General features: G+C 60.0%; 48 protein-coding genes and 2 pseudogenes (1 of these 50 running past the window's edge). 25 read left to right on the forward strand and 25 right to left on the reverse strand.

Annotated elements, in window-relative coordinates:
- The first annotated feature begins 402 nt into the window (after positions 1 to 402).
- Positions 403 to 1,746 (forward strand): CDP-diacylglycerol--serine O-phosphatidyltransferase, encoded by a 1,344-nt coding sequence (pssA, locus tag CKW15_RS20830; RefSeq protein ID WP_095060104.1) that lies wholly within the window; start codon positions 403 to 405, stop codon positions 1,744 to 1,746.
- 121 nt (positions 1,747 to 1,867) lie between these two features.
- Complete coding sequence (locus CKW15_RS20835; RefSeq protein ID WP_095060102.1) at positions 1,868 to 2,884, forward strand: AraC family transcriptional regulator; 1,017 nt, start codon at positions 1,868 to 1,870, stop codon at positions 2,882 to 2,884.
- Between the two features lie 34 nt (positions 2,885 to 2,918).
- Here the strand turns inward: CKW15_RS20835 and CKW15_RS20840 are convergent, their stop codons facing one another.
- From CKW15_RS20840 to CKW15_RS20855, 4 genes are all read right to left on the reverse strand, one after another.
- Positions 2,919 to 4,382 (reverse strand): nucleobase:cation symporter-2 family protein, encoded by a 1,464-nt coding sequence (locus CKW15_RS20840; protein WP_095060100.1) that lies wholly within the window; start codon positions 4,380 to 4,382, stop codon positions 2,919 to 2,921.
- Between the two features lie 99 nt (positions 4,383 to 4,481).
- Positions 4,482 to 5,189 (reverse strand): HPP family protein, encoded by a 708-nt coding sequence (locus tag CKW15_RS20845; protein ID WP_095060098.1) that lies wholly within the window; start codon positions 5,187 to 5,189, stop codon positions 4,482 to 4,484.
- A gap of 155 nt (positions 5,190 to 5,344) precedes the next feature.
- Entirely contained in the window at positions 5,345 to 6,523 is a 1,179-nt protein-coding gene (locus CKW15_RS20850; RefSeq protein ID WP_095060097.1) for an MFS transporter, read from the reverse strand.
- Between the two features lie 188 nt (positions 6,524 to 6,711).
- A complete protein-coding gene (locus tag CKW15_RS20855) occupies positions 6,712 to 8,091 on the reverse strand; it encodes a UDP-glucose/GDP-mannose dehydrogenase family protein (RefSeq protein ID WP_095060095.1) in 1,380 nt (459 codons plus the stop codon).
- A 189-nt stretch (positions 8,092 to 8,280) separates the two neighbouring features.
- Between CKW15_RS20855 and xerC the strand changes: the two genes are divergently transcribed.
- A complete protein-coding gene (gene xerC, locus CKW15_RS20860; protein ID WP_095152636.1) occupies positions 8,281 to 9,219 on the forward strand; it encodes a tyrosine recombinase XerC in 939 nt (312 codons plus the stop codon).
- Positions 9,220 to 9,229: 10 nt separating this feature from the next.
- Here xerC and CKW15_RS20865 read toward each other — a convergent pair whose 3' ends face one another.
- The 10 genes from CKW15_RS20865 to CKW15_RS20910 form a co-directional block, all read right to left on the reverse strand.
- Positions 9,230 to 10,300 (reverse strand): ABC transporter ATP-binding protein, encoded by a 1,071-nt coding sequence (locus CKW15_RS20865; RefSeq protein WP_095060091.1) that lies wholly within the window; start codon positions 10,298 to 10,300, stop codon positions 9,230 to 9,232.
- The gene (locus CKW15_RS20870; RefSeq protein WP_095060089.1) at positions 10,297 to 11,895 is read right to left on the reverse strand and encodes an iron ABC transporter permease; all 1,599 of its coding nucleotides are present in this window, start codon (positions 11,893 to 11,895) and stop codon (positions 10,297 to 10,299) included. The genes CKW15_RS20865 and CKW15_RS20870 overlap by 4 nt, the downstream gene beginning before the upstream one ends.
- Positions 11,896 to 11,898: 3 nt before the next feature.
- The gene (locus CKW15_RS20875) at positions 11,899 to 12,912 is read right to left on the reverse strand and encodes an iron ABC transporter substrate-binding protein (RefSeq protein ID WP_095060087.1); all 1,014 of its coding nucleotides are present in this window, start codon (positions 12,910 to 12,912) and stop codon (positions 11,899 to 11,901) included.
- 149 nt (positions 12,913 to 13,061) lie between these two features.
- Positions 13,062 to 13,619 carry a membrane integrity-associated transporter subunit PqiC gene (locus CKW15_RS20880; RefSeq protein ID WP_095060085.1) on the reverse strand — a complete coding sequence of 186 codons (558 nt, stop codon included), beginning with the start codon at positions 13,617 to 13,619 and terminating at the stop codon, positions 13,062 to 13,064.
- A gap of 17 nt (positions 13,620 to 13,636) precedes the next feature.
- Positions 13,637 to 15,316, reverse strand: coding sequence for an intermembrane transport protein PqiB (locus CKW15_RS20885; protein ID WP_095060083.1), 1,680 nt, complete (start codon positions 15,314 to 15,316; stop codon positions 13,637 to 13,639).
- Entirely contained in the window at positions 15,297 to 15,953 is a 657-nt protein-coding gene (locus CKW15_RS20890) for a paraquat-inducible protein A (RefSeq protein ID WP_095060081.1), read from the reverse strand. The genes CKW15_RS20885 and CKW15_RS20890 overlap by 20 nt, the downstream gene beginning before the upstream one ends.
- Positions 15,950 to 16,546, reverse strand: coding sequence for a paraquat-inducible protein A (locus tag CKW15_RS20895; protein WP_095060079.1), 597 nt, complete (start codon positions 16,544 to 16,546; stop codon positions 15,950 to 15,952). The genes CKW15_RS20890 and CKW15_RS20895 overlap by 4 nt, the downstream gene beginning before the upstream one ends.
- A gap of 194 nt (positions 16,547 to 16,740) precedes the next feature.
- Positions 16,741 to 18,042 carry an FAD-binding oxidoreductase gene (locus CKW15_RS20900; protein WP_095060078.1) on the reverse strand — a complete coding sequence of 434 codons (1,302 nt, stop codon included), beginning with the start codon at positions 18,040 to 18,042 and terminating at the stop codon, positions 16,741 to 16,743.
- Positions 18,039 to 19,127 (reverse strand): polyamine ABC transporter substrate-binding protein, encoded by a 1,089-nt coding sequence (locus tag CKW15_RS20905; RefSeq protein ID WP_095060076.1) that lies wholly within the window; start codon positions 19,125 to 19,127, stop codon positions 18,039 to 18,041. The genes CKW15_RS20900 and CKW15_RS20905 overlap by 4 nt, the downstream gene beginning before the upstream one ends.
- A gap of 157 nt (positions 19,128 to 19,284) precedes the next feature.
- A complete protein-coding gene (locus tag CKW15_RS20910) occupies positions 19,285 to 20,643 on the reverse strand; it encodes a glutamine synthetase family protein (protein WP_095060074.1) in 1,359 nt (452 codons plus the stop codon).
- A gap of 162 nt (positions 20,644 to 20,805) precedes the next feature.
- Between CKW15_RS20910 and CKW15_RS20915 the strand changes: the two genes are divergently transcribed.
- Positions 20,806 to 21,738 carry a helix-turn-helix domain-containing protein gene (locus CKW15_RS20915; RefSeq protein ID WP_095060072.1) on the forward strand — a complete coding sequence of 311 codons (933 nt, stop codon included), beginning with the start codon at positions 20,806 to 20,808 and terminating at the stop codon, positions 21,736 to 21,738.
- Here the strand turns inward: CKW15_RS20915 and CKW15_RS20920 are convergent.
- Both CKW15_RS20920 and CKW15_RS20925 read right to left on the reverse strand, forming a co-directional pair.
- Positions 21,735 to 22,331, reverse strand: a complete 597-nt coding sequence (locus CKW15_RS20920; protein WP_095060070.1) for a helix-turn-helix domain-containing protein — start codon at positions 22,329 to 22,331, stop codon at positions 21,735 to 21,737. The genes CKW15_RS20915 and CKW15_RS20920 overlap by 4 nt on opposite strands.
- Before the next feature lie 176 nt (positions 22,332 to 22,507).
- Positions 22,508 to 24,469: an FAD-dependent oxidoreductase gene (locus CKW15_RS20925; protein ID WP_095060158.1), complete on the reverse strand. Its 1,962-nt coding sequence runs from the start codon at positions 24,467 to 24,469 to the stop codon at positions 22,508 to 22,510.
- Positions 24,470 to 25,063: 594 nt separating this feature from the next.
- On the opposite strand from CKW15_RS20925, the gene CKW15_RS20930 reads away from it, so the two are divergent.
- The 13 genes and pseudogenes from CKW15_RS20930 to CKW15_RS20990 form a co-directional block, all read left to right on the forward strand.
- Positions 25,064 to 25,711, forward strand: coding sequence for a TetR family transcriptional regulator C-terminal domain-containing protein (locus tag CKW15_RS20930; RefSeq protein ID WP_095060068.1), 648 nt, complete (start codon positions 25,064 to 25,066; stop codon positions 25,709 to 25,711).
- A 92-nt stretch (positions 25,712 to 25,803) separates the two neighbouring features.
- A complete protein-coding gene (locus CKW15_RS20935; protein WP_095060066.1) occupies positions 25,804 to 26,520 on the forward strand; it encodes a response regulator in 717 nt (238 codons plus the stop codon).
- Between the two features lie 3 nt (positions 26,521 to 26,523).
- Positions 26,524 to 27,297 carry an ABC transporter substrate-binding protein gene (locus tag CKW15_RS20940; protein ID WP_095152637.1) on the forward strand — a complete coding sequence of 258 codons (774 nt, stop codon included), beginning with the start codon at positions 26,524 to 26,526 and terminating at the stop codon, positions 27,295 to 27,297.
- Positions 27,294 to 29,549 carry an ATP-binding protein gene (locus CKW15_RS20945; RefSeq protein ID WP_095152638.1) on the forward strand — a complete coding sequence of 752 codons (2,256 nt, stop codon included), beginning with the start codon at positions 27,294 to 27,296 and terminating at the stop codon, positions 29,547 to 29,549. The genes CKW15_RS20940 and CKW15_RS20945 overlap by 4 nt, the downstream gene beginning before the upstream one ends.
- Before the next feature lie 208 nt (positions 29,550 to 29,757).
- Entirely contained in the window at positions 29,758 to 31,170 is a 1,413-nt protein-coding gene (locus tag CKW15_RS20950) for an amino acid permease (protein ID WP_095060060.1), read from the forward strand.
- Positions 31,171 to 31,636: 466 nt separating this feature from the next.
- Complete coding sequence (locus tag CKW15_RS20955) at positions 31,637 to 32,428, forward strand: enoyl-CoA hydratase/isomerase family protein (RefSeq protein ID WP_095060406.1); 792 nt, start codon at positions 31,637 to 31,639, stop codon at positions 32,426 to 32,428.
- 81 nt (positions 32,429 to 32,509) lie between these two features.
- Positions 32,510 to 33,670 carry an acyl-CoA dehydrogenase family protein gene (locus CKW15_RS20960; protein ID WP_095060408.1) on the forward strand — a complete coding sequence of 387 codons (1,161 nt, stop codon included), beginning with the start codon at positions 32,510 to 32,512 and terminating at the stop codon, positions 33,668 to 33,670.
- Between the two features lie 18 nt (positions 33,671 to 33,688).
- Positions 33,689 to 35,788 carry an acetate--CoA ligase family protein gene (locus tag CKW15_RS20965; RefSeq protein WP_095060410.1) on the forward strand — a complete coding sequence of 700 codons (2,100 nt, stop codon included), beginning with the start codon at positions 33,689 to 33,691 and terminating at the stop codon, positions 35,786 to 35,788.
- Between the two features lie 10 nt (positions 35,789 to 35,798).
- The gene (locus CKW15_RS20970; RefSeq protein ID WP_095060412.1) at positions 35,799 to 37,406 is read left to right on the forward strand and encodes a 5-guanidino-2-oxopentanoate decarboxylase; all 1,608 of its coding nucleotides are present in this window, start codon (positions 35,799 to 35,801) and stop codon (positions 37,404 to 37,406) included.
- A gap of 24 nt (positions 37,407 to 37,430) precedes the next feature.
- Positions 37,431 to 38,621 carry a pyridoxal phosphate-dependent aminotransferase gene (locus CKW15_RS20975; protein WP_095060414.1) on the forward strand — a complete coding sequence of 397 codons (1,191 nt, stop codon included), beginning with the start codon at positions 37,431 to 37,433 and terminating at the stop codon, positions 38,619 to 38,621.
- A complete protein-coding gene (locus tag CKW15_RS20980) occupies positions 38,614 to 40,029 on the forward strand; it encodes an aldehyde dehydrogenase family protein (protein ID WP_095060416.1) in 1,416 nt (471 codons plus the stop codon). Before CKW15_RS20975 ends, CKW15_RS20980 begins: the two co-directional genes overlap by 8 nt.
- An 87-nt stretch (positions 40,030 to 40,116) precedes the next feature.
- Positions 40,117 to 40,815, forward strand: a complete 699-nt coding sequence (locus CKW15_RS20985) for an NAD(P)H-dependent oxidoreductase (RefSeq protein WP_095060418.1) — start codon at positions 40,117 to 40,119, stop codon at positions 40,813 to 40,815.
- A gap of 64 nt (positions 40,816 to 40,879) precedes the next feature.
- A pseudogene (locus tag CKW15_RS20990) lies at positions 40,880 to 41,050 on the forward strand (transposase domain-containing protein); the annotation flags it as partial.
- Here CKW15_RS20990 and CKW15_RS20995 read toward each other — a convergent pair.
- Positions 41,051 to 42,139, reverse strand: coding sequence for an RHS repeat-associated core domain-containing protein (locus tag CKW15_RS20995; RefSeq protein ID WP_095152639.1), 1,089 nt, complete (start codon positions 42,137 to 42,139; stop codon positions 41,051 to 41,053).
- Between the two features lie 288 nt (positions 42,140 to 42,427).
- Here CKW15_RS20995 and CKW15_RS21000 point away from each other — a divergent pair, with 288 nt between their 5' ends.
- From CKW15_RS21000 to CKW15_RS21020, 6 genes are all read left to right on the forward strand, one after another.
- Positions 42,428 to 42,883: a YMGG-like glycine zipper-containing protein gene (locus tag CKW15_RS21000; RefSeq protein WP_095060422.1), complete on the forward strand. Its 456-nt coding sequence runs from the start codon at positions 42,428 to 42,430 to the stop codon at positions 42,881 to 42,883.
- An 886-nt stretch (positions 42,884 to 43,769) separates the two neighbouring features.
- Positions 43,770 to 44,099, forward strand: a complete 330-nt coding sequence (locus tag CKW15_RS21005) for a DUF6124 family protein (RefSeq protein WP_095060423.1) — start codon at positions 43,770 to 43,772, stop codon at positions 44,097 to 44,099.
- A gap of 43 nt (positions 44,100 to 44,142) precedes the next feature.
- A complete protein-coding gene (locus tag CKW15_RS28395) occupies positions 44,143 to 44,313 on the forward strand; it encodes a hypothetical protein (RefSeq protein WP_159953411.1) in 171 nt (56 codons plus the stop codon).
- Between the two features lie 94 nt (positions 44,314 to 44,407).
- The gene (locus tag CKW15_RS21010; RefSeq protein WP_095060425.1) at positions 44,408 to 44,908 is read left to right on the forward strand and encodes a GNAT family N-acetyltransferase; all 501 of its coding nucleotides are present in this window, start codon (positions 44,408 to 44,410) and stop codon (positions 44,906 to 44,908) included.
- 118 nt (positions 44,909 to 45,026) lie between these two features.
- The gene (locus CKW15_RS21015; RefSeq protein WP_095060428.1) at positions 45,027 to 45,896 is read left to right on the forward strand and encodes a transcriptional regulator; all 870 of its coding nucleotides are present in this window, start codon (positions 45,027 to 45,029) and stop codon (positions 45,894 to 45,896) included.
- Positions 45,889 to 46,389: a hypothetical protein gene (locus CKW15_RS21020; protein ID WP_095152640.1), complete on the forward strand. Its 501-nt coding sequence runs from the start codon at positions 45,889 to 45,891 to the stop codon at positions 46,387 to 46,389. Before CKW15_RS21015 ends, CKW15_RS21020 begins: the two co-directional genes overlap by 8 nt.
- Positions 46,390 to 46,412: 23 nt before the next feature.
- Here CKW15_RS21020 and CKW15_RS21025 read toward each other — a convergent pair whose 3' ends face one another.
- The 4 genes and pseudogenes from CKW15_RS21025 to CKW15_RS21035 form a co-directional block, all read right to left on the reverse strand.
- Positions 46,413 to 47,735 (reverse strand): DUF1329 domain-containing protein, encoded by a 1,323-nt coding sequence (locus CKW15_RS21025; RefSeq protein WP_095060432.1) that lies wholly within the window; start codon positions 47,733 to 47,735, stop codon positions 46,413 to 46,415.
- 203 nt (positions 47,736 to 47,938) lie between these two features.
- Complete coding sequence (locus CKW15_RS21030) at positions 47,939 to 48,973, reverse strand: methyl-accepting chemotaxis protein (RefSeq protein WP_371856313.1); 1,035 nt, start codon at positions 48,971 to 48,973, stop codon at positions 47,939 to 47,941.
- A 240-nt stretch (positions 48,974 to 49,213) separates the two neighbouring features.
- Positions 49,214 to 49,504 (reverse strand): annotated as a pseudogene (locus CKW15_RS29145) (PAS domain-containing protein); the annotation flags it as partial.
- Positions 49,505 to 49,820: 316 nt separating this feature from the next.
- Entirely contained in the window at positions 49,821 to 51,164 is a 1,344-nt protein-coding gene (locus tag CKW15_RS21035; protein WP_095060436.1) for an MFS transporter, read from the reverse strand.
- Between the two features lie 316 nt (positions 51,165 to 51,480).
- Between CKW15_RS21035 and CKW15_RS21040 the strand changes: the two genes are divergently transcribed.
- Together CKW15_RS21040 and CKW15_RS21045 are read left to right on the forward strand one after the other, a co-directional pair.
- Positions 51,481 to 54,330, forward strand: a complete 2,850-nt coding sequence (locus CKW15_RS21040) for an EAL domain-containing protein (protein WP_095152641.1) — start codon at positions 51,481 to 51,483, stop codon at positions 54,328 to 54,330.
- 184 nt (positions 54,331 to 54,514) lie between these two features.
- The gene (locus tag CKW15_RS21045) at positions 54,515 to 54,778 is read left to right on the forward strand and encodes a hypothetical protein (RefSeq protein ID WP_095060440.1); all 264 of its coding nucleotides are present in this window, start codon (positions 54,515 to 54,517) and stop codon (positions 54,776 to 54,778) included.
- 106 nt (positions 54,779 to 54,884) lie between these two features.
- Here CKW15_RS21045 and CKW15_RS21050 read toward each other — a convergent pair whose 3' ends face one another.
- From CKW15_RS21050 to CKW15_RS21065, 4 genes are all read right to left on the reverse strand, one after another.
- Positions 54,885 to 55,154, reverse strand: a complete 270-nt coding sequence (locus CKW15_RS21050) for a hypothetical protein (protein WP_095060442.1) — start codon at positions 55,152 to 55,154, stop codon at positions 54,885 to 54,887.
- 158 nt (positions 55,155 to 55,312) lie between these two features.
- Positions 55,313 to 56,785 carry a DUF1254 domain-containing protein gene (locus CKW15_RS21055; protein WP_095060444.1) on the reverse strand — a complete coding sequence of 491 codons (1,473 nt, stop codon included), beginning with the start codon at positions 56,783 to 56,785 and terminating at the stop codon, positions 55,313 to 55,315.
- A gap of 180 nt (positions 56,786 to 56,965) precedes the next feature.
- Positions 56,966 to 57,187, reverse strand: a complete 222-nt coding sequence (locus tag CKW15_RS21060; protein WP_095060446.1) for a TetR family transcriptional regulator — start codon at positions 57,185 to 57,187, stop codon at positions 56,966 to 56,968.
- Positions 57,188 to 57,669: 482 nt separating this feature from the next.
- Positions 57,670 to 57,671, reverse strand: partial view of a GNAT family acetyltransferase gene (locus tag CKW15_RS21065; RefSeq protein WP_095056193.1) — a 2-nt sliver only. Its footprint extends 448 nt past the window's final position; just 2 of its 450 coding nucleotides fall inside the window; its start codon lies beyond the right edge, outside the window — the gene reads right to left on this strand; only part of the stop codon is in view: it crosses the right edge, with 2 bases visible at positions 57,670 to 57,671.

The raw sequence follows: 57,671 nt of genomic DNA on the forward strand, positions 1-57,671 counted from the left end.
CGGTTGAAGACAGGGACTGTTTAAGCGTCGTATTCTTTTTCATGGACTCGCCCTCGCTGCCGTTGGCTTCTTAGACTGCCACCGTGGCGCATTGACGCCTCGGCGTGGGCGAGTCCATCCAATTACAGAAGATTGTGGTCAGACACAAATCCCCGTCACACCCAGTAACCCTGTAGGAGCGAGCCTGCTCGCGATGAGACCTGCACATCCAACAGAAATACCGCCAGACACACCGCCATCGCGAGCAGGCTCGCTTCTACAGGTGATTGTGGTTGAACACAAATGCCCGGAACGCCGAGTTACCTTGTGCTCGCGATGGCTGCATTACAGACAGTAACAAGACCCAACCCCATCGATGGTGTAAGCTCTCGGGTTCTTCGGATTCGACCCTTTGCGAGCCCTATGCCGTTGCTTTTCAAACGCTCCCTGCTGCCAAAATTGCGCAGTTTTCCGCTGGCTGCCGATGCCGTCAGCATCCTTTCCGGCGCTGCCGAGTTTCGTCGTTGCCTGCTGGAAAAAATCGCCAGTGCCACACAGCGTATTTACATCGTTGCGCTGTACCTGCAACAAGACGAAGCCGGCCAGGAAATTCTCGATGCGTTGCACGCCGCCAAAGCGGCGCGGCCGGAACTGGACGTGGTGGTGGTCGTCGACTGGCTGCGCGCCCAGCGTGGCCTGATCGGTGCCGGCAAGCAGCCGGGCAACTCGGCCTGGTATCAGGAAATGACCCGCACCCACGCCAGTGTTGTGCCGGTGTACGGGGTACCGGTGCAGACCCGCGAGCTGTTCGGCGTGTTGCACCTCAAGGGTTTTGTCATCGATGACTGCATGATCTACAGCGGCGCGAGCCTGAACAACGTTTATCTGCACAAGTTCGACAAATACCGCTACGACCGTTATCACCTGATCCAGAGCCGTGAACTGGCGGATTCGATGCATCACCTGGTTCAACACGGTCTGGTGGCCTCCAAAGCGGTGCATCGCCTCGACCTGCCGAACCTGCCGACCACCCGCAGCCTGCGCAATGACATCGGCGACCTGCGCAGCCGCCTCAAGCACGCGGCCTACGACACCACGGCAGGCACCACGATCAAGACGGGTCTGACGGTTAGCCCGTTGCTCGGCGTCGGCAAGAACAACCCGCTGAGCCGGGTGATTTGCGAGCTCATCGCCAGTGCCCAGCATCAACTGACCATCTGCACGCCGTACTTCAACCTGCCCTTGGCCGTGACCCGGGAAATCAACCGGGCATTGGGGCGAGGTGTGAAGATCGACATCGTGGTCGGCGACAAGACCGCCAACGATTTCTATATTCCGCCGAGCGAGCCGTTCAAGGTGATCGCTGCGCTGCCGTACCTGTACGAGATCAGCCTGCGCCGGTTTGCCAAGCGCCATCAGCGCAACATCGACAGCGGCCAGCTGAACCTGCATCTGTGGCACGATGGCGACAACACCTATCACCTCAAAGGCATGTGGGTCGATCAGCGCTACACCTTGCTGACCGGCAACAACCTCAACCCACGAGCTTTTCGCCTCGACCTGGAAAACGCCTTGCTGATCGATGATCCGCAAAGCCAGTTGCTGGGGCCTCGACACAATGAGCTGACCGAAATCTTCCAGCACACCCGACGCATCGAACGCTACCAGGACCTGGAAACCCTCGCCGAATACCCGGCGGGCGTGGCCAAGTTCCTCAAGCGCGTCAGCCGTGTGCGCATCGAGCGTTTGCTCTACCGCATCCTGTAACGCTTGGCCCCAATCCCTTATGGGAGCGACCACGTTCACTCCCATAAGGGATCTGCGTTGACTGGGTGGTTTCAGCTAATATGCCCACCACTCAAAACAACAACAGGGCTTGCTTCGGTCAATGTCGGAAAAAGACACTATCTCTATGCAATTGGTGCGTGAAGCGCTGATGCAAAGCTGCGCCCCGGGTATTGCCACTGAAGAAGTGTTGAGCAAGGTCGGCATTGATCCGCTGCTGATGGACCGTGCCAATGGTCGCGTGCCGGCCACCGCTTATGCGCGTCTGTGGCGGTTGTTGGCACGGCGAGGGGACGATGAGTTTTTTGGCATGGACCCGCGCAAACTCAAATCCGGCAGCCTGGAGTTCCTCTGTCGCTGCGCCATGGTCCAGCCGAATCTGGCAGCGGGCCTCACCAGCGGTTTGAGTTTCCTGTCATTGATGCTTGAACACCTGCCCGCCGAGTTGGTGCGTCAACAAAGCCTGGCGGAAATCGTGCTGCTGGAAGACGACAAAGACCCGCGCCGGGCCTTCACCTATTTCACTTATTGGATGATCGTGCACGGCGTTGCCTGCTGGCTGGCGGGGCGGCGGATACCGATCCTGGCCATCGAGTTGCGCTGTGCGCAGCCGGACTTCTGCGATGACTACCAGGTGATGTTCTCGCAGAATCTGCGGTTCGACCGCCCGCGCACGCGGATGATTTTTTCCGCCGATTGCCTGGATTCACCCATCAAGCGCAGCCCCGAGGAACTCAAGCGATTCCTGGCCCATGCACCGGCCAATATCCTCGTGAAGTACCGTGATCCTGACAGCCTGGCCAGCCGCATCAAGCAGGATCTTCGGCAATTGCCCGCCGAACACTGGCCGGAAACCGAGGCCCTGGCGCAGCGCCTGTGCATGTCGGCCTCGACCTTGCGCCGTCGACTGGCCGAAGAAGGGCAGACCTATCAAGGTCTCAAGGACAGCGTGCGCAAGGAACTGGCGATTGTCTGGTTGGCCGAGCCGACCATCAGCTTCGCCGAGATCGCCACACGCCTGGGATTCGCCGATGCCAGCTCGTTCTACAAGGCCTTTCGCAAATGGTCGGGTTCCAATCCCGGGCATTACCGCAGCTTGATCCTCAACGACGTAGAGTGATTTCGCCGGCTCAGTCCTTGAGTGTCCAGCGGCTCTACTGTGCGACCACCGCAGGCTTGGCGGGTTCATCCTTGGCGGGCACATCCGGGTTTTGCATGACCTGAAGCACCGAGGCTTCCGGGTCGAATTCGTCTTCTTCCAGCTCGAAGAATTCTTCGGGCAGGAAGATGTTTAGAACGATAGCGCACAGCGCGCCGACCGTGATGGGCGACTCGAAAATGTTGTGCAGCGCCATCGGCAGTTCGCGCAACACCTCGGGAACGGCGGCCACGCCCAGGCCCATGCCGAGGGATATCGCCACGATCAGCATGTTGCGCCGATGCAGGCCGGCTTCGGCGAGGATCTTGATTCCGGCCACGGCCACCGTGCCGAACATCACCAGTTCGGCGCCACCCAGTACCGGTTTGGGCATCAGTTGCAGTACCGCGCCAATCATCGGGAACAATCCCAGCACCACCAGCAGGCCAGCGATGAAGAACGCCACATAGCGACTGGCGACGCCGGTGAGCTGGATCACGCCGTTGTTCTGGGCAAAGGTCACCATCGGCATGCTGTTGAAGACGGCGGCCATGGCCGAGTTGAGGCCGTCGGCGAGCAGGCCGGATTTGATCCGGCGGATGTAGACCGGCCCCTTGACCGGTTGCCGGGAGATCATTGAGTTGGCGGTCAGGTCGCCGGCGGCTTCCAGGGGCGAGACCAGGAAAATCACCGCCACCGGCACAAACGCCACCCAATCGAAGGAGAATCCGTACTTGAACGGCACCGGAACGCTCATCAGCGGCACGTCGGGCAGGCTGGAGAAATTCACCTGGCCCATCAGCCATGCCACGAAATAGCCTAGCGTCAGACCGATCACAATCGCCCCAAGGCGCAAGAACGGCACGTCCACCCGGTTCAATACCACGATGGTGCCCAGCACCAGTGCCGCCAGCGCCAGATGAATCGCGGCGCCAAGGTCAGGCGCGCCGAAGCCGCCGGCAATGTCGGTCATCGCCACTTTGATCAGCGACAAACCCATGAGGGTAATGATGGTGCCCGTCACGACCGGGGTGATCAGCATCCGCAGTTTGCCGATGAACTGACTCAACGCCACTTCAATGAAAGCGGCGAAAAAGCACACGCCGAAGATCGTCGAGAGGATTTCGTCGGTGCCGCCGCCCCGAGCCTTGACCATGAAGCCGGCGCTGAGGATCACACTGATGAACGAAAAACTGGTGCCTTGCAGGCACAACAGACCGGAACCGATCGGGCCGAAGCGCCGCGCCTGAACGAAGGTGCCAAGGCCGGAGACAAACAGCGCCATGCTGATCAGGTAGGGCACTTCGCTTTGCAGGCCCAGGGCGCTGCCCATGATCAGCGTTGGCGTGATGATGCCGACGAAACTGGCCAGCACGTGCTGCAGGGCGGCGAACACCGTGGCGGTCAGGTGGGGGCGGTCGTCGAGGCCGTAGATCAGATCATTGTGGCGTGGAGCGGGGGCTTTTTCGGAGGCGGTCATGGTGATTTGCGTGCCAGAAGGCGGGCCGGGTCAGAAATTGGACGCGCAGGATGCCAGAAGCATCTTGTCACAGCAAAACAACCTGGCCGGCAATGCGGATCAGAGCCGCGGCGCCAACACCTCGCCGACACTGCGGCGGCGGGCGTGCAACTCGCTGGCATGGATCAGTTGTTCGAGGTCTTCAGGGGTCACGTCAAAGAACGCTTCCATGTCTGCCAACGCCTGTTTCAGGTCTTGGGCGGTGATGGCCTGACTGTCGACCGGTGGGTGGTCGGCCGGGATCACAACCGCCGATTCACTGGTGCGTTTGGGGTAACGAACCCGTGTCAGGTTGTTATAGGCCAAGGCACTGAGCAGCATCGTCGCTGCGCTGAGCATCACCGGCGCCAGGGCTTTCCAGTCCATGGCGATGGTCGCCGGATCGGCCAATACCAGAATCAGCGCCAACGCGCCGGCCGGCGGATGCAGGCAACGCAGGCAGCACATCAGAATCAGCGCCATGCCCGCCGCCAGACACGCCGTGCCCAGGGTGCGCCCCAGAAAGTGAGCGACGAGCAATGCGAGGACCCCGGCGCACAGGTAGCCACCCATAATCGACCACGGCTGCGCAAGTGCGCCGGAGGACACGGCGAACAGCAACACCGCCGAAGCGCCCAGCGGGCCGATCAAATGTTGCGCCACTTGCATGCCGAACACCTGACTGCAAAGCCAGACGCTGAGCAGCGTCCCCAGCGCCATGCCGATGGCGGCACGGCTCCATTCAGTGGGTCGGGTATTGATGGCGGCAGGCAACCAGCGGGCAAACATTTCGAAAGTGCTCCAGAAAAAATCAATGAAAAAAAGGACTTAGCCTGGAAACCCAGAAAGCCCTTGAAGTTGTTCCAACTATTGGGGGAGGAACGGGCACAGTTTGCCGTTCAATCCTGATGCTGACAAATTCATATTAATGCGCTTTCAGTGCATTAATTTTGCTGTATCGACTTGCCTCGACCGCTCATGAAACACAGCAGTCCACCCAGCGCCGCAAGCGCGCTCATCGCATAGAACATGGTCGGCGCCGGGGTGTGCATCAGCAGGAAGCCGCAAATCACCGGGCTCAATGCGCCGCCCAGCGCCGCCAGGTTCTGTGCGCCGTAGTAACTGCCGCGTAATTCGTCCGGTGCGAGGGTGTCGACGAAGAGGAATTCGGCCGGGTAAATGATGATTTCACCGAGGGTGAAAATGAACATCGCCACGCACCAGCTCACTACGCTGTCTGCCAGGCTGAAGCCGATCAGGCCGAGGATGAACAGGCCGGTGCCCACGACGATCCATTGCCGCAAGTGCTCGCGTTTGAGGAAACGTCCGATCTGGTATTGCAGCGCGATGACGCTGATGGCGTTGCAGGCGAGCAGGGCGGCCATGATTTCCATGGTGTGTTGCGCGTCGCTGGTCACCAACAGGTACTGCGACAGGTAAAACGTGAACCGGCCATGTACCACCGTGCTGAGCAGGCAGCCTGCGGTGAACAGGATCAAGGTGCGGTCGTTTTTCAGGGTGATCAGGGTTTTGAGAAACGTCTGAGCCTGCACCGCAACAGGTGCTCGCGCAGACTCTTTCGGGATTCCGGTCATCAGGAAAATACTGAAGAGCGCGATGGCCGCTGCGACCAGGAACGGCGCGCTGGTGAAGCTGCCGGCAATCAACACACCGAACATCGGCCCGACCGCGTAGCCGATGTTGGTCAACGTATAGCTCAGGGAAAACGCCTTGGCGCGCTGGCCCACGGGCAAATTGTCGCTGAGGATCGCTTTCGAACCGATCAGAAACAGCGACGAAGCGGTTTCAGTGACGATCAAAGTCGCCGTGGTCAGGTAAAGGTTCTCGGCAAACGTCAGCAACACCAGACCGATGGCGCTGGAAAGCATGGCGAGGATCAGCAGCCGGCGCTTTTCGAAGCGATCGATGATGTAGCCACCGTACAGCGACAGCAGGGTGGCGACGAATACGGCGATGCCGAGCAGCAGACCAACGTCTTGTTGGTTGAGGTCGAGTTTGTCGCTGACAAACAGGGTGAGCAGCGGGCTGGTGATGGCGCGGCTGACGACAATGGTCAGCGAGCAGATCAGCAAACGGCGGATAAGCGGGGAGTAACTGACCACGGGGAATGTCCTTATTCGATTGAGCCGGTTTCAGCCCAATCCCGGACGCTACTGTAAACGCAACACGGAACCCGTGGCGAGGGAGCTTGCTCCCGCTGGGCTGCGTAGCGGCCCCGAGAAGGGACTGCTGCGCACTCCTGCGGGAGCAAGCTCCCTCGCCACAGGTTTAATGATTATCCTGACCAGACTTATGCCACCACCGAAGCCGCCGACCACTGCTGATACGGAATCGGTAGCTTGCGTGACTCGCCACGGCCTATCGGGAAGTACTTGAAGCCGTTGCGCGCCAGGCGATCGGCGTCGTAGAGGTTGCGGCCGTCGAAGATCACCGGGGCGTTGAGCCGCTGCTGGAGCAGGTTGAAGTCCGGCGCCTTGAACTGCTGCCACTCCGTGCAAATGATCAGCGCATCGGCGCCGGAGAGCACCGATTCCGGTGTGCCCATGAGCATCAGTTTCGACTCGTCGGGATACAGCTGCTGGGTTTCCTGCATGGCTTCCGGATCGAACGCACGCACACTGGCCCCGGCCGCCCACAAGGATTCGAGCAACACCCGGCTCGGTGCGTCGCGCATGTCATCGGTGTTCGGTTTGAACGCCAGGCCCCACACGGCAAAGGTCCTGCCGCGCAAATCCCCCTGGTAAAACGCGTTGATGCGCTCGAAGAGTTTGTGTTTTTGCCGCTGGTTGATCGCTTCGACCGCTTGCAACAGATCGCTTGAGCAATGGGCTTCTTCGGCGCTGTGGATCAGGGCGCGCATGTCCTTGGGGAAACACGAACCGCCATACCCGCAGCCGGGATAGATGAAGTGGTAACCGATTCGCGAATCGGCGCCGATGCCCAGGCGCACCGATTCGATGTCGGCCCCCAGGTGTTCAGCCAGTTCGGCGATCTGGTTGATGAAGCTGATCTTGGTCGCCAGCATGCAGTTGGCGGCGTACTTGGTCAGTTCGGCACTGCGCAGGTCCATGAACATGATGCGTTCATGATTGCGGTTGAAGGGCGAGTACAGATCGCGCATCACATCACGCACGTCTTCGCGCTCGCAGCCGATCACGATACGGTCCGGGCGTCGGCAGTCGGCCACGGCCGAGCCTTCCTTGAGAAATTCCGGGTTGGAGACGATATCGAACTGCAACAAGCGGCCGACCGCGATCAGGCATTTGTCGATGTGCGCGCGCAGGGCATCGCCAGTGCCCACGGGGACGGTGGATTTTTCCACCAGAATCACCGGTTGCTCACGATGCCGTGCCACCGCTTCGCCGACCGACATCACGTAGCGCAGATCCGCCGATCCATCTTCCCTGGACGGTGTACCGACCGCGATGAACAGCACCTGGCCATGCTGCACCGCGAACTTCTCGTCGGTGGTGAACTGCAGCCGTCCGGCGTCCAGGCTTTCGCGCACCAGGCTGGCCAGCCCCGGCTCGAAAATGCTCACGTGGCCCTGTTGCAGCCATTCGACCTTTTTCTCGTCGATGTCCATGCAAACCACGTCATGCCCGACTTCAGCCAGGACAGCCGCCTGCACCAGGCCCACGTAACCGCTACCAAATACACTGATTTTCATGGTTTGCTCCTGCCGCGATCCGTTGCGACCACAATTAGCAAAGCCATGTTGCAGTTCATCTATCACGTCGGTCGTGTCGGGGCGCCACGGCGTTGACTTTCCCGGCCATGACCGGCAGCGTAGCGGCCATCGCTGAACCCACTCCGTTTTTTGTCTTTTGTTACACCTATCTATTTCAAGGCCGTTCGTTTGATTGACTTACCCGTTGCTGATTCACGTAATCCCTCCGTCAACCCGCTCACCGTGTATCTGGCGCGACTCGCGCCGTCCAGCCAACTGACCATGCGTTATGTGTTGCAGGACGCTGCCGACCGGTTGGGCTTCGAAGATATCGATATCGAGGAGATCCCTTGGCACAACCTGCAGCCTGAAGACGTGATCGCGCTGGTCGCGACCCTGCGTGAGGATGGCTACGCACCGAACACTTCCTCGCTGTACGTCAATGCGGTGCGCGGCGTCATGAACGAAGCGTGGCGCATGAGCCTGATTTCCCAGGAACACCTGCTGAAGATGCGTTCGGTGAAGGGCATCGCCGGGACGCGACTGTCCCAGGGGCGCAATCTCAGGCGGTCACTGATCCAGGAGTTGATGGCGGTCTGCGCCGCCGACCCACGGCCACAAGGCCTGCGTGACGCGGCGATCATCGGGATTTTGTACGGTTCGGGGATGCGGAAATCGGAATCGGTGAACCTGGAGCTCAACCAGGTCGACTTCGCTGAGCGCAGCCTGCGCGTCACCGCCAAGGGCAACAAACAGCTGATCAAGTACGCACCGGCCTGGGCGTTCGCCAAACTTGAAGCCTGGCTGGAATTGCGTCGTTCGATGTTGAAGGAGGGGGAGGAGGACGATCCGTTCCTGTTCAACCGCATTCGCCGTGGCAGCCACATCACCCGCGAGCGCATCACCAAACATGCGATCTACTACATCGCGCGGCAACGGGGCGCCCAGGTCGGGGTGAAAATCATGCCCCACGATTTCCGGCGCTCATTCATTACCCGGGTGATCGAAGAGCACGATTTGTCGATTGCACAGAAACTGGCCCACCACAGCAACATCCAGACCACGGCCAATTACGACGTGCGTGATGACAATGAACGGCGCCGGGCGGTCGATCGCTTCGACCTTTGAAGCGCGGCGATCAAACCTCGCTCAGGACGTGGGCGTGGCCGATGGTCGAGACCTGGACCGTGCTGCCGGCGGGCGGCGCATACATGCCGGAGCTGCGGACCAGCAATGACCGACCGGATTGTTCGCTGTTGGCCAAAGGCTGCAGCTCCACGGTCAGGGTGCAGGTATTGCCGCTGAAATCCCGGTCGGTGACGACCGCACGGCAACCGGCAACCTCTGCATCGCTGGGCAGGATGCTGAGCAGTTGCAGCTGTTCAGGCCGCAGCATGATCTGCGCCGAGTTGTTGTTGCGGTGGTTGTTGACCGGAATTCGCCCCAGATCACAATGGGCCCAGCCGGCCTCGATGCGCGCCGGCATGACCACGGCATCGCCGAGAAACAGCGCGGTTTGTTCATCCTCGGGGTAACGGTAGAGGTCCAGCGGATGCCCCGATTGCACCAGTTGACCGTGACGCATCACTGCCAGCTGATCGGCGAATGACAAAGCTTCGCTCTGGTCATGGGTGACCAGAATGGCGGTGACGCCGGTGTCTTCGAGCAATCGTGCGACCATTTTGCGCATGGCGGCGCGCAAACCGGTATCGAGTGCCGAGAACGGCTCATCCAGCAACATCAGTCGCGGTTGCTGTGCCAAGGCGCGGGCCAGTGCCACACGTTGCTGCTGACCACCGGACAATTCGTGGGGCCAGCGCTCGGCCATGTTCGAATCCAGCGCCACGCTGTCCATCAACTCATCGATGCGATGCTGCCGGGCCGAGCCCTTGGTCGACAGGCCGAAGCCGATGTTGGCCGCCACCGTCATGTGCGGGAACAGTGCACCGTCCTGCGGCACGTAGCCGATCAGGCGCTGGTGCGCCGGTACTTCGTGCGTGTTGTCGACCAGGGTCTGGCCGTTGAGCGACAGACGTCCGGAATCGGGGAATTCGAAGCCTGCGATCATTCGCAGCAAAGTGGTTTTGCCAGACCCCGAGGGGCCGACAATGACGGTGCGGCTGCCGCTGGGCACTGACAGGCTGACGTTGTGCAGGGCACGATGGGTGCCATAGGTTTTGTTCAGTGAGTGCAGTTCGAGCGTGTTCATCGGCCCGCCGTTTTCTTCGATTGGTGATAAAGGAGCCCGGTCAGCGGCAGCGACAATATGATCATCAACAGGGCATAGGGGGCTGCGGCGGCGTAATCGATTTCGCTGGTCATCGCCCAGAACCCGGTGGCCAGGGTGCGCGTGCCGTTCGGGGCGAGCAGCAGGGTGGCGGTCAGTTCATTGGTGATTGCCAGGAACACCAAAGCTGCACCAGCGGCAGCGCCCGGTGCAGCCAGGCGCAAGGTGATCAACCACAGCGCGCGGGCGGGTGAACGCCCAAGGCTGCGGGCGATGTTTTCCAGCTCCACCGGTGCCTGGGCGATACCGGCACGCAAACTCACCAGGGCCCGTGGCAAAAACATCAAAAGATAGGCCAGCAGCACGGTGATCGTGGTCTGGTAGATCGGTCGGGCAAAGTGGATGGTGACTGTCACCAACGCCAGTGCCACGACAATGCCGGGCAGGGAACTGGTGATGTAGTTGCAGCTTTCCAGCACACGCTGCAGGCGACCGGGATAACGAATCGACAACCAGGCAATCGGGATCGCCGCAGAGGTGGTCAGCGCTGCGCCTGTCACCCCGAGCAACAACGTTTGCTCCAGGGCAGGCAACAGCTCGGTCAGGTCCCAGACCTGCGTGCCCCCGGCGATCAGCCACTTACCCAACGTGATCAGCGGAACACCCAGGGCAAGGATGCAGGTCATAATCATCAACGCTGTGGACAGAAGGGTCGACGGCGTTTTCAGGCTCACGACCCGTTGCTCACGGGCACTGCCCGAACCGACGCGGGCGTAACGCGCCGTCCCCCTTGCAGCCGATTCCGCCGTCAACATGGCCAGGCAACACAACGCAAGCACACTGGCCAGCATGTGCGCGGCAGGGCCGTTGAAAGTGGATTTGAACTGATCGAAGATCGCCGTGGTGAACGTGTCGAAGCGGATCATCGCGTACAGGCCGTATTCGGCCAGCAGATGCAAGCCGACCAGCAACGCACCACCGCAAATCGCCAGGCGCAGTTGTGGCAACACCACGCGAAAAAACACGGCCCAGGGCTTGAGCCCCATGGATTCGGCGACGTCTTCAATGGCCGGGTCGAGCCGGCGCAATGTCGCCGCCACCGGCAAATATAGAAACGGGAAATAGGCGATCACCGATACCAGCACGCCGGCGAACAGCCCGTGAATTGGCGGCACCAGGCTGACCCACGCGTAACTGTGAACGAAGGCGGGCACCGCCAGCGGCGCGGTTGCCAGCAACGACCACCAACGCCGTCCCGGCAGATTCGTGCGTTCCGTCAGCCACGCCAGCGTCACGCCCAATGCGATGCATAACGGAATCGTCAGCAGCACCAGCAACACGGTGTTGACCAGCAACTCGCCAACCCGTGGGCGGAACACCAATGTCACAACGCTCGCCCAGCCGGTCTGCAAGGACACGCCGATAACGTACGCAATCGGCAGCAGTGCGAGTAGCGAAACCAGCACCGACAAACCGATCACCCACGCACCGCCACGCCCCGCAAACGCACCACGGGAACGTCGACGCAAATTTGCGGGTATCGGCTTGGCGATTCCCGCAGGCAGTATTTCCGGCATCAATTAGAGCAGTCCGGCCTGTGTCATCAGCTCCACGGCTTTTTTACTGTCGAGTTTCGAGGCATCGACGGTCGGCGCATCGAGTTGTTGCAGAGGCACCAGTTTAGGGTTGGATGCAGCGTTCTTGCCCACGGCGTATTCAAAGGACTTGCCATTCTTCAGCACCGCCTGGCCATCCTTGCCCGTGATGTATTTCAGGAACGCCTGGGCTTGTTCCTTGTGTTTGCTGGACGCCAGCACGCCGCCACCGGAGATGCTGACAAACGCGCCCGGGTCTTTGTGTTTGAAGTAGTGCAGGGCGGTGTTCTTGCTGTTCTCGCCGGTCTTGGCCTGATCGACGTAAGCGTAATAGTGATAGATCACGCCGCTGTCGATCTGCCCGGCATTCACCGCTTTGAGCACCGAACTGTTGCCGCGGTACGCGGTGAAATTGGTTTTCATCGCCTTGAGCCAGTCGAGTGTGGCGGCTTCGCCTTTTTGTTCGAGCATGGCGGCGACGATCGCCTGGAAGTCGGCACCGCCCGGTGAAGCGGCCCAGCGACCTTTCCAGCTGGGTGCGGCCAGGTCCATGATCGATTTCGGCAGGTCGGCTTCCGTCAGCTTGCTCGGGTTGTAGACGAATACGGTGGAGCGCGCGGCAATGCCGACCCATTTGCCATGGGCCGGGCGATAAGCGGCGTCCACTTGCTCCAGCGTGCTCTTGTCGAGCGGGGAAAACAGGCCGGCGTTGTCGACCAGCACCATGGCCGGGGAGTTTTCGGTCAGGAACACATCGGCCGGCGAGTCTGCACCTTCCTGAACGATCTGATTGCCCATCTCGGTGTCATCACCGTTGCGCAACGTCACCGGAATACCGGTTTCCTGGGTAAAACCCTCGACCCAGGCTTTGGTCAGGCTTTCGTGCTGGGCGTTGTAGACCACCAGACCGACGGTATCGGCGGCGTAAGCGTGACCCGCACTCAGCAGCGCGGTGGTCAGCAGGGCTTTTTTCAGAAAGGACGGAAAACGGGAAATCATGCGGCGCCAGCTCCTGTTCTTTTTAACTTGCAGACTCAACCAGAGAGAATCGACAACGCAACGTCGTCAATTATTCTAGATCAATAGGAATCATTTGCATGTTTGAGGGGCGGCTAATTTAAACCGCCCCTTGAGAAAAAAACGTCAAATCATTGCGACGCAGGGCAGCCTTTTTGTATGCCAGCCGACGCCTGGTTGATCAGCGCAGCCAGTCGCTTGACGTTCTTCTGTTGGGCGAGCACCAACTCGTCGATGCTGGCACCGGCGGGCGTCTGCAGGGTGCTGCGGCAAATGATGCGAACACCGTCAATTTCACTTCCGCTGCGCAGACGCCATTTGACGTCCATCAGCGCATATTGCCCGGGGATCGAATCAAATCGCTGCACATTGACCCCCAGCGCCTGACGGGTACCCGGATTGTTGTTGATCAATTGATCGGCCAGTGCACTGCGCAATTCGTCGACGAGCGAGGCACCCCACCATTGGGTTTCCAGAATCGCCAGGCCGCTGTCGCCTTCGCGAATGACGATCTGCGGGCGATCGACCTGGGGTGGAACGGTAAGGGTCTCGATCTGAATAGTCCCGGCGTTCCTTGGGTGAGCGCCCGGTTGGGCCGGGGTCAGCGTGTGGAATTGAATCGGGTCACTGCGGCAAGCGGCGAGCAGTAACACAGAAGCGAGCAATGTGAACTTCAGCGGAAAAGCCATGGATGTTGCTCCTGTACTCAATTGCGCGGAGGCCCTTTCAGGTCCATTGGTGCGGCATTGTCGGGACGCCCGCGCAGCAGCGATTCCGGATGCCGGCCCAGGTAATCCGAAAGGTCACGCAAGGATCTCGATGTGCGTCCCAGTTCGTCCAGGGTCGTGCCCAGTTTTTCCCGTTGCGGTGAATCCTCGGCCAGGGTCGAGTTGGCCGACTGCAGTGTCGTATTGGCCGACTCCAGGGTCCTGCTCAGGTCCGCCAGGGTGGTAGTCACACCAGGCAATGTTTTGCCGTTGAATTGCGTCAAGCCTTTGCGCAACTCGACGAGGTTGCCATCGAGGTTGCCGGCAATGCGTTCCACGGGCAGTTTGTTGATCTTGTCGACCATGGCTTCGAGTTTTTCCTGCAATTGTTCGAGGCTGCCCGGCACGGTGGGGATCATGATCGGGCGCGCAGTGGCATCGAACACGACCTTCTCGGCTTTTGGATAGAAATCCATGGAAATGTAGAGCTGGCCGGTCAGGAAGTTGCCGGTACGGGCCTGGGCGCGCAGGCCGTTCTCGATAAAGGAGCCGATCAAGCGCACCGCACCGGCTTCGTCACTCGGGTCATGATTGAGCGCCTTGAGCATTTTTACGTGGGCCTGCCCCAGGCGTTGCGGATAAATCACAATGCCGACATTGAGCGGGAAAGTGCGTTTCTTGGCGTCGAAATCCAGGTTGATCGACACCACTTTGCCGATTTCGATGCCCAGGAACTCAACCGGCGCATCGATCTTGAGTCCGCGCAGGGCCTGGTCGAAACGCATGGACATGTACTGCGGTTTGCCATTAGGCGGGGCGAGGGCGGTTTGCTGGTCGTCGAACAGTTCGTAGGCGTATTCGGCAGCCGCAGGTTTATCGTTGGGGCTGTAATCCGGTGCGCGGAACGCAATGCCACCGACCAGGATGGCAGACAACGATTCGGTCTTGACCGCAAAACCGTTGGCGCCAACGTTGACGTCAATGCCGCTGGCGTTCCAGAAACGGGTGTTTTCGGTGACATACTTGTCGTGCGGCGAGTGGATGAACAATTCGATGTTCACGCCTTTACCGTCCGGATCGAGGGCGTACGCCACCACTTGGCCGACCGGAATCTTGCGGAAGTAAACCGGCGAGCCGATATCCAGCGACCCCAGGTCCTGGGTGATCAAGGTGAAACGCTTGCCCGGTTCGCCATAGGTGATCGGCGGCGGGTTCTCCAGGCCCTGGAAGTTTTTCGAGCGGCCATTGGCCTGGCCGATATCGGCGCCGATGTAATCGCCGGACAGCAACGTATCGATACCCGAGACGCCGCCGGCCCCGATACGTGGCCTTACCACCCAGAACTGCGAGTCTTCGCGGGTAAAGCTTTCCGCCTGCTTGGACAGTTTGATGGTGGCGTTGACGCTTTTCTGGTCGTTGCTCAGCTCCACGTCCGTGACATGGCCGATCACCACGTTGCGGTACTTGACCTCGGTCTTGTTGGCGGTCAGCCCGCTACCGGTTTTGAAGTTCACCACGACGGTGGGGCCTTCTTGCAGAATGCTGTGGACCACCAGCGACATCCCCACCAGCACCGCGACAATCGGCACGATCCAGACCAGCGAAAAGCTGAAACGGCCACTTGTCTTGATCGGGGCCTGCCCGGGAGCTTGTGGCTCGTTAGTGGTTTGCGACTGCATCCTTGACCTCCTCAGTTTGTGGGTCCTGCTGCTCTTTATCCCAAATCAGGCGCGGGTCGAAACTCATCGCCGACAGCATGGTGAACACCACCACCAGACCAAAGAACAAAATGCCCAGGCGCGGCTCGATGTCGGCCAGGGCTTGAAACTTCACCAGCGAGGCCACCAGCGCGACCACGATGACATCGAGCATCGACCAGTAGCCAATGACTTCGACGAAACGGTACAGCGAAGAACGTTCCTTGCGTGCCCAATCGCTGTCGCGTTGCACAGTCACCAGCAGCATGGTGAGCGCGACGAACTTGACGCCCGGCACCGCGATACTGGCGATAAAAATGATCAGGGCGATGTCCCACGCGCCGGCTTCCCAGAACTCCAGAACGCCGCTCATGATCGTGCTGTCGGCGCCATTGCCGACCATTTTGGTATTCATCACCGGCAACAGATTGGCCGGGATATAGAACACCAGCGCCGCGATCATGTAGGCCCAGGTCCGGGTCAACGAATTGGTTTTGCGCCGATGCAAGGGGGCGCCGCAACGCTCGCATTCGTGGGGTTGATGGGTCACGTCGCAGGCCAGCCCACAGGTGTGGCACAGGCAAAGATTGAGTTCGTCGGCGACCGGTGGCCTGCTCATTGGATGTCCCACAGTTCACGAATGTCGCGTCCGGCGATGCGGATCATCAGAAGGCTCAGGATCGCCAGGGCAATCAGGCCGATGCCGGGCAGCACGTCGAGCAATCCGGCGAGCTTGATCACCGCCACCATGGCGCCCAACAGGCAGACTTCGAGCATGCTCCAGGGCCTTAAGCTTTCCAGCCAGCGCATGCAGAATTTGAATCCGGGCGAGCGCCGCTGAGTGACGGCGAACCCCAGGACCCAGAGCAGCAGCATCAACTGGATGATCGGCGCAATGATCATCGCGATGGCGGCAACCATGGCAATGAACGTAATAGGCCCCAGGCTCAGGGCCAACACCGAGTCCCAAAGGGTCGCGCTGTTTTTCAGGCCTTTGAGGCTGATGCTCATGATGGGATAGAAATTGGCGAAGACCCACAGCACCAGTGCGGTAAACGTCAGCGCCAGGCGCTGCTCCACCGTCAGGCCGTTATGGCGCTGAAGCACGCCACCGCAGCGTGTGCACAGGGTTTTTTGATGCTTGGCGAGCGTCACTTTCTCGTACACGCAATCGCAGTGCTCGCAGATGATCAGTTGATCAGTAGTCGCCATGGGTCAAGCTCAAAAGAAGGCAGGAAGTTCAGAGCACCTCAACAATATAGAAGTGGTTCGCAATTGAGCAAATAGAAATAAGAGGAGGGGGCACGCAAAAAACTGTAGGAGCCGGCTTGCTGGCGAATCGGGCGGTGCGGTGTGTCAGGCAAACCGCTTTCGCTGGCAAGCCAGCTCCTACAGGGGTAAGGGTGTCAGCTCAACACCTCGCGCATCCGGTACCACAACATGCCCAGTGCCAGCAGGGGCGAGCGCAGGGCGCGGCCGCCGGGGAAGGTCATGTGCGGCACAGCGCTGAACACATCGAAGCCTTTGCTGTGACCGGCGTGGATCGCTTCGCCCAACAGCTTTGCGCACCAGTGGGTCACGTTCAGGCCATGACCAGAGTAGCCCTGGGCGAAGAACACGTTCGGGTGCTGACTCAAGCGACCCACCTGCGGGAAGCGATTGGCCGAAATGCCGATCTTGCCGCCCCACTGATACTCGATGCGCACATCGGCCAGTTGCGGGAACACCTTGAGCATCTGTGGACGCATGTACGCGGCAATGTCTGCCGGATCCCGCCCGGAATAATGACAGGCACCGCCGAACAGCAATCGCCGGTCTGCCGAGAGCCGGTAATAATCCAGCCCGACTTTCTGGTCGCACAACGCCAGGTTGTGCGGGATCAGTTGCACGGCGGCCTCTGCTGATAACGGCTCGGTGGCAATGATGTAGCTGCCCGCCGGCAACACTTTGCCGCTGAGTTTGGGTTCGAGTTCTTCCAGGTGCGCGTTGCAGGCCAGCACCAGTGTGCCGGCGCGCACCGTACCGCCCGCACAACGGACTTGCGCGGTGCTGCCGTGGATCAACTCCAGCACCGGGCTTTGCTCGAAGATCTGCACGCCAAGGGACTCTGCGAGTTTCGCCTCGCCCAAGGCCAGATTCAGCGGGTGCAAGTGCCCCGAGCCCATGTCGATCAAGCCGCCCGCGTACACGCCAGAGTTCACAACGTGTTCACGGATCTGCCCGGGGTCGATCAGTCGTGTCTCATGGCCGTAACCCGACTCGATCAGTTCCGCCTGTTCGGCCTTCATCGCGGTGAATTGTGCCGCCGTATTGGCCAGTTCGCAGAAGCCCCAGCGCAGGTCGCAATCGATACCGTGTTCGCGGATACGCTTGGCCACCACCTGCACCGACTCGATACCGGCGTGCTCAAGGTATTGCACGCCGTCGGCACCAATGTGTTTGGCAAAACCGCTGACGTCATGCCCGATGCCGCGGATCAGCTGACCGCCGTTGCGCCCGCTGGCGCCCCAGCCGATCCGCCGGGCTTCCAGCAGAATCACCGAGAGACCACGCTGGGCCAGTTCGATAGCGGTGTTGATACCGGTGAAGCCGGCGCCGATCACACAGACGTCGGCCACCAGGTCCGCGTCCAGCGCCGGGCGCGGCGTCATACCGTTGGCCGATGCTGCGTAATAGGAGTGAGTGTGTTCGCTGGTGTACTGATTCATTTGTTGGACTTCACTTTGCTCCACGAACGAGTCATCAGACGCATGATCGGCTGGGGCGGGGTGGTGGAGATGTAGAGCTTGTCGAGGACTTCCTGGGGTGGATAAACCTCAGGATTGTTGACCAGTTCAGGGTCCATGAATTGCTTGGCGGCCGGGTTCGGGTTGGCGTAGCCGACCGAAGCGCTGACCTTGGCGATCACCTGTGGGTCGAGCAGGAAGTTGATGAAGGCGTGGGCTTCTTTCGGGTTGCTGGCATCGGCGGGAATGGCCAGCAAGTCAAACCACAGGTTGGCGCCTTCCTTGGGAATGGCATAGGCGATGTTCACGCCATTGCCGGCTTCCTTGGCCCGGTTGGCCGCCTGGAACACATCACCCGAGTACCCGAACGCGACGCAGATGTCACCGTTGGCCAGGTCGGACACGTATTTGGACGAGTGGAAATAGGTGATGTATGGGCGAATGCTCAGCAACTTGGCTTCGGCTTTCTTGAAGTCTTCAGGGTTCTCGCTGCGCGGGTCCATGCCCATGTAGTTGAGCATCGCCGGGAACACTTCATCGGCCGAGTCCATCATCGACACGCCGCACGCGCTCAACTTTTTGATGTTTTCCGGCTCGAACAGCACGGCCCAGGAGTCGATCTTGTCGATGCCCAGCACTTGCTTGACCTTGTCGACGTTGTACCCGATGCCGTTGGTACCCCACAGGTACGGCACCGAATGCTCGTTGCCCGGATCGTTTTTCTCAAGCAGCGCCAACAGTTTCGGGTCAAGGTTCTTGAAGTTCGGCAGTTGCTCGCGATCCAGTTTGAGGAAGGCACCGGCCTTCACCTGACGGGCGAGGAAGTGGTTGGACGGTACCACCACGTCATAGCCAGTACGCCCGGCGAGCAGTTTGCCCTCCAGGGTTTCGTTGGAATCGAAGACGTCGTAGATCACCTTGATCCCGGTCTTGGCCTGGAAGTCGGCGAGGGTGGTTTCGCCTATGTAATCGGTCCAGTTATAGACGCTGACCTGTGGCTGGGCCTGGGCGACGGCGCTGAACAGAACCGCCAGCGCGGCCGGGACCACGGCTTTCAATAGACGCATATCGATACCTCTTGGAATTATTGGGTTATCCCGATTTTTTCTGGCCGAACTGTAGGAGCCGGCTTGCTGGCGAAAGGCGAATGCGGTGTATCAGGTACACCCCGCCACGTCTTTCGCCAGCAAGCCGGCTCCTACAGGGAGCGCGTGTGTGCTGTTGTCAGACGCTGAGCATCAGGAACTCACGCTCCCACGAACTGATCACCCGCTTGAAGTTCTCGTGCTCGGCGCGTTTGACCGCGACGTAGCCACGCACAAACTTGTCGCCCAGGTAGCGGCCGATGGTTTCGCTCTCTTCCATCTGGGTCAGTGCGTCTTCGATGGTGATCGGCAGGCGCAGGTTGCGACGCTCATAAGCGCGGCCCTGTACCGCGGCGCTCGGTTCGATGCGCTCGACCATGCCGAGGTAACCACACAGCAGGCTGGCGGCAATGGCCAGGTACGGGTTGGCGTCGGCGCCCGGCAAGCGGTTTTCCACGCGCATGGCATCCGGGCTGGAAGTCGGTACGCGCAGGCCGACGGTGCGGTTCTCTTCGCCCCATTCGACGTTCACCGGTGCCGAGGTGTCCGGCAGGAAGCGGCGGAACGAGTTGACGTTCGGCGCGAACATCGGCAGCACTTTCGGGATGTACTTCTGCAGGCCACCAATGTGATGCAGGAACAGCTCGCTCATGCTGCCATCGGCATTGGCAAAGATCGGCTGGCCGGTGGCGATATCGACCACGCTCTGGTGGATATGCATGGCGCTGCCTGGCTCATCGCCGACCGGCTTGGCCATGAAGGTCGCCGCCACGTTGTGCTTGAGCGCCGCTTCACGCATGGTGCGCTTGAACACGGTGATCTGGTCCGCGAGGTCCAGGGCGTCGCCATGACGGAAGTTGATTTCCATCTGCGCCGGGCCGTCTTCGTGGATAAGCGTGTCGAGGTCCAGACCTTGCAATTCGCACCAGTCATAAACGTCTTCGAACAGCGGATCGAATTCGTTGGCCGCGTCGATGGAGAACGACTGACGACCACTTTCGGCACGGCCCGAACGGCCCATCGGTGCCTTGAGCGGCAAGTCCGGGTCTTCGCAACGCTGGGTCAGGTAGAACTCCATTTCCGGTGCAACAATCGGACGCCAGCCCTTGTCGGTGTACAGCTGCAGGACTTTTTTCAGTACGTTGCGCGGCGACAGTTCGATCGGGTTGCCGAACTTGTCGAAGGTGTCGTGGATCACGATGGCGGTCGGCTCGATGGCCCACGGCACCACGTAAACAGCGTCGGCGTCCGGCTTGCAGACCATGTCGATGTCGGCCGGGTCGAGCAGGTCGTAGTAGATGTCGTCGTCGACAAAGTCCCCGGTTACCGTTTGCAGAAGGACACTTTCCGGCAGGCGCATGCCTCGCTCATGCAGGAACTTGTTGGTCGGTGCAATTTTGCCGCGTGCAATGCCGGTCAGATCACTGACGACGCACTCGACTTCGGTAATCTTGTGATCTTTCAGCCAAGTGAACAGCTGATCGAAAGGGACATTCATAAAGACCTCATTATTGGTTTTATTAACGCCAGGAGAGGCCAGTTTCATCCGCCGGACACTTCCCCTGTAGCGCGTTGACGACTATCTTGTGCGAGCCTTGCAGTTCCATCTATCCACTTTAAGCAGCACAAAGCGCACCAAAAGAGTGCGTAAGGTCGTCCCATGACAGGTTCCAATTCCCTCCAGGTCCAAGCGTTCAACACCGCCGATGTCGCCGAGCAAATCCGCGCCACGCCGGGCTGGGTGCAGCAATATCAGCAGATGTCGCCGGGACATTTCGCGGGCCTGGTGCGCTACCTGGATCTGCAGGGCGTAGAGATTTACGAAGAGTCGATGAACACCCGGGTCGAGCAGAATTTCAGTGCGCCCCAGGGTTCGCTGGCGTTCTGTTTCGACCGCAGCGACAACGCGCTGTACGTGTTGAATGGTGAAAGCCGCAACATCTGGATCACCCCGGAGAACTATCAGGAAATCGCCGTGGTGTTCGGCCCCGAGTTTGTCCAGCGTCACAGCCTGGATGTCGCCCGACTCGAAGGCTTGTTCATGGCGCCGCTCAACTCCCAGCAAAATGCGCTGTTCAGTCGTTGGCTTAGCGGCACGTTGACCCGTCTTTCGCAGACGTTCGATCCGCCGAGCCGCGAAGCCCTGACTCAGCAATTGCTCGACGATTGCCTGTTCATTCTCGACAACGCCTGCGTCTGTCTGGATCAGGGTGCATTGCAACGCCGCGCCGGAGAGCGGGCGATCATGAAGCGGGTAGGGGAATGGGCCGCGGACACGCCGGAGGAACACCTCAACCTGCTTGAGCTGTCGCAGGTGGCCGGGGTTTCGCTGCGCCAGTTGCAGCATGCGTTCAAAACCTACACCGGCATGGCGCCAACCCAATGGCTGCGTTTGCGTCGCCTCAACAGTGCCCGCCGCGAATTGCTCAGCCGCACGCCGACGCAAACCACCGTGGCCGAAGTGGCGATGCATTGGTCGTTCTGGCATTTAGGCCGGTTTTCCAGCAGTTACCGTGCGTTGTTCAACGAACTGCCGAGTGACACGCTCAAGCGTGCGAGTGTGATTCAGTCAAGCGGTCGCCGCCGACGTTAGAACGTCGGCGGCGTAATCACCCAAATCACCACCGCATCGATGTCGCCAGGGTTGCCGTAGCGGTGCGGTTCCTGGCTGGAAAAGCTGAAGCTGTCGCCTTCATTGAGCTGAAAATAACGCTCGCCGACCCACAATTCGAAACTCCCCGAGAGCAGGTAACCGGCTTCTTCGCCGTCATGGCTGTAGCTTTGCTGGCTGTAGGTGCCCGGTGGAAAACGTGAGTGGAGCATTTCCAGTTGGCGGTTGGCCTGTGGGGTCAGCAACTGATCGACGATGCCGTCTTCGTAATGCACATTCAGGCGACTGTTCTTGCGCACCACAATGCCGTCGTCCTCAGGATCGGTGACGGCCTCACTGGCGAAAAACCATTGAATGGTCACGCCCAGGCTTCTGGCAATGTTGAACAGCGCGGGGATCGACGGATACGCGAGGTTGCGCTCCAGCTGGCTGATATAGCCGGCAGTGAGTTCGCTCTGTTGCGCCAGTTCCGCCAGGGTCATGCCCCGACGTTTGCGCAGGCCACGAATCCGCGTGCCGAGGAAATGCGGTTCGGCGTTGCCGGTTGCGGGGGGTGTCTTGCTGTTGCTGCTCATGGAAAATTCCGAACCGGGATGGGGGCGACTTGCGGTTTTCTGTAGGAGCTGGCTTGCCAGCGATGGGGGTACAGACACCGCCGTTATCCAGCCAGCACGCGTTATCGTTAACGACCTTCGCTGGCAAGCCAGCTCCTACAAAGCTCAGCGGTGAAAGCCCCGGAGTATAAACAGCCTTAAAGCTCCCACGCGACTTTCAAGCCTTCGTAAATCGCTTCTTCGGCAGTGCGCGGCGCCAGGCAATCGCCGATGCGCCGAAATTCCACCAGCCCTTGCAATTCATCGCCCAAGGTATCCACTGGTTGATGCCCCTGGCACAACACCAGCGTGTCGATGTTTTCCATCAACATCGGTTCGCCACTGGCGGTGTGTTGCAGGTACACCGTGTTGTCATCGCAGCCATACAACCGCGCATAGGGTGTGATCGGTACGGCCAGTTTATGCAGCTCGCCCGCCAGTTGATCGCGTACGTACAGCGGCAGGTTTTCCCCGCAATGGGTGCCGTTAACCGCCAGTTGCACCTGGTGCCCGGCGCGGACCAGACGCTCGGCAATGCCGGGGCCGATCCAGTCGCAGCGCCAGTCGACAACGACCACTGAACGGCCAATCTGCACTTCATCGCGCAACACCTGCCAGGCATCCACTACCTGCAATTCGCCGCCCCGTTCGAACGCCGGCCAGTAGGGCTCGGCGCCCGTCGCGACAATCACCAGGTCGGGTTTTTCTCTTTCTACCAGCGCTCGATCAACACGGGTATTGCGGATGACACGCACGCCGGCCAATTCCATCTCCCTTTGCAGGTTGGTACTGGCGCCACCGAACTCGCTGCGTCGCGGCAGCAACTGCGCAAGCAACACCTGACCGCCGAGTTGTGAACTGGCTTCGTAAAGCGTCACTTCATGCCCTCGCTGGGCGGCGACGGCAGCGGCTTTCATGCCCGCCGGGCCGCCGCCGGCGATCATGATGCGCTTGCGATGCGGCGTCGGTTTGCGTTCACTGAAAATCAGCTCACGCCCGGTTTCCGGGTGCTGGATGCAGGAAATCGGCAAGCCCTTGTGAAAGTGCCCGATGCACGCCTGATTGCAGGCGATGCACGCACGTACGTCTTCGGCGCGGCCGGTGTCGGTCTTGTTCGGCATCTGCGGGTCGCAGATCAAGGCTCGGGTCATGCCGCACATATCGGCTTGGCCCCGGGCCAGAATAAGCTCGGCTTCCTGGGGCTGGTTGATGCGACCCGTGACGAACAACGGGATGTTCAAACTCGCCTTGAACGTCCCGGCCTCTTTGGCCAGGTACGCCGCTTCAATCGCCATCGGCGGCACGATATGCACCGCGCCGCCGAGCGACGCCGACGTGCCGGCGACGATGTGCACGTAATCCAGTTGCGATTGCAGCCGTTTGACGGCGGCCAGGGATTCGTCTTCGGTCAGGCCTTGCGGGTCGCGTTCATCGGCGCAGATGCGCAGGCCGATGATGAATTGTTCATCGGTCGCCTCGCGGATGGCGGCAATGATTTCCCGCAGAAAACGCAGGCGTTGGTCCAGCTCACCGTTGTAGCCATCGGTGCGGCGGTTGACCCGTGGATTGATGAATTGCGCCGGCAAGTAACCGTGACTGGCCACGACTTCGACGCCGTCGATTCCGGCCTGATGCAAGCGGCGGGCAGCGGCGGCGTAACCGGCGACGATCTCGTCGATCATCGCCTGGTCGAGTGCCCGGGGCATCACCCGGAATCGCTCATTGGGCACCGTCGAAGCGGAGTAGGCCACGGCCAGCAAACCGTCGCTGGACTCCATGATTTCCCGACCCGGATGGAACACTTGCGACAGCACCACGGTGCCGTGGGCGTGGCAGGTTTGCGCGAGTTTTCGGTAACCCTCGATGCATGCATCGTCGGTCGCCATCAGCACATGGGAGGTGTAGCGCGCACTGTCGTGAACGCCGGCCACTTGCAACACGATCAGCCCGACACCGCCTTCGGCGCGCGCCCGGTGATAGGCGATCAGTTGCTCGTTGACCAGGTTGTCGGTGGGCATCGACGTGTCGTGCCCGCTGGACATGATGCGGTTTTTCAGACGTTTGCCACGGATCTGCAAGGGTTCGAACAGGTGCGCGAAGGCAGGTGTCGAGGTCGGCATGGTGCGGATACTCCAGGCAGGCTGACCTGTGTATGCAGGAGCGAGCTTGCTCGCGATGAACTTGAGGGCGACGCGTTCATCCTGACAACACGCATCATCGTTAACGTCCATCGCGAGCAGGCTCGCTCCTACAGAAACATCAGGTTTTCGGTGTTGTTATTATTTGCTTATAGAAATTTACCTTCAGTAAAAAATCAACTTAATTCTTTACTTTGCGCTGCGCTAGCGTGGATCAGCGGATGGACGCTGCGACGCACTGGCCTTACTGTCTGCGCTGCCGAGCTGGCCCGGAGAACCCATACAATGCGTTGTTGCGCTTGCTGGATCGCGTGGCGCCGGGGTATCCGAACTGATCCAGAATTTGTGGGGTATGCGCTGGCGCTATCGCTGGCAAGCCAGCTCCTACAGGGATTGTGTCGACCGCAAAAGGTGTGGCAACCCGAGATCCTGTAGGAGCTGGCTTGCCAGCGATGCAGGCGCCGCCGCCTGTAAGACGGGTATCCGACTAGAGACATCCCATGCTCTTGCTGTACAGTCGTTCAGCTTGCGATTGAAGCGTGAGCCCCAACGATTGAACCAAGGAGCATGTCGCCCATGAATCAGGAAGCCCGTTTTTCCCGCATGGAACCGGAGTTGCGTAAAGCGAACCTGATCGAGGCGACGCTGGTGTGCCTCAAGCGTCACGGCTTCCAGGGCGCGTCGATCCGCAAGATTTCCGCCGAGGCCGGGGTTTCGGTCGGGCTGATCAGCCATCACTACTCCGGCAAGGACGAACTGGTGGCCGAGGCCTACATGGCGATCACTGGGCGGGTCATGACGTTGTTGCGCGACGCCATGGAACAAGCTGCCCCCAATGCCCGGGAGCGTTTGTCGGCGTTTTTCCGTGGATCGTTTTCCGCCGAACTGCTCGACCCGCAACTGATCGATGCCTGGCTGGCCTTCTGGGGCGCGGTGAAAACCGCCGAGGCGATCAACCAGGCCCACGACCATTCCTACGGCGAATACCGCGGCATCCTGCGCAAGGTGCTGACGGAACTGGCCCAGGAAGAGGGCTGGGAACATTTCGATGCGGACCTCGCCGCCATCAGCCTCAGCGCGTTGCTTGACGGTTTGTGGCTGGAATCGGGGCTCAACCCCGGCACCTTCACTCCGGAGCAGGGCATCCAGATCTGCGAAGCCTGGGTCGACGGTTTGCAGGCCGGCGGCCGGCAGCGGTTTTGCGGACAGACGAGCAGCTGTTGATCGGCTGTTCAGCAATGGCTACTCTCTGGCGCCGTTGCGGTAATACACTCTAATAAGAAACACGCCTTCGGGCTCAAGCAGGACTTCAAGCGATGACTCCTCGGGTACTGATCGTCGATGACGATCCGCTGATTCGCGATTTGCTGCACGCTTACCTGTTCCAGGAAGGCTACGACGTGCATTGCGCTGCCACCGCCGAACTGGCGGAAACCTTCCTCGCCAGTCAAAGCGTCGACCTGGTGCTGCTCGACATCCGCCTGCCGGGCAAGGACGGCCTGACCCTGACCCGCGAGCTGCGGGTGCGTTCGGAAGTGGGGATCATCCTGATCACCGGTCGCAACGATGAAATCGACCGCATTGTCGGGCTCGAATGCGGCGCCGATGACTACGTGATCAAACCCCTCAATCCTCGGGAACTGGTGTCCCGGGCGAAAAACCTGATTCGCCGGGTGCGCCATGCGCAGACACCGCAACCGGTTGCCACCGTGGCCAAACCGGTCAAACAGTTCGCCGACTGGGCACTCGATACCGATCGCCGGCGCCTGATCGACGCGTCCGGCAGCGAAACATTGCTGACCCACGGCGAATACCAGTTACTCAGCGTGTTCCTGCGCAACAGCGGTCACACCCTCAGCCGTGACCAGTTGATGGACCAGATCCGCAACCGCGAATGGGTGCCCAACGACCGTTCCATCGACGTACTGGTCGGGCGCTTGCGCCGCAAGTTGCACGACGACCCTTCGGAACCTCACTTGATCATCACCATCCATGGCGCCGGATACCTGTTCACCGCCAGCGTGGCAGCCTGAATCATGGGGCGATGGCTGTACCTGTTGTTGGCGGTCGTCGCGGGTAATGCCCTGGCGAGTGAAAAGGTCCGCTATTGCGACTACCCGGTGTACCCGCCGGTTTCCTGGAGTGACGGCTCGCACGTACGTGGCCTGGCACCCAGCGTGGTGAAAAATCTGTTCGGCCAATTGGGATACGACGTCGAAGTCGTCGTGCTGGGAAACTGGAAGCGTTGCCTGCTCGACGTCGCCGAAGGCCGGGTGGATGTGGTCCTGGCCTACAGCACGGCGCAACGGGAACAAAGCATGCTGTTTTCCACGGTGCCGGTACTGCGTGAAGAAGTGGCGTTGTTCGTCAATCGGCAGCACCCGGTGAAGTTCGAAACCCTCGACGACCTCGCGCGTTACCGGGGTGGATTATTGTTCGGTGAAAGCTACGGCGTGGAGTTCGACCGCATGGTTGCCCGACACAACAACATCGAATGGGTCTCTGACAGCCGTCAGAACTTCGGCAAACTGATTCGCGGGCGCATCGACTTCATCACCCAGGAGCGCCGAACCGGCCAGCTCTACGTGGAAAACCTGCCCGGCGCCCAAGACATTGTCGCCTTGCCCAAAGCCTTGAGCGTGGACTATCTGCGCGTGGCCGTTTCGCGCCAATCGCCCTTGGCCAGCCGAATGCCGGACATCAATCAGCAGTTGCAGCGCATGGTCGACGCCGGTGATATCGAGCGCTGGCTGAATGAAAGTGAAGTGACCTACCGCGACATGATCAACCTGCCGGCGAACGCGCAATGATTCGCGCCCGGCCGGGTGGACTGCTGCGGCGCCTGTTGTTGTTCATTCTGTTGTTCAGCCTGTGTTTCACCGTGCTGGCCAGCAGCGTGCAGCTGTACATCGAGTATCGACGGGAAATGCGCGACATCGATTCGCGCATGGAGCTGATTCGCGCCGGGTACCTGGCCAGTCTGGAACGCAGTCTCTGGGACTTGAACCAAGAACAACTGAACGTGCAGTTGCGCGGCTTGGTGGACTTTTCCGACGTGGCGCGGGTGCACCTGAGCAGCCCGGATTTCGACCTGGTGCAAGGTAACCCGCAGCCCGTCGGGCCGTTGCGCATCGAGCGCTTTGCGTTGGACTACCAGCCACCGTCCGGGCCGCTGCGCAACCTTGGTGAACTGGAAGTCAGCACCGATCTGGGCGCGGTGTATCAACGCCTGTACGCCACCGGTTTGACCAATTTGTTGTGGGTGGCCGTGTTCTTGTGCGGTCTCGCCGTGGCGCTGTCCGGGTTGTTTTATCGGCTGGTCACCCGGCACCTGAAAGTCATGGCCGGGTTTGCCCGGCGAATCGCGGCCGGCGAATGGCAAGAACCCCTGCACCTGGACAAGCGTCGCGGCAATGATGAAATCGACACCGTGGCCCATGCCCTGGACGACATGCGGCGCTCGATCCTGCGGGACATCGAACGTCGGGAAACCGATCGCCTGGCCCTGCAGGACAACCGCGATGAGTTGCTGAAAAGGGTTGAGCGTCGCACCGCCAGCCTGATGCGCGCCAAGGACGAAGCCGAAGCGGCCAACCTCGCCAAATCGCGTTTTCTGGCAACCATGAGCCATGAACTGCGCACGCCGCTCAACGGCATTCTCGGCATGGCCGAGCTGTTGCGTTCGGCGCGTCTGGACGAGCAGGACGGTAAACGCCTCGATGCCTTGCACAAGGCCGGCGAAGGTTTGCTGACCATCCTCAATGAAGTGCTGTATTTCGCCAAGCTGGAGGAGGGTGTCAGTCATCCGGAACCGGTGGATTTCTCGCTTCGACAGCTTTTGGATGAAGTGCTGACGCTGCTGGAACCGCGCGCGTTGAGCAGCGACACCTTGTTGTTACACCGAATTGATCAGCGGGTCGCCGAGCATCATCACGGCGCCGAACAGTTTTTGCGGCAAGTGTTGAGCAACCTGTTGGCCAACGCGATCAAGTTCACTGAAGACGGCGAAGTCAGTGTCGAGGTGGCCTTGATCACTCAGACTCCCGAACAAACCGGGCAGCGGCTGCGCATCAGCGTCACCGACAACGGCATCGGTATCGCGCCCGCCATGCAGGCAAAGATTTTCGAGCGATTCACCCAGGCCAGCGAAGAAGTGGCCCAGCGCTTTGGCGGCACCGGGCTGGGGCTGGCGATCTGCAAACATTTGGTGGAGCAGATGGGCGGCATTATTGGCGTCGACAGCGAGGTCGGGCGCGGCAGCTGTTTCTGGTTCGAACTGACGTTGCAACCGGCCAGCGGTGTCGCACCGGTGGTGCCGGTTCGCGCCGTCGGGCCGGCGCTGAAGATTCTGGTGGTCGAGGATGTGGCGCTCAACCGCGAAGTGGTCGAGGGCCTGCTGCAACGGGACGGCCATCAGGTATGGCTGGCCGAAGACGCGGAACAGGCATTGATTGAGTGCGCCGCCCGGACGTTCGATCTGCTGTTGCTGGACGTGCATTTGCCGGGGATCAGCGGCGTCGAATTGTGCAAAAGGATTCGCCACAGTGAAGGGCCGAATCGCCACACGCGTATCTTCGCGTTGACGGCCAGCGTGCAACCGGCATTGGTGCGCGGCTATCTGGAGGCGGGCATGGACGGCATCCTGGCCAAACCGTTGAAGCTGGAAAACCTGCGTCAGGTATTGGAGGGGCAAGCGCCAGTCGCCAGCTCCGTATCGGACGACGAGACGATCGACTGGCCGTTGCTGCAAACCCATCGCGCCTTGCTCGGCGAGCAAAAAGTCCAGGGCCTGCTCGCGGTCCTGCGCAACGCGATCGTTCAGCACCGCGAGGCATTGGTTGATGCCATCGCGGCGGATGACTGCACAGAGGTAGGGCATCAGGCCCATCGCTTGGCGGGCAGCAGCGATTCATTGGGGTTTCGCGCCCTGGCCTCGGTGCTGCGAACACTGGAAGAAGCGGCGCTGACCAATGATCAATCCGCCATCGAGGCGTTGTCGCCCCATGTCCAGGGGCAAATGCAGCACGCACTGAAGACTCTGGACGACCTGTTACAACGCTGACGTACAAATTTGTTACGACTTTGTACAACTTCGATCTTTACGGTCAACGCGAACTTACATGGCTTTCCAATAATCGACGCAACCGCCGCAGCGCGGTCTTCGAAGCTTATTGGAGATAATAATAATGAATTGCCGTAAAGCTGATCCCTCCCTGCGCCGTGACGTTCCGTCGCGCGCTGCGCACCTCACTGACTGCTGAGGTGCCGACATGAACGAAAATACTGATCATAAAGGCATCCAACTGACCCGCGCCCTCAAGAGCCGGCACATCTTCATGTTGTCGTTGGGCGGCGTCATCGGCACCGGGCTGTTCATGGGCTCGGGCGTGACCATCAACCAGGGCGGTCCGGTCGGGGCGATTCTGGCTTATCTGGTCGCGGGTTTCCTGATGTACCTGGTGATGGTCTGCCTCGGCGAACTGTCGGTACAAATGCCGGTGTCCGGTTCTTTCCAGACCCACGCGACGAAATACATCGGGCCGGCCACCGGCTTCATGATCGGCTGGGTCTACTGGATGAGTTGGGCCACCACCGTGGGCCTGGAATTCACCGCTGCCGGCATGTTGATGACGCGTTGGTTCCCGGCGGTGCCGATCTGGTACTGGTCGGCGCTGTTCGTGGTGGTGCTGTTCGGCATCAATGCCATGGCGACCCGCGCCTTTGGTGAAGCCGAGTACTGGTTTTCGGGGATCAAGGTCGCGGCGATTCTCGGTTTCATCGTGGTCGGTGTGCTGGTGATCTTCGGCGTGATGCCCCTGAGCAGCGGCGCACCCGCGCCGATGGCGACCAACCTGATCGGCGATACGTTATTCCCCAACGGTTTGTCGGCCGTGTTCGCCGTGATGATGACCGTGGTCTATGCGTTCCAGGGTTGCGAGATCATGGGTGTGGCCGCCGGCGAAACCGATCAGCCTGAAAAAAGCATTCCCCGCGCCGTGCGCAACGTGGTGTTCCGCGTGCTGATCTTCTACGTGTTGGCGATCATCGTGCTGTCGGCCATCGTGCCGTGGCAGCAGGCGGGGCTGATGGAAAGTCCGTTCGTGCAGGTGTTCGACATGGTGGGCATTCCGTACGCGGCCGACCTGATGAACTTCGTGATCCTTACGGCGATTCTGTCGGTGGGCAACTCCGGCCTGTATGCCTCGACGCGGATTCTGTGGGCGATGTCGAAAACCGGCATGGCGCCAAAAAGCCTGTCGTCGCTGAGTAAGCGTGGCGTGCCATTGCGAGCGCTGAGCATCACCTTGTGCTTTGCGCTGGTGTCGTTGATGACCAGTTTTGTGGCTGCTGACACTTTGTTCATGGTGTTGATGGCGGTGAGCGGGATGTCGGGCACCGTGACCTGGATTGTCATCGCATTGGCCCAGTACAAATTCCGCAAGGCCTACCTGCGTGAGGGCGGCAAACTCAGCGACCTGAAATATCGTGCGCCGTGGTTCCCGGTGCTGCCGCTGATGTGCATCACGCTGTGCTGCTCGCTGTTCGTGTTCCTGGCACTGGATGAAACCCAACGGCCGTCGCTGTACTGGGGCTTTGGGTTTATTGCCCTGTGTTATGGCGCGTACTTCGTGCTTCACCGCAAGCGTCAGGGCGTGTTGGCCCCGAGCTTGCCGACTGCGTGATCCTTGTAGGAGCCGGCTTGCTGGCGATAGCAGCGTACCCATCAACAGCGATGTTGAATGTGATGCCGCCATCGCTAGCAAGCCGGCTCCTACAGTGTTTTGTGACATCCCCAGCTTCTATGCACACCGCAGATTCCCTGTAGGAGCGAGCCTGCTCGTGATGGTCGTCAACGATAACGCGGGCTGTCTGGTTTCCCACGGTGGTCTTACGTCCCTCGCGAGCATGCTCGCTCCTATAGGGGGTTGTGGGAGGGAAGGACCGCGTGTCACCAGTTGTTCGAAGTTGTAACGGCGCCTGCGCTCCATGCGCGCCAATTTTAAAATAATTCAATAAAACCAATGTGTTATAGATTTTTTGAGCCTGTTACAGCTCATCTCTTCACCGATTGCCGCCTTACTGAACACTCGTTTAGTATGGCCTCAAGTCGCATCACCTCAGACCAATCAAAATAATTCGAGGATCCCCATGACTACTCAATCGTCGCTGCTCAGCCAGGTCGAAGCAGGCGTTGCCTGGATCACCCTTAATCGAACTGCCCAGCGCAACGCGCTCGATATTCCGACCCTGAAAAACCTTCACGCGCTGCTCGATGGTTTCAACGCCGACCCGGCCGTTCGCGTAGTCGTGTTGACCGGCAGCGGCCGCAGCTTCTGCGCCGGCGCCGACCTTGATGAATGGGCCGACGCCGAAGCCCGTGGCGCGCTGGAAACCTACGGCTGGACCGAAACCGCCCACGCTCTGATGACCCGCCTGCACAGCCTGGAAAAACCGACCATCGCCGCCATCAACGGCACCGCCGTCGGCGCCGGGATGGACCTGACCCTGTGCTGCGACCTGCGCATCGCCGGGCAATCGGCACGCTTCAAGGCCGGCTACACCAGCATGGCGTACTCGCCAGACGCCGGTGCCAGTTGGCACCTGCCGCGTTTGATCGGCAGCGAACAGGCCAAGCGCCTGCTGTTCCTCGATGAATTGTGGGGCGCCGACCGTGCCTTGAATGCCGGACTGGTGAGCGAGGTCTGTGCCGACGATCAACTGCTGACGGTCACCAGCGAACTCGCCGCACGCCTGGCCAGCGGCCCGACCTTCGCCTTCGCCCAGACCAAAAAGCTCATGCGTGAAGGCGCCGAACGCAGCCTGCCGGAACAACTGCAAGCCGAGCTCGCCGCCGGCCTGCTCTGCGGTCGCAGCGAAGACGGCACCGAAGCCCTGCGCGCCGCCATGGAAAAACGCCCGGCACGCTTCATCGGCCGCTGACACGACCTGTAGGAGCTGGCTTGCCAGCGATCGCCTTCAGCCTCGCACACCATTCTTTGTGAACGAACAACAGGTAGCAGCATGAATTTCCAACTGACCCAAGAACAAGAAATGTTGGTGGACTCGGTACGCAGCTTCGTCGAGAAGGAACTGCTGCCTTACGAAGAAGAAGTCGACCGTGCCGACGAGGTTTCCCCGGAACTGGCTGCACAGATTCGCGGCAAGGCCATCGCCGCCGGTTTCTATGCCTTCAACATGCCCGAAGAAGTGGGCGGTGGCGGTCTGGACTACCTGTCCCAGGCGCTGATCGAACGTGAGCTGTCCAAAGTTTCCTGGGCGCTGCACGTGTTCGTTGCGCGGCCATCGAAGATCCTCATGGCCTGCACCGGCGACCAGATCAACGACTACCTGTTGCCGTGCATCCAGGGTGAAAAAATCGACTGTTTCGCGCTGACCGAACCGGGTGCCGGCTCCGACGCCAACGCGATCAAAACCCGCGCCGTGCGTGAGGGCGACGACTTCATCCTCAACGGCAGCAAGCACTTCATCAGCCATGCCGGTCACGCTGACTTCGCCATTGTCTTTGCGGTGACTGACACCTACGAACACAACGGCAAAAAGCGCAATGCCGTGACCTCGTTCCTGGTCGACCGCAACACCCCAGGCATGACCATTCGCCGTGGACCGAAGTGCGTGAGCAACCGTGGCTATCACACCTTCGAAATGTTCTTCGACGACTGCCGCGTGCCGGCCAGCAAAGTGCTGGGCGAAGTCGGCAAAGGTTGGGACGTGGCCAACGCTTGGTTGACCGCTGGACGGGTGATGGTCGCCGCCAACTGCGTCGGTCAGGCGCAACGTGCGTTGGACGTGTCGCTGCAATGGGCGGCGGATCGCAAGCAATTCGGCCAGCCGATTGGCACCTACCAAGGGGTGTCGTTCAAATTGGCCGACATGGCCACGCAAATCCGTGCCGCCGAACTGCTGACCCTGCACACCGCGTGGAAAATGGACCAAGGCACCATGACCGATGGCGAGGCCGGTATGGCCAAGCTGTTTGCCAGTGAAGTGCTGGGACGCGCCGCCGATGAAGCGGTGCAGATTTTTGGCGGCATGGGCCTGATGGATGAAGGTCCGGTGGAGCGCATCTGGCGCAACGCACGGATCGAACGGATCTGGGAAGGTACCTCGGAAATCCAGCGCCACATCATTTCCCGTGAATTGCTGCGTCCGCTGCTGCGCTGATTGGCCCGGAGAACTCCCATGTCGCAAACCATACGTGACAACCTCAAACGCATGCTCGCGCCGCAACACGTGGCGTTTGTCGGCGGCCGCAGCATGGCGCGCGCACTCAAGCGCTGTGCCGAGGGCGGCTACCAAGGGCAAATGTGGCTGGTCAATCCGCAGCACGACAACCTCGAAGGCGTGCCGTGCGTGCGCAGCATCGCGCAACTGCCGTGCGGGCCGGATGCGGTATTTATCGCCACCAACCGCGAACTGACGCTCACCTGCGTCGCCGAACTGGCCGCCATTGGTGCAGGCGGTGCGATCTGCTACGCCTCGGGTTTCGCCGAAACCGGCGCCGAGGGGCAGGCACTGCAACAAAAGCTGCTGGAAGCCGCCGGCGACATGGCCTTGCTCGGCCCCAACTGCTACGGCCTGCTCGACTACCTGCACAGTTCCGCGCTGTGGCCGGTGGCCCATGGCGGCAAAGCGGTGGAGAAGGGCGTCGCGGTGCTGACCCAGAGCGGCAATTTCGCCTACAACCTGTCCATGAGCGACCGCTCGCTGCCGGTGGCCTACATGGCGTCGGTTGGCAATCAGGCGCAACTGGGCGTGGCCGAATTGATGGACGTGTTGCTCGACGAACCGCGCGTCACCGCCATCGGCCTGCATCTGGAAGGTCTGAAGAACGTGCCGGGTTTTGCCCGCGCCGCGCACAAGGCCCTGGAGAAGGGCATCCCGATCATCGCGCTGAAAACCGGCGTGTCGCAGATCGGTGCCGAACTGGCCCTGAGTCACACCAGCTCCTTGTCCGGCTCCGATGCGCTGTACGACGCACTGTTCGACCGTCTCGGCGTGATCCGTGTCAGCGGCCCGGTGAGTTTTGTCGAAACCCTGAAAGCGGCGGCGTGCGGCAACTTGCCGGCGGGCAATCGCCTGATCGCGCTGGCCTGTTCCGGTGGCGATGCGGGACTGATCGCAGATTACGCCGAACGCAATGAGCTGGACCTGCCGAAACTCGACAACGGCCAGGTCGGCGAACTCGCACAAGTGCTGCCGACCTACGCCAACCTGGTCAACCCGCTGGATTTCACCACGGCGATCTGGGGCGATGGCGAAGCCTTGAACCGCATGCTCGACAGCGCCCTGCGTACCGAAGCGGACGCCGCAATGCTGGTGCTCGACTACCCGTCCGAGTTCACCGGCGAGCGCAAGGAATGCGACCTGCTGCTGGAGCTTTACTGCGCGGCACTGCAACGCCACGGCAAGACCGGTTTTGTCACCTCGGCCTTCCCTGAATTGCTGCCGGTCCATGCCCGTGAGCGCCTGCATGCGCAAGGTGTGGCGGCGTTGCAAGGTGTTGAAGACGGCTTGGCAGCATGGGGTCGCATCGCGGGCTATCAGCGTAATCGTCAGGCGTTACTGGCCTTGGGCGAATCGACGTTGGTGCCGCTGTGCCCGCAAGCGCTGCACGGCGAAGGGCAATTGCTCAATGAATGGGATTCCAAACAGGCGTTAAAAGCCTTTGGCCTGCCAACGCCCAACGGCGTTCTGAGCTCGGTACTTAACGCGCCCAAAGACGCCGAATCGCTGGGCTATCCGCTGGTGTTGAAAGCGGTCAGCGCCCAATTGCCACACAAGACCGAGGCCGGTGCCGTGGCGCTGAACCTCAAGGACGGCGCCGCAATAAGCGCTGCGCTTGAAAAAATGACGGCCAGCATTGCCGCATACGCGCCGGGCATGCCGTTCGATCAAGTGTTGCTGGAACCGATGGCCAAGCCGCCACTGGCTGAACTGATCGTCGGCATCAAACGCGAAGACGATTTTGGCCTGGCGTTGGTGATTGGCGCAGGCGGCATTCTGGTGGAACTGCTCAAGGACAGTCGCAGCCTGTTGCTGCCGACCACCGACGGCGCGATCCGCAATGCCGTGCTCAGCCTGCGCAGTGCGCCGTTGCTGCAAGGTTTCCGGGGTCGCGAATCTGCTGACCTGGACGCCTTGGTGATCGCCATCCGCGCAGTCGCCGACTACGCCTGCGAAAACGCCGCGCACCTGCTGGAACTCGATGTGAACCCATTGTTGGTCGGTGCCCAGGGCACGACTGCGGTCGACGCGTTGATTCGCCTCGGCCATGCGTGAGGACATGAATATGCAAAGCAAAACCTTGACCGGTGGCCAGGCGTTGGTGCGTCTGCTGGCCAATTACGGCGTCGATACCGTGTTCGGTATTCCCGGCGTGCACACCCTGGAGCTGTACCGCGGCTTACCCGGCAGCGGCATTCGCCACGTGCTGACCCGCCATGAACAGGGCGCCAGCTTCATGGCCGACGGCTATGCGCGGGTCAGCGGCAAGCCCGGCGTGTGCTTCATCATCACCGGCCCCGGCGTGACCAACGCCGCCACCGGCATTGGCCAGGCCTATGCCGATTCGATTCCGATGCTGGTGATTTCCAGCGTCAACCACAGCGCCAGCCTGGGCAAGGGCTGGGGCAGCCTGCACGAGTGTCAGGACCAGCGTGCGATGACCGCGCCGATCACCGCGTTCTCTGCCGTGGCGTTGACCGCTGAAGACCTGCCGGAACTGATCGCCCGTGCTTACGCGGTGTTCGACAGCGAGCGTCCGCGCCCGGTGCACATCTCGGTGCCGCTGGACGTATTGTCGGCGCCGATTGCCCGTGACTGGAGCCATGAAGTGGTGCGTCGTCCGGGTCGCGGCCCGGCTTCTTCCACGGCACTGGATCAAGCCGTGGCCAAACTCAACGCTGCCAAACGCCCGATGATCATCGCCGGTGGTGGTGCGCTGAATGCGACTTCTGAACTGCAAGAAATCAGCACCCGTCTCGCCGCGCCACTGTTCACCAGTGTCGCCGGCAAAGGCCTGATGTCACCGGATGCGCCGTTGAGCGCCGGTTCATCACTGTGCGTAGAACCCGGCTGGAACCTGATCGCCGAGGCCGATGTGGTGCTGGCGGTCGGCACCGAAATGGCCGACACCGATTACTGGCGCGAACGCCTGCCACTGAACGCCGAACTGCTGCGCGTCGACATCGACCCGCGCAAGTTCAATGACTTCTACCCGTGTGCGGTTGCCTTGCACGGCGACGCACAACAAACCCTCAGTGGTCTGCTTGAGCGTCTGCCGTCCGAGGTACGCGATGCCAGCGCTGCGATAGCCTCGGTCGCCGCTCTGCGTGAAGCGGTCAAGGCCAGCCATGGCCCGTTGCAGTCGATCCATCAATCGATTCTCGACCGTATCGCTGCCGAGCTGCCGGATAACGCGTTCATCAGCACCGACATGACCCAACTGGCCTACACCGGCAACTACGCCTTCGACAGCCTGGCCATCCGCAGCTGGTTGCACCCGACCGGCTACGGCACGTTGGGTTACGGCCTGCCGGCAGGCATCGGCGCCAAGTTTGGCGCACCGCAACGGCCGGGTCTGGTGCTGGTGGGCGACGGTGGTTTCCTCTACACCGCCCAGGAACTGGCCACGGCTGTCGAGGAGCTGGACAGCCCGCTGGTGGTGCTGCTGTGGAACAACGACGCGCTGGGGCAAATCCGCGACGACATGATCGGCCTGGATATCGAGCCCATTGGCGTACTGCCGCGCAACCCGGACTTTGCTGCCCTCGGCCGCGCTTTCGGTTGCACCGTGACCCAGCCACAAAGCCTCGCCGAGTTGCAAACCGACTTGCGCCACGGCTTCAAACGCAACGGCGTGACGCTGATTGAACTCAAGCATGCCTGTGCGCATTGATCTGCATTTCAAGGGGATGAAGCCATGCGCTTTTCCGATCTGACTCAACGAATCGCCGGTGACGGCGCCGCCGCGTGGGAGATTCACTACCGCGCCCTGGCGCTGCGTGAGCAAGGCGAAGACATTCTGCTGTTGTCCGTGGGCGATCCGGATTTCGACACGCCGCAGCCGATCGTGCAGGGCGCTATCGACAGCCTGCTGAATGGCAACACCCATTACGCCGAGGTGCGCGGCAAGCGCGCCCTGCGTGAAGCCATCGCCAAACGTCACCAGCAACGCAGCGGCCAAACCGTCTCGGCCGATCAGGTCACCGTGCTGGCCGGGGCGCAGTGCGCGCTGTTCAGCGTGGCCCAATGCGTGCTGAACCCGGGCGACGAAGTGATCGTCGCCGAGCCGATGTACGTCACCTACGAAGCGGTGTTCGGTGCTTGCGGCGCGGTGGTGGTGCCGGTGCCGGTGCGTTCGGAAAACGGTTTTCGCGTGCTGCCCGAGGACGTCGCGGCGCGCATCACGCCACGGACCCGGGCGCTGGCCTTGAACAGCCCGCACAACCCGTCCGGCGCGAGCCTGCCGCGCAGCACGTGGCAATCCTTGGCCGAGCTGTGCATCGCCCACGACCTGTGGCTGATTTCCGATGAGGTCTACAGCGAACTGCTGTTTGAAGGCGAGCACATCAGCCCGGCGAGCCTGCCGGGTATGGCCGAGCGCACAGCGACCCTCAACAGCCTGTCGAAATCCCACGCCATGACCGGCTGGCGCGTCGGTTGGGTGGTGGCGCCGCCATCCCTGGCCGCGCATCTGGAAAACCTCGCGCTGTGCATGCTGTACGGCTCGCCGGATTTCATTCAGGACGCCGCCGTCATTGCGCTGGAAAACGACCTGCCGGAACTGAACACCATGCGCGAAGCCTATCGCCAGCGCCGCGATCTGGTGTGCGACAGCCTGGCCGATTGCCCAGGCTTACGCGCCCTGAAACCCGATGGCGGAATGTTCGTGATGGTCGATATCCGCGAAACCGGGCTCAGTGCCCAAGCGTTTGCCGACCGCTTGCTGGATCGTCACGGCGTGTCGGTCCTGGCGGGCGAAGCCTTCGGGCCGAGCGCGGCGGGGCATATACGCCTTGGCCTGGTGGTCGGCGCCGAACCGCTGCGCGATGCCTGCCAGCGTATTGCCCGTTGTGCTGAAGAACTGATGGAGGCGTTGGTCGATGCTTGATCACAAGGCACTGTTTATTAATGGCCGCTGGCAAAAACCGTCGGGGCAGGGTGTCGCCGAGGTGATCAACCCGGCCACCGAAGAAGTCTGCGGCAGTGTTCCGCTGGGGGACGAACTCGACGTCGAAAACGCCGTGGCGGCTGCACGTCGGGCGTTCGATTCATGGTCACGCACGCCGTCCAGCGAGCGGGCCGGCTACATCCGCGCTCTGGCCGATCAACTGCGCAAGCGCGCCGATGAGATGGCCGCAGTCATCACCACGGAACTGGGCATGCCGGTGCAATGGTGCCGCTCGGTGCAGGTCGACGGACCGATCGCTGGCCTTGAGCAATACGTCGAACTCGCCGGGTTGATGGACGAAGTGCGCGAAGTCGGTAACTCGCTGGTGATCCGCGAAGCGGTCGGTGTCTGCGCATTCATCAATCCGTGGAATTACCCGCTGCATCAGTTGATCGGCAAACTCGCGCCAGCACTCGCCGCCGGTTGCACGGTGGTGGTCAAGCCGAGCCAGGAAACGCCCCTGCACGCGTTCCTGCTGGCACAGATGATCGAAGACATCGGCCTGCCGGCCGGGGTTTTCAACCTGGTGAGCGGGCCGGGTTCGAAAGTCGGTGAAGCCTTGGCCAAACACCCGGACGTGGACATGGTGTCGTTTACCGGTTCGACCGGCGCAGGCGTGCGGGTTGCGCAAGCGGCGGCGCCTTCGGTCAAGCGTGTGTGCCTGGAACTGGGTGGCAAGTCGGCGCTGCTGATTGCCGAGGATGCGGACCTGGCTGCCGCTGTGCGCTACGGCGTGCAGGACGTGATGATCAACTCCGGCCAGACCTGCACGGCGTTGACCCGCATGCTGTTGCCGGCCAGTCGTTATGCCGAAGCCGTGGAACTGGCACTCGAAGAAACCCTCCGCTTGCGCATGGGCGATCCCCTCGACCCACACAGCTTTCTCGGGCCGATGTGCTCGGCCGGGCAAAAACGCACGGTGCTTGACTACATCAAGGTCGGCCAGGAGGAAGGTGCGCGGCTGCTGTGTGGCGGTGATGCCGCGCCTGCATTCGAGCGCGGCTTCTATGTCAGCCCGACGCTGTTCGCCGACGTCGACAACCGCATGCGCATCGCCCAGGAAGAAATCTTCGGCCCGGTGCTGTGCCTGATTCCCTACAACGATGAGGCGCAAGCGGTCCAGATCGCCAACGACTCACCGTTCGGCTTGTCCAGCGGTGTCTGGGCCGGCAGCCCTGAGCGCGCCTTGCAACTGGGGCGTCAGCTGCGCGCCGGTCAGTGTTTCCTCAATGGTGCGGCGTTCAATTATCACGCGCCGTTCGGTGGCTACAAACAGTCGGGTAACGGGCGAGAATGGGGCGAGGAGGGGCTGAACGAGTTCGTCGAAGTGAAGGCGATTCAGGTGTGACGGTTGTCGATTCAAACCGTTCATTACCCACGATATCGCTACTCCACACCTTCAACCGATACGCTGGAACAATGCTAAGGAACCCCCATGAAAGTACTGATCGTCCACGCCCATCCGGAGCCGCAATCTTTCACCGCAGCCTTGCGTGACCAGGCCGTCGCCACCCTCGAAGCCCAGGGCCACGAAGTGCAGGTCAGCGACCTGTACAAAATGAACTGGAACCCGGTGGCCAGCGACGCCGACTTCTCCAACCGGGAAAATCCGGAATACCTGGTCTATGCCCTGGAACAACGCCTGGGCGTGAAAAGCCAGTCGCTCGCGGCAGACATCCAGGCCGAACTCGACAAACTGCTGTGGGCCGACCTGCTGATCCTCAACTTCCCGATCTTCTGGTTCTCCGCCCCGGCCATGCTCAAGGGCTGGATCGATCGGGTGCTGGTGTCGGGCATTTGCTACGGCGGCAAGCGCTTTTACGATCAGGGCGGGTTGGCGGGGAAGAAGGCGCTGGTGACCGTCACGTTGGGCGGGCGTGAGCATATGTTCGGCGAAGGCGCGATTCATGGGCCGCTGGAGGATATGTTGCGGCCGATTTTGCGTGGGACGCTGGCTTATGTGGGGTTTGAGGTGCTGCAACCGTTTGTGGCTTGGCATGTGCCGTATATCAGTGAAGACGCGCGGCAGCAGTTTTTGGTTGAGTATGGGCAACGGTTGCAGCATTTGAGTGATGAGCAGGTGTTGGTGTTTCCGAAGTTGGCGGAGTTTGATGAACAGTTGTATCCCCTGTGAAGGTTTGATTTTTATTGACCTGGTCTTGCAAAGCTAAAGGGCGAGCTTGCTCGCTCGACTCACCGGCTCGCTACGCAGCGGAAAACGGGCTGCGGCGATCATGAGCTTGATTCAGTCTGCGCGGCTGAATGGTCATGACCCGTATGCTTATCTAAAGGATGTTCTCACGCGCTTGCCGACACAGCGGGCGAGTGAAATAGAGCAGTTGCTTCCGCATAAGTGGCAGCCGGGTTAATTACGCAAAGCGTGATGCCCGGACGCATACGTTGAAGTGCTCGTCTCTAATTCGAACCATCGCTTCGTAGTAACCAGCACGATCAGTGTCAATGAATGTAAGAAGTTCCTTTTTATATACTTTGGCCGTGTTTTGGGATGGACGGTCAATTAACGGCAACCTTGGGTCGAATATCCCATCGACCATGTCTTCTAGTTTTTCGATAGAGAACTCCAGTCCGGAGCTATCAAACTCACTCTGGTTTGCCTTTATGCTATTTAGTAATTTTAGTCGATCATTTTGTTCTGGTCTGATTCCCAATAATTTATAATCCATATCAGCTTTCGTTTGTGCAATTTTAATTTCGCTAAGATATCTGGAGTTTTTTGAGAAGATATTGTCCATTACGCGCGACAGAGTTGCTATTTGTGTTCGGGCGCTTACAGATTGTTTTCCTGTTATATTTGAATTTAAAGTCATCTTTTCCCAGCCTATGAAGATCGTTCTCGTGCGCTGTACTGCCCTTGCTCCTGCTCTATATTTCCAGAATATAAATTTTGCCACTGAGGATATGCGAAGATGCCCATTGGGATCAAAGAAGTTGACGGGGTCACCTAAGCAGTAAGCATACGAATTAAATCCTCCCTTCCCAAACGGGCTCCAACTATCCGGGCTATTAAACCGCATCAAAACCGGATTAAACGCCCGATACCCATTCCCCAACAAATAACACCCCGTCACCGGATCCCATCGTTCACCGTTGAAGCCCAGCAAACTGGTCAAACCGCTTTCAGCAGGATGATGTCCGTAGGGGGAATAGGCGATGGGTTGGCGTGGAGGGTTGGGTTTGATTGTTTGCAAGACCGAGCGTTGCATGTCTGTAGCTAGTAGCGTGGTGTCGAGCGCATCGCCTTGACGCTGTTGTTGCGCCAGCAACTGGTCGCCGGCCTGGACGATGGAGCGGCCAGTTGCCCCTTGTATTTCCGTCGCCAGGCGGCTTTTGCAGTAGAAGCGTTGGTGGACAGGCGTCCCTGACTGCATCTGTCCGATGAGGCGGTCTAATGGGTCATATCGATACTGGCAGAGCAAGGTGTTCGGTGAGGTAGGCATCGGTTGTGTTCCTGTCTTCCAATGTCTGGCGGTGCTTCAGTATCGGCCCGATTGTTAGGGGTGGGTACTAGCAGAACTGGTAGGTGGATCGTTTTAAGTTTTCGCGTATTGAGGCGCTGTAAACCCGTATTTCTGTATAGACGCCTGATCGACGGAGCGGAAGGTGAGCGGCAGTGAACTACACTTAATGGTTGTTTCACTTGATCGGCATGGCGACGCGTGTGGTCGCTTGCCGTTTGCCATTGAACCCAAGGCTTGCCCTGTGCGGCAGCCCTGTCGGAGCTCATCATGAAAAGGTTTTCACCGGTTAGCCTGTGCGTCGTATTGTCGATTTTGAGTGCCCCGGTATGGGCCCAGACGGTTGTGCCGTTGAAGGGGCAGAGTTCGCAGCAAACACAGACGGACATGACCGAATGCCAGAACATCGCCAACAGTCAGAGCGCCTCGACGACTTCTTCGTCGTCCGGTGGGCGGGCCAAGGGCGCGGCGGCGGGGGCGGCGGCAGGTGCCGTGGCATCGGGCGTGCGCAGCAATCAGCACGAGGAGTTTGATGATCGTGTGGACAGTGATGTGAAACAGGAAGTGCGCCAGGACCGGGCCAAGGAGACTGCGGCGGCCGGCATGGTTGTCGGTGGTTCGCGTCAACGTCAGGATCGCCGCGAAGAGGAGAAAACCTCGGCGGCCAATACCACGACGGCCTACAACAGTTGTCTGCAGGGCAAGGGGTATCAGATCAATCCTTGAGCTGACATTCACCCAACCCTCCTGTAGGAGCGAGCCTGCTCGCGATGGCGGTGGCACATGCAGTATTTATGTGTCTGACAGACCGCTATCGCGAGCAAGCTTGCTCCTACAGGTTTTTGTGTTTGCAGCTTTATATCGAGGACGGTCACCAACATCCCCTGTAGGAGCGAGCCTGCTCGCGATGGCGGCGGCACATTCAGTATTTATGTGTCTGATAGATCGCTATCGCGAGCAAGCTTGCTCCTACAGGTTTTTGTGTTTGCAGCTTTATATCGAGGACGGTCACCAACATCCCCTGTAGGAGCGAGCCTGCTCGCGATGGCGGTGGCACATTCAGTATTTATGTGTCTGACAGACCGCTATCGCGAGCAAGCTTGCTCCTACAGGTTTTTGTGTTTGCAGCTTTATATCGAGGACGGTCACCAACATCCCCTGTAGGAACGAGCCTGCTCGCGATGGCGGTGGCACATGCAGTATTTATGTGTCTGATAGACCGCTATCGCGAGCAAGCTTGCTCCTACAGGTATATGTGATTGCAGGTTTGTTTAAGGGGGGTAGGGCGTTACTTCTCGCAAGCTACAGCAGCTTGCGTAGTTGCCTACAGCTACGCCAGAATCCGCCGGCTTGTGCGCCTTGGCGCCGGGTTTTATCGTTTGCCGGTCGCTGAAAAAACAGCAGCGATCGGGTTTGGTAGCCCGTCCCATATGGCGTATAGCGTCACCTAATGCAGCCGCTTTTCGGGGCTCTGTTTTATGGTGGCCATGCGCAGGGCGCCCTCGGGTGCGCCGGTTTTCCATGTGGCCGGTCTACCAACCTTCGTATGGCCACCACCTTACGTTTGGTAGCGAGGGTGAGGGCTCCGATAATCACATATGGAATTCCAACTATGTTCAAAGTCACCCCCAACCCCCCAGACACCGACCCCGCATCCCCCAACGAAACCACCAACAACACACTCGACTTGGGCGCCAGCATCATGGCCATCCCGCGTACGCTCAACTCCATGTTCATCGTCGACCCAACGCTTGATATCGAAACCCTGCTGGCCCATGCCTGCGAGTCGCTGGCGTCGGCCAATGTCATGACCATGGATCTGGCGGACCAGATCGACGGGCCCAGGCGCAACGCGCTGCTGGGCATCGCACAAGTGATCATGCTGGGAGAGTTGGCGGTGAACCGGGCGCTGGATCAGCTCGAACCGCCGGAGCGGCCCTGACAGCATTCGGCCGGGTTTGCGCCCGGCTGCGACGCTTTTGGTGATGACCTTATCGTTCATCGCATACGCGACGGGGCCGGGTTTGCTGGGGCAAGAGGGTTCCGGTGGGTACGCCGGTGATGTAAAAGTCAACGTTGGTTTGATCGACCACGACGGTCACGGTGCCGGTGAGGCTCGTCGCGATCAACAGTGCCGCATTGCCAACCTCCAGTAGAGGATCAATTGCGTGATGGCGTTATTGGGTATAGCGCATTAATGCAGCCCGGCGAGCCGATTAAATGCAGCCGCAAAAAATGGAGATGTGTTGAATGAAGTCATTTCGCGTTCGCGAGCTCAAACGTACCGATGTTGAGGCGCTGCTGGCGTTCGAAACGCATAACCGCGCATGGTTCGAATCGCATATCGATGCGCGCGACCTCGATTTTTACTCCGAGCAGGGTGTCGCCGAGCATATCGAAGGCTATTTGTCCGGGTTTGCAGTGGGCGCCTGGCACCCATTCGTTATCGAAGACGCCAACGAGCGGATAGTGGGCCGCGCCAATCTGAAGTGCATAAACGCACTGACGGGCCGCGCGGAAGTCGGTTATCGGATCGATCAGGGCGCATGCGGGCAGGGGCTTGCCACCCTGGCGCTTCGATATTTGATCCAGGAGGCCAAGGTACGCTGGCAACTAACGCAGCTGGTGGCTTACGTGTTTGAGGAAAATGTCGGCTCCAGAAAAGTGCTTGATCGATGCGGCTTCCTGCTTGAGCAACCTGCTTGTACCGACAAAACAGCGGGCGAGTGTCGATTCGTTCTGTCGATCTAAACGAAAGTGCTTCACCAAAGCTCAATCGATTGCCGTCAAATCCGGGACAACATTGCTAAAGACCGCAAAGCAGACTTGAATTACCAGACTGTTGAATTGCCAAGTATGGAAAGGCGCTATGGGCCTCGTGCTAATTGATAAACAACTGGTATTCGACGAAGACAATTTCCTCTTGTTTCGGCTTGATACCGCTGGTGAAGAGCCCTTGCGGGTAGGTGCAATCGCTAGCCGTTGCCTGGCGATGCTGCTCAGGTCCGGTGGTTCCGTGGTGCGCAAACGCGATCTGATGTCCGGGGCATGGGGCCAATACGGTTTGGAAGTGACCGACAACAGCCTGGCCCAGGTGGTCCGCCAGTTGCGGTTGGCGTTGGAGAAACTGCAACCTGATCGGGACTTCATCCAGACGCTGCCCCGCATCGGTTACAAGCTCTCGGATGGTGTGCGCGTCGAGGAGTGGCCGGGCCTGCCAATCGATAACGCGCATGCCGTTGAAAGCGCGATCCCCATTGATGCACCGCCGCTGGCAAGCCCGGTCGATCAGGCAGAAGAGGTGATTGCGTGCCCGTCGATGCCGCCGACACACGCCGCGGCCGACACCGATCCTGCGCCATCGCCCGTAAGTCCTGTGACACCGCAACGGCGTTGGGGCCTATGGCTCGCGTTGCCCGTGTGGGGCGCGTTGGCATTCCTGCTGGGCAACCTGGGATGGGGACTGTCCGTTGATGCGCCAGCGCCCGAATTCACTGCGCCCGTGACCATGGGGGACGTGCACGTGCATCGTTCGGCTCAAGACGTGCAAATTCTGGCAGCGCCCCATCTGCAACGGATGGTCGAGCACAGTCGAAAACTGGCGGAGTTGCTGGATCTCTCGGCGCAAAACATCCACCTGTACCTGTTACCGTCGCGTCGTGGGGCGGATCAGATCCTGTGCGATGGCGAACTGGAGAACGCCGACAGCCGCTGCATAGGCGTAAAACAAAATGACTAGACGCGCGGAAAATGCAGCGTGGTGCCTGGCCTTCGTGGTTCTGGGGCTGTTGGGTGTGGCGCTGGGCCGGTGGACAGCAGAGCGTGATGCGCGGCTGGACCTTTGGTGCACGGGGGAGAGCGCGCATGAAGCGTTTTCCGGCGTGCGTCCGGCCTGGTTGACGACGCGTTTCAGGCTGGATTTGAGCCCCGGCGGGATCAGCCATATGCGCATGATCGCCCAATTGGTCGATGCCGAAACCGGGGCTGAAATCGGCACGATCCACCGCAACAGTGCCTTTGAAGTGGCTCAACAGAAGCAGCGCTTGCAGCTCAATGTGATGCGCGGTGCCAAGGGCGAAGCCGACAGCCCGATTGCTGATTTGTCAGGCAGGTTGAGCATGTTTATTTTTCGCCCCGACAGCAGCCTGAGCTACTGGGTGCGGTCGTTGTCGCAGACGCGTTACCTGTTCGATGATGGCAATGACATGTTCATCTTATGCTCGAAAAGGTAACGCATCGGCGGGGCCGATCCGCGTCAGCGAACGCCGGCGCCCGCCATGGATTCCGGTACCCACTGCGCCGTCGATAACGGCTGGATGTAGTGGATTCCGCCATGGGGACCGACCACGCCGTTGATGTTGTAGGTGCCCAGGGACAGGTCGTACGTCATGAACGGCGTGGCATCCGGGACCTGCTCGTCATAGCTCTGGCTGAGGAATGCGAAGGAACCACGGTAAAGCTGACCACGGGTGTCGAACTGATCGGAGGCGACGGCGGCCCAAGTGTCTTCATCCAGGTAGAAGCGGCGTTTCTGGTAGATGTGCTTTGCGCCCGGCTTGAGGTTGCCTTCCACGACATAGACCCGGTGTTTTTCCCAGCGTACGAAGTCCGGGGAAATGAAGTTGGGGGTGGTCAGCGACTTGGCATCCCGGGCATAGGTCAGTTTGTACGTGTTGTAGGGCACGATCATTTCTTTCTTGCCCACCAGCGTCCAGTCATACAGTTCCAGGGCACGGGCGGTGCCGGGGTTCGGGGTGTCGTAGGCCAGGATCGAAATCTGTTTGACCCGGCGCTGGGCCGGCATGTACTGCCAGGCGCGACCGGGACGCTGCAGTGGGTTGGTGGCGTTCTTGAGCATGATCGACTCGCCGGCACGCCGCGCAGGCCCGGTGTAGGACAGTTTCAACTGGTAGTAGATGTCGGAGTTGTTGATCGGTTTCGACATGTTCTCGTAAATCGGAAACGAGACAAATGCCTCGCCGGTGACAGCCAGGCTCGGCACGCCCGCCGAGTCGACACTCCAGGAATCGTACTTGGAACGGGTGTTGACGCCCTGGTAGCGCAGCAGGAAATTCCACATCGCCTCGGCACCCGATTGCGGAATCGGGAACGGCACACCGGGCAATACATTATCGAACGCTAGCCCGCCGTTGAGTGACCTGGCGTCGGTGGCGTTCTTGCGGCTATTGTCCAGCACCGCCTGCGGCAGCGATGCCGTGCGGTGGGTCGGGTAAACATCGATGCGGTAGTCGGGGAAACGCTTGGCCAATGTGACGGTGGTTTCCGTCAACATGCTCTTGTACTGATCAACGTTCTTGCCGTTGATGACCAGTAGCGGTTTCTCGCCTGCATAGGGGTCCGGGCGCATGCTGTCACCGGTCTTGAAACCGGTCGGCGCAGTGGTCAGGCCTCCGCTGTATGCCGGGATGGAACCATCGGAATTCCCGGCTTTTTCAGCCCCCACCATAGTGAGGCGGGCGCCCAGTTCAGACGCTTCCTGACTCGTTACCAAGGCCTGTGCATCAAAGGCCAGTGTCGTCAGGAATGAAGCAGTCACAAGACTTTTCACGAATTTCATATTGTTATTCTCCTGCTCGGCGTACCAAACATCGCGTGACTCAGGCGGAGCTTTTTAGTGCGGACATTAAAACGCCCCCGAATAGGGGGCGCTTTTCATTTGACGACAGTCGCTTGGCTATCAATGACAGCCGCCAACTCATGCGCGGGCATGTCAGCTGCGGTTTAGACAGCTGGATGCGGGGAGGGAGGTGCCTGCGATGGCTATCGGTTGAAGCGCTCGGCCAGGCCGTGCAGATAATCGGCCATTGCCTCAAGGTCCTGGCTGATTGCTGCGCCTTGCTCGGCTTGTCCGGCACTGTGATCACAGAGTTGAGCGATTCGGGTGATCTGTTGATTGATGTCTTCCGTCACGTGGCTCTGTTCTTCGGATGCCGACGCCATCTGTTGGCTCATCTCGGTGATGCGACTCACGGCTTGGCTGATACCGACCAGGGCCGCCTGCACCGCTTCGACACGCTGCATGCTCTCGCGGGAAATCTGCTCACCTTTGCTGGCCGATGAAACGGCGCGATCAACGCCGACATGCAGTGAGGTGATGATGCCGTGGATCTGCTCGGTAGAGGTGCGAGTGCGCTGAGCCAAGGAACGCACCTCGTCGGCGACCACCGCGAAACCTCGTCCTTGCTCGCCTGCCCGGGCGGCCTCGATTGCCGCATTGAGCGCCAACAGATTGGTCTGTTCGGCAATGGACGTGATGACATCCACGACCGTGCCGATCGATTGCGTCTCGCTCGCCAACGTGTTGACTGCCTGGCCGATGTCGTTGACGGCCTCATTCATGGCTTCCATGGCGCTCAGGCTTTGCTGGGCCAGTTGACGGCCGTCTTTGGTCAACTGATCGGCTTCGGATGCGGCATGCGCCGTACTGATGACGTTTTCCGTCACTTGTTGATTGGTGGCCGCCATCTGCGAAATGGCAGCGGCAGACTGATCCGTTTCATTGCGCTGACGATCCAGCGACTGCGCTTGCGAACCGGAAAGTTCGGATGACTGGGACGCCTTGGCCTTCACGTTGACCACCGCATCGACCAGCCTGGTCAGGGCTGTCTGCAATCGCGCTTCCTCACTGAGCATGGCCATGTCCAGTCGACCCTGGGGACCATGGTTGTCGCTGTAGGTGAGCGCAACCAGCGGATCGGAAAATGCTTTCGGGTGCTCGGCCAAGGTGCGCTCAATGGCGCTGCGCTGCCGGGACTCGATCAAGTACCAGGCAATACACAGACTCGCTACCAGCACGCCCTGAGCCGCAGCGTCGGGTAACAAGTGTTGAGCCAGCAGTGAAGCACCGCCAGCTACCACCAATGGCCAACCGTTTTTCAGGGGGCGCAGAATCCGCGCGCTCCGGGCAACGATCGGCTTGCCGGCCCGCATCCTGGCATAGAGGGCGGCTGCCCGACGGACCTGGTCGCGGGTGGGCACCGAGCGCACGGACTCGTAACCACTCAAGCGTCCGTTTTCATAGATGGCCGTGACGTAGGCACTGACCCAATAGAAATCACCATTTTTCGAGCGGTTTTTCACAATGCCCATCCAGGGCTTGCCTTGCTTGATGGTGTGCCACATATGAACAAACACCCCGGGTGGCATGTCGGGGTGTCGAACCAGGTTATGCGTCTGACCGACCAATTCGTCGTAAGTGAAACCGCTGATGTCGGCGAAGGCGTCGTTGCAGTAGGTGATGCGGCTGTCCAGGTCGGTCGTGGAGATCAATCGCTGGTCGGCGGGGAAGGTTCTTTCATGCTCGGTAACGGGCAGATTCACTCGCATAGAGTGCAATTCCTTTTCGGATTATTAGTATGAGTCAGAGCATGTAAATCAGAACTGGCAGAGCGGCGGTACCGGACAAGTACCCGTGCCTCAGGCTTCGTTCTACGCGGTTTTCCTTGCGGTAGACCACGCATTCGACGACATCCACTTTTCATTTGATGACACATTTCGGCGCCGTTATTGCGCCAAATCAGTTGAAGTGGCCTTTGAGGCCTGGCGTCAGCAGCACCAGCGCCATACCGGTCACCCGTTGGCTCAAACCTCGATCGGCCCAGCGTCCGGCTCGCCTGGCCGCAAGGGCACCGTCTTCGCTCTTTTACGTTTCAACCGTAGCGTTCACACCCACGCCTTTTTCTGGCGACGCAATGTCATGCAGGGAGATCCGTGACGTCTCTGGCAGTGCCAGTCCGCCGGCCAGCGCGAGCAACGCAATCGCGATCAGATAGAACGCTGGCGACAGGTTGCTGCCGGTGGTGGTGATCAGCCACGTGGCCACCAGCGGTGCGGTGCCGCCAAAAAGGGTGTACGCCATGTTGTAGGTGATCGCCGAGGCGGTGTATCGCGTGCGGGTCGGGAAGGTTTCTGACAGCAGGGCCGCTGTGACCACGCCGCACAACACCGCTCCGACCGCCAGGAGCATCACGCCGACGACGGACGCTGCGAACGAACCGGAACTGGCCATCAGGAACGAGGGGTACACGACCACCATCAACAGCACGCAAGCCGTCACCACCGTCATTCGACGTCCGAACCGGTCTGAATACAGCCCGGCCAGCGGGCAGATCGCCGCAGCGAACAGCAACGCAATCAGTGACACCAGCAACGCAGTGGCACGACTCAGGCCACCCGCAACTTGCAGGTAGGTCGCGAAGTAGGTGGTGAACATATAAAACGAAAGTGCGGTGAGTGACACAAAGGCGCCCAGGCAGCAGATCGCCGCACCATGATTGCGCAATGTTTCCTTGAGGGGAGAGTGGGCGACGGCATGCTCCTCAGTCACCGCCTGGAATGCCGGTGTCTCATCCAGTTTCCAGCGTAAGTAAAGGCCCACCAGGCCCAGCGGCGCCGCAATCAGGAATGGCAGACGCCAGCCCCAGCTGCCCATCGCTTCGGCGGAGAGTGACGCCTCGAGTGCGTAGGCCACCACCGCTGCCGATGCGAAGGCGGAAAATGTCGACACCGGAATGAAGCTGCCGTACCAGGCGCGTTTATCGCTCGGTGCATGCTCCATCAGGTACGCACAGGCCCCTGCGTATTCGCCCCCGGCGGAGAAGCCCTGGGCGCAACGGATCAACGACAGAAGAATCGGCGCCATCACCCCGATTGCGGCATAGCTGGGCAATAGACCGATCAAGGTCGTCGCAGCGGCCATCAGGAGGATCGTCATCGCCAGGGTTCGCTTGCGGCCGATCCGGTCGCCCAGCATGCCGAAGAAAATCCCGCCAAGGGGCCGAAACGCAAACGCCACGGCGAATACCGCAAAGGTCTTCAGCAGCGCGGCACTGGCGTCGCCACTGGGGAAAAATTGCTGGGCGATGGTGGTGGCCAAAAAACCATAGACCGCGAAGTCGAACCACTCGACGAAATTGCCGATGCCGGCGGCCACAATCACTTTTCTCAGCGTACGTGGGCTGACTTGTTCGGTAGTTGCGCTCGTCATACCTGACCTCGACGGTTCATCAATTAGCATTCGATTATCGAGGCAGGCATTGAGGAGGCTCACTCCAAAAGTGTCGTCCACATAGTCAGCACCGACTTCACCCTGTTCAAACAGGCATGATTCGCGCCAGTTGGATTGATTACTGATGTCAGAGCCGGGGGCGTTATGTCGGTCCCAAAATTGCTACTAAAGTGAACAAAGTCATTGATAAAAAACTTTATTAGCTTTAAACGGGAAGCTCGATGGCGCACGGCTAGTATTGAGTCAGCGCGCATCGCCGGTTTTTGGCTCAGGGAGTGCAGATGAGTTTTCGTACATGACCCAATTCCCGTGGCAATCCACAGACTGCGAGGGTGTCGGCACGGTCTGCGCTGGCAATGAGAACACGATCGAACAATTACTCGACTCAGCGCGCAGCTGGGACCATACCCGCGCGTGGGTGGTTTACCGCGCCGGTGAGCAAATGCATCTGCTCGGGCAGGGCGACCCGCAGGCGCAGTGGCCATCAAACGTCGCCAATGAAGCATTCGATGCTTTCTGCGCGACCCGGCGCTTGCAGCGCTGGCCGACCGGTAAAGGTGAAAGTGTTCTGGGCTGGTTATTGGCGCCAGTCAATGATGCCGAGGAACCGGCGCTCGCCGAGTTTGCCCGGCGCCTGGGGATGGAGGTTCAGACCAATTCCCTTGCCCGTGCGCAGATTACTCAGCGTGTGCTGTATGAAATTACCTACCTGGCCAGTTCGACCCGCGACCGGTCTGTGTTCCTGGTCGGTGTTCACCAACTGCTGGCCAGCCTGATCGACGCCGAGAACTTCTATCTCGCCCTGTATGACCCGCACACCGGCAAGATTGACTACCCGTATTACGTCGACATCATCGACGTTGATGCCGTGGAAGCCGAGCATTACGAATATCTCGACATGACGCACTTGTCGTTGACCGGCCAGGTGTTGACCTCCGGCCAGCCGTTGCTGATCGACTCCGCCGGTATTCTTGCGGCTCAGGTCGAGGACCGTTTCCATTGTGTGGGTGATCGTCCGGAGTTCTGGATGGGCGCTCCGCTGAAAAACGCTTCGGATGACGTGTTCGGCATGCTGGCGATGCAGGTGTACGACGTTTCTCGTACCTACAGCGCTGAAGACCGCGCGCTGTTTCTGGTGGTGGCCCGCCACGTGGCCATGGCGCTGGACCGCATTCTGCACCGCGAGGATCTGGAGCAGACGGTGATGCGTCGCACCCTGGAGCTGTCGGCGCTCAACGACGCATTGCGTCAGGAAGTGGCGGAACGGGAGCGTGCCGAACATCTACAGAGCGCGTTGTTCCAGATTGCCGAGCTGTCGAGCCGGCCGGGCGATATGGCTGAGCTGTTTCAAACACTGCATGGCATCGTCGGCGAACTGCTGTTCGCGCAGAACTTTTACATTGCACTGTTCGAGGACGCGACCGGTGAAGTGACCTTTCCCTATTACGTCGATGAGCGGCAGACGACCCGTCCGATGGCTCGGCGTGGGCGACGGGGTTTGACGGAGTACGTTATCCGCCAGCGTCGTCCGTGCCTGATTGACGCAGACGAGGCTGAGCGCTTGGCTGCGCAGGGTGAAATTGAACGGGCCCATGAGTCTGTCCGCTCCTTCTCCTGGCTGGGCATTCCATTGTTCGATGGCGATGTGGTGCGGGGCATGCTGGCGGTGCAAAGCTATACCTCACCGGTGCGCTATACCCTGCGTGACCAGGAACTGCTGACGTTTGTGTCGCGCCACATTGATACCGCGTTGTCGCGGCGTACGGCCGCCGAAGCGATTCATGCCGCCAATCTCAGGCTGGAGGCCCGGGTGCAGAACCGCACCCGCGAACTCGATCACGCCAATGCCAAGCTGCAACACGAAAACTCTCACGATGCGCTGACCGGGCTACCGAATCGCACCTACCTGCAACAGCGCCTCAATCTGGCCTGGTCGCAGTTCCTCAGCGAAGGTGGGCACCTGGCGGTCATGTTCATCGACCTCGACCGTTTCAAAATGGTCAACGACAGCCTCGGCCACCATTTTGGCGACCTGCTGTTGATGCAGGCTGCCCACCGGTTACGCGGGTGCCTGCGCGAAGCCGACATGTTGGCTCGTTTGGGGGGCGATGAGTTTTCGGTGCTCGCGCCCGAGGCGCCGCTGGATGTGATGATCGAAATCGCCGAACGGATCCTGGTGGCGTTTGACCTGCCGTTTTTCATCAATGGCTATGAAGTCTTTTCGTCCTGCAGCATCGGTATTGTCAGCGCCGACACGCAGTTCCATGACGAGCCCGCCGACCTGCTGCGCGATGCCGATGCGGCAATGTATCGGGTCAAGAGCGCCGGACGCGACAGTTACGCCGTGTTCAACCAGGAAGTGCGCCGTGAAGTCTCTGACCAGGTCGAGCGTGAAGGCGCCTTGCGCAACGCGCTTAAACGGACCGACGAACTGCTGCCGTATTTCCAGCCGATTGTCAGCGTCGAAACCGGCGAGCTGTTGGCCCTTGAGGCGTTGATCCGCTGGCATCAACCGGGCGGCCGGGTGATCGCGCCGGGCGAGTTCTTGCCCGATGTCGAAGGTTTGCGCCTGATCGGTCGCCTGGACCTGTACATGCTCACCAGCATCGCCGTGATCCTTGCACAGCCCGAGCACGCCAATTGGCCTGCGGTGCACGTCAATTGCTCCAGCTACAGCATGACGCGCCCCGAGTTCGCCGCAGAGGTGCTTGCCTTGTTGGAGCGGCATCGGGTCGCGCCGTCACGGATCTGCCTGGAACTGACGGAAGGGGCGCTGGTGGCCGAGCCGGCCATTGCCCGGCTGACCATGCAGCAACTGGCCGACAACGGTATGTCGGTGGTGCTCGATGACTTCGGTGCCGGGTTTTCATCCCTGAGCTATGTGCATCAATACCGGTTCAGCGGTTTGAAGATCGACAAGTCGTTCATCCTCGAATTGACCACCAGTGCTCGCAGCCGCGCCATTGTCCGGGCGATTGTGCGGATGGCTGAGTCCCTGGACCTGAGTGTGGTGGCCGAAGGTGTCGAGGATAAAGCGACACTGGAGCTGCTGCGTGAAATAGGCGCCGGGCAGGCCCAGGGTTACTACTTTTCCAAGCCGATGGGGCTGGAGGCATTGTTGGCCAGTGCACTGGTGAGTGCCTAGGGTTTGTGGAGGTTTCGCGACCGGCGGGAAGCGACTTCCTTGTGGGACGGCCTATGTCGACCTATCGTTAAATCCCCTGAGGTCATGCTGCTGTTGTAGGAGCGAGCCTGCTCGCTCCTACAGAGAAGAATCGGCATTGCCGACCAGGCAAGAACTGATTGATGACTCTGGAAGGAGGTAAATCATGATTCGCACGTTTTATCTGACAGCCCTGGCCACTTTGGCCATTGCCGCGGGCGGTACCTGGTTGCCGACGCAGGCCTACGCGACCGATCAGGCAGACCAGCGACAGGAATCGCGAGATACCAAGCAGGAAGGGCGCGACGCATCCCGAGAGGTCAAGGAAGAATGCAAGGAAGGCGATGAAAAGAGCCGCAACGACTGTCGCCAGGACAAGCGCAGCACCAAGCAGGACAACCGTGACACCGCGCGAGACATCAAATACTAATCACCTGCCTCCAGCCCCCCGCATCACGCGAGGGGGCTGAAAAGGGGCGACTCTTTCCTGCTTGATCTATTCTCCGAATTCGCCTCGGGCAGCCGAACATACGGTCTCAGTTCTGGACTTCGTCCATCGAACGGCTCGACGACGCCGCGTCTTTTTCCGTTTCATGTGTTTGCGCCCCCGAATTTGAACCTGCCGCCTCTTCGCCTTTTTTGTCGGACTTCTCCTCATTCGATTCAGGCCCTTGAGGCGTGTTGACGCCCGGAACAGCATCCGGGGGGAGGGTGTGCTCATGAACATTCTTCTCGGCTGCCAGCGCTGAAAATGAGCCCATCGACAACAAGCTTGCCAGCGTAAGTACGGCTATTTTTCTGTTCATGACGGGGCGCCATCCATTCGAGGGGTATAGAGCGTTGGAAGCGCAGGCACGGCGAAAGGTGCTGACTCGCTGACGAGCGGCAGCAAGTTGCCGCCCGGAAGGACACTCGGTGAGCCGTCGTGGCTCACGAGCTTGAATAATTTGACCTCCAGCCTCGGTCAGTTGGCCTTCACCACCGGCGGCGGGGTCCAGTCACCGTCGAGGGCGTCGGCTTGCGGCCAGTAGGCGCGGATGTACAACGAGAAGTCGGCGTCTTTTGGCGCAGGCAACCAGTTGCTTTCCTTGTCTTTGCCCGGCGACTCGCTCTGCACATACAGCGTCAGCGACCCGTCAGGGTTGGTTTGCAGGGATTTGTTCTTGGTGCCGATGGAGTACCGCTTCAGCTCATTGGGTGAGAAGAAGTGCTGTTCGTTGTACAGCGTCAGTGACCAGAAACCCTTGACCGGCGGCAGCTTGCCCTTGGCGAACGTCACGCTGTAGCCGTACCGGCCATTGAGGCGCAAACCGTTCTGGTCGAGGTCCTGGTAGAAGTATTTGGTTTCTTTCTGCGGGTTCACGAAAATATTCGAACGCGCCACCGCCGTACGGGTGAAGTAGTCCGTGCCAAAGGCTGCACCATTGTTCACGGTGCTCCAGTGATCCGGTAATTGCAGGCCATAGTTGCGGAACTGCAACAACGGGTCGATCACTTCGCTGTCGGCTTTTCTCGCTTCGTCGATCATCGCGGCCCGAAGTTTCGGATCGGCCTTGGCGATGGCCGCCAGGGCAGACATTTGCGCGTAACGAGCCTCTTCGCCCGGCAAAGGCTTGGCGTCCTTGAGCAGGGCCGGCAGCTCGTCGAAGAACGTCTCCGGTGTCACCCACTTGGTTTCGGCGTTGCCTTCGGCGCCCTGAGCGGGGAATTTCGGCTGTTGCCTCCAGTCGCGTCGTTTGGCCTTGCCGTCGTACTTGGACAGCGGGTACATGTCGATCCCGGCCAGTGCCGGTTGTACAGCCAAGCGGTCTTCGGCGGTGTCGTCCTGGAATACCCGTGGAATCACGAAGCCGGTGTTGGTGCGTGCGCGGTAAACCCGGGTAATGCCCGGCGGTACCTTACCGTTCCAGTCCGGGCCCACCAGCAGGTAAAACCCCGGCTGAGTGTTATACATCTTGCCCAGTTCGGCGAAGCTGTCGGAGCGCAGGTCCACCACTTGGTAGACCCAGAAGCGTTTACCGAAGTCCGGCACTTGCAACACCACCGGCTCGATATCCAGCGCAATGCTGCCGGCGCCGTACACCACGTCCTGGTTCGGGTAGGCCACCAGCCGTTCGGCCGGGTCGATGTAATCGCTGAGCATCGACAGCTGATTGATCGGCGCCACAGGCACAATCCCGCCCATCAAGCCTGGCTGGGGCAGGTCCTTGAACGTCTGGCGGCGGTTGAAGATGTTGGCCATCGGCCAACCCCAGAAATAGGCCTCGCGCGCCATCATGCGCACATAGGGCTCGGTCACTTTTGTGCCCGCGACGGGGCCGGCGACGGCGGTGGCGGCCGGGGCAGCAGGGCTCTGGGCGGCCAGCACGGAGGTTGTGCCGAAGGTACTGACGAAGGTCAGGGCGAATAGGGCTTGGCGCCGGGACAATCGATTCATAAAGCGTCCTTACTTGATGGCAATGACCTGATACAGGTGATCTGGCTGAAAGATAGCTCATCTTGGTTGCAGTGATGAAAAAACGGGCCGATTAACACCGTAAAGCGACGCTGCTCGGGTGATCCTACGGACAGTTAGCGAGCACCCCGGGACACATCACGCAGTGAGTTTCAAATTGCTTCATTCTCCAGTCATTTTTATTGTCCAGGTTGAACACTCTCGCGTGCCCGAAAGCCTGGTTTTGCGGGGGGAGGGAAGGGGGATGGCAGGGGGCAGCCGACCATCCTCTTTGCCTTTGTAGTAAAGGTAAAGGGCAGACGAATTGACCCCTGCTTCCTTGGCGAACTGGCGCAGCGTCATCGATTTGACAATGCCGAAATCTTGTTCGATGGCAATCGGCATGGAGTCATGGAGCGATTGGGGCTAGGTCCGGATGTTTGCCTTGCAGAGATCGATCAACTACGTGAGGCGGGTGCGATAATCTTGGAAGCGCTGCCAACGCGGCCGAGGAGTTGACTGGAAAGCAATATCGATACTTAGCTCTACTAAATAGCCGTTTAGTCGTTTTAAGTGCGCTCCCCATGATGCGGCTTTAGCTCCATTATGCTTCGACTTTTTTGGCCGGGAAGGAATTGCATCAACTACTATGCGATCGTATTCGACCCTATATAGCTGACGGTTGCGACAGGCAAAAATCGACCGATTCTGTTGAAAAAGTCGGTTTTCTCAAACAGCCAGAATACTGATCGGCGAAAGCATCTTTTTTGAAATCCGAGTCCGAATACCTCTGCGCCGATTCTAGATTTCAATCTCAGGCGCGTACTTTTCTGCCGTGAAAACCACGCTTGACTTTTTCAACAGAATCGAGCCAAAGCTGACGCTCATC

The sequence above is a fragment of the Pseudomonas sp. Irchel s3b5 genome (genome assembly GCF_900187435.1).
Classification (GTDB): domain Bacteria; phylum Pseudomonadota; class Gammaproteobacteria; order Pseudomonadales; family Pseudomonadaceae; genus Aquipseudomonas.

What these genes read in the sequence shown, in the direction of transcription:
- pssA (WP_095060104.1), top strand. Translation starts at nt 403, where the DNA reads ATGCCGTTGCTTTTCAAACGCTCCCTGCTGCCAAAATTGCGCAGTTTT.
- CKW15_RS20835 (WP_095060102.1), top strand. Translation starts at nt 1,868, where the DNA reads ATGTCGGAAAAAGACACTATCTCTATGCAATTGGTGCGTGAAGCGCTG.
- CKW15_RS20840 (WP_095060100.1), bottom strand. Translation starts at nt 4,382, where the DNA reads ATGACCGCCTCCGAAAAAGCCCCCGCTCCACGCCACAATGATCTGATC.
- CKW15_RS20845 (WP_095060098.1), bottom strand. Translation starts at nt 5,189, where the DNA reads ATGTTTGCCCGCTGGTTGCCTGCCGCCATCAATACCCGACCCACTGAA.
- CKW15_RS20855 (WP_095060095.1), bottom strand. Translation starts at nt 8,091, where the DNA reads ATGAAAATCAGTGTATTTGGTAGCGGTTACGTGGGCCTGGTGCAGGCG.
- CKW15_RS20865 (WP_095060091.1), bottom strand. Translation starts at nt 10,300, where the DNA reads ATGAACACGCTCGAACTGCACTCACTGAACAAAACCTATGGCACCCAT.
- CKW15_RS20870 (WP_095060089.1), bottom strand. Translation starts at nt 11,895, where the DNA reads ATGCCGGAAATACTGCCTGCGGGAATCGCCAAGCCGATACCCGCAAAT.
- CKW15_RS20875 (WP_095060087.1), bottom strand. Translation starts at nt 12,912, where the DNA reads ATGATTTCCCGTTTTCCGTCCTTTCTGAAAAAAGCCCTGCTGACCACC.
- CKW15_RS20880 (WP_095060085.1), bottom strand. Translation starts at nt 13,619, where the DNA reads ATGGCTTTTCCGCTGAAGTTCACATTGCTCGCTTCTGTGTTACTGCTC.
- CKW15_RS20885 (WP_095060083.1), bottom strand. Translation starts at nt 15,316, where the DNA reads ATGCAGTCGCAAACCACTAACGAGCCACAAGCTCCCGGGCAGGCCCCG.
- CKW15_RS20890 (WP_095060081.1), bottom strand. Translation starts at nt 15,953, where the DNA reads ATGAGCAGGCCACCGGTCGCCGACGAACTCAATCTTTGCCTGTGCCAC.
- CKW15_RS20895 (WP_095060079.1), bottom strand. Translation starts at nt 16,546, where the DNA reads ATGGCGACTACTGATCAACTGATCATCTGCGAGCACTGCGATTGCGTG.
- CKW15_RS20900 (WP_095060078.1), bottom strand. Translation starts at nt 18,042, where the DNA reads ATGAATCAGTACACCAGCGAACACACTCACTCCTATTACGCAGCATCG.
- CKW15_RS20905 (WP_095060076.1), bottom strand. Translation starts at nt 19,127, where the DNA reads ATGCGTCTATTGAAAGCCGTGGTCCCGGCCGCGCTGGCGGTTCTGTTC.
- CKW15_RS20910 (WP_095060074.1), bottom strand. Translation starts at nt 20,643, where the DNA reads ATGAATGTCCCTTTCGATCAGCTGTTCACTTGGCTGAAAGATCACAAG.
- CKW15_RS20915 (WP_095060072.1), top strand. Translation starts at nt 20,806, where the DNA reads ATGACAGGTTCCAATTCCCTCCAGGTCCAAGCGTTCAACACCGCCGAT.
- CKW15_RS20920 (WP_095060070.1), bottom strand. Translation starts at nt 22,331, where the DNA reads ATGAGCAGCAACAGCAAGACACCCCCCGCAACCGGCAACGCCGAACCG.
- CKW15_RS20925 (WP_095060158.1), bottom strand. Translation starts at nt 24,469, where the DNA reads ATGCCGACCTCGACACCTGCCTTCGCGCACCTGTTCGAACCCTTGCAG.
- CKW15_RS20930 (WP_095060068.1), top strand. Translation starts at nt 25,064, where the DNA reads ATGAATCAGGAAGCCCGTTTTTCCCGCATGGAACCGGAGTTGCGTAAA.
- CKW15_RS20935 (WP_095060066.1), top strand. Translation starts at nt 25,804, where the DNA reads ATGACTCCTCGGGTACTGATCGTCGATGACGATCCGCTGATTCGCGAT.
- CKW15_RS20940 (WP_095152637.1), top strand. Translation starts at nt 26,524, where the DNA reads ATGGGGCGATGGCTGTACCTGTTGTTGGCGGTCGTCGCGGGTAATGCC.
- CKW15_RS20945 (WP_095152638.1), top strand. Translation starts at nt 27,294, where the DNA reads ATGATTCGCGCCCGGCCGGGTGGACTGCTGCGGCGCCTGTTGTTGTTC.
- CKW15_RS20950 (WP_095060060.1), top strand. Translation starts at nt 29,758, where the DNA reads ATGAACGAAAATACTGATCATAAAGGCATCCAACTGACCCGCGCCCTC.
- CKW15_RS20955 (WP_095060406.1), top strand. Translation starts at nt 31,637, where the DNA reads ATGACTACTCAATCGTCGCTGCTCAGCCAGGTCGAAGCAGGCGTTGCC.
- CKW15_RS20960 (WP_095060408.1), top strand. Translation starts at nt 32,510, where the DNA reads ATGAATTTCCAACTGACCCAAGAACAAGAAATGTTGGTGGACTCGGTA.
- CKW15_RS20965 (WP_095060410.1), top strand. Translation starts at nt 33,689, where the DNA reads ATGTCGCAAACCATACGTGACAACCTCAAACGCATGCTCGCGCCGCAA.
- CKW15_RS20970 (WP_095060412.1), top strand. Translation starts at nt 35,799, where the DNA reads ATGCAAAGCAAAACCTTGACCGGTGGCCAGGCGTTGGTGCGTCTGCTG.
- CKW15_RS20975 (WP_095060414.1), top strand. Translation starts at nt 37,431, where the DNA reads ATGCGCTTTTCCGATCTGACTCAACGAATCGCCGGTGACGGCGCCGCC.
- CKW15_RS20980 (WP_095060416.1), top strand. Translation starts at nt 38,614, where the DNA reads ATGCTTGATCACAAGGCACTGTTTATTAATGGCCGCTGGCAAAAACCG.
- CKW15_RS20985 (WP_095060418.1), top strand. Translation starts at nt 40,117, where the DNA reads ATGAAAGTACTGATCGTCCACGCCCATCCGGAGCCGCAATCTTTCACC.
- CKW15_RS20995 (WP_095152639.1), bottom strand. Translation starts at nt 42,139, where the DNA reads ATGCCTACCTCACCGAACACCTTGCTCTGCCAGTATCGATATGACCCA.
- CKW15_RS21000 (WP_095060422.1), top strand. Translation starts at nt 42,428, where the DNA reads ATGAAAAGGTTTTCACCGGTTAGCCTGTGCGTCGTATTGTCGATTTTG.
- CKW15_RS21005 (WP_095060423.1), top strand. Translation starts at nt 43,770, where the DNA reads ATGTTCAAAGTCACCCCCAACCCCCCAGACACCGACCCCGCATCCCCC.
- CKW15_RS28395 (WP_159953411.1), top strand. Translation starts at nt 44,143, where the DNA reads ATGACCTTATCGTTCATCGCATACGCGACGGGGCCGGGTTTGCTGGGG.
- CKW15_RS21010 (WP_095060425.1), top strand. Translation starts at nt 44,408, where the DNA reads ATGAAGTCATTTCGCGTTCGCGAGCTCAAACGTACCGATGTTGAGGCG.
- CKW15_RS21015 (WP_095060428.1), top strand. Translation starts at nt 45,027, where the DNA reads ATGGGCCTCGTGCTAATTGATAAACAACTGGTATTCGACGAAGACAAT.
- CKW15_RS21020 (WP_095152640.1), top strand. Translation starts at nt 45,889, where the DNA reads ATGACTAGACGCGCGGAAAATGCAGCGTGGTGCCTGGCCTTCGTGGTT.
- CKW15_RS21025 (WP_095060432.1), bottom strand. Translation starts at nt 47,735, where the DNA reads ATGAAATTCGTGAAAAGTCTTGTGACTGCTTCATTCCTGACGACACTG.
- CKW15_RS21035 (WP_095060436.1), bottom strand. Translation starts at nt 51,164, where the DNA reads ATGACGAGCGCAACTACCGAACAAGTCAGCCCACGTACGCTGAGAAAA.
- CKW15_RS21040 (WP_095152641.1), top strand. Translation starts at nt 51,481, where the DNA reads ATGACCCAATTCCCGTGGCAATCCACAGACTGCGAGGGTGTCGGCACG.
- CKW15_RS21045 (WP_095060440.1), top strand. Translation starts at nt 54,515, where the DNA reads ATGATTCGCACGTTTTATCTGACAGCCCTGGCCACTTTGGCCATTGCC.
- CKW15_RS21050 (WP_095060442.1), bottom strand. Translation starts at nt 55,154, where the DNA reads ATGAACAGAAAAATAGCCGTACTTACGCTGGCAAGCTTGTTGTCGATG.
- CKW15_RS21055 (WP_095060444.1), bottom strand. Translation starts at nt 56,785, where the DNA reads ATGAATCGATTGTCCCGGCGCCAAGCCCTATTCGCCCTGACCTTCGTC.
- CKW15_RS21060 (WP_095060446.1), bottom strand. Translation starts at nt 57,187, where the DNA reads ATGCCGATTGCCATCGAACAAGATTTCGGCATTGTCAAATCGATGACG.